Here is a 57671-nt window from a genome sequence, read left to right as displayed (position 1 = left end):
TGTAGTAACGACAGCCTTTGCGAGGTGGTATCAATGATGGCGAGCGGAGTGCGGAATTCGTGGGATGCCATCGCAAAGAACTCCCGCTGGGCTTGCATAAGTTCTTTTTGTTGTTCTAGGGAGTTTTCCAGCATCACTTGCAATGTCTGGCGCTCTTTAATTTCCTCGTTTAATTTTACGTTGGCGAGAGCAAGCTGCTCGGTTCTTTCCTGCACGCGTTGATCAAGTTTTCTCTGGCTTTCCTGCGAGAGTTCCAGCGCCAATTCTTTCGCCTGCAGTCTTTTCTCGGCTTCTCTTTTTGCTACATTGACAATGCCAAGCGTAATCAAGGTGAGCGATAACAGGGACCATATGATAGGCAAATCCATGACGGTGGTAGGCGGTCCTAGCTCAAGGCCCAGGTTCTGTAGTATGGTCAGGAGATACGGGCCCACCGCTATCCAGAAGGCCGAGATGTACAGTAAACGGTCAAAATGTCTGTGATATAACAGCCATAGGCTGCTGCAGGCCAGGATACCCATATTGATGACGGGCAGGACATTGGTCATGGGGCCGTTGAAAGGCAACAGGCGGGTGCTGACGCCGATAAAAAGCAACAGCTCCAGGATGATCATGCCTTGCGTCAAGCGGAATAGCGGGGGCAGGTGTTGCTTGATCTGGAACAGCGCGGCATAAAAAATCAATACGGTGGCCATGAACAGGAAGTTCATGGATTTCTGCAGCACGTCGGCAGTGAGGGGGTCGATCGGCAGCGCTATTTGCGCAGTGCCGGAAAGAAAAGCTTGCGAGGAACAGGTGACGCATTGGTAAAGCGAGTACAGGATGAAAATATTGTGCCGCAGCCATAGCCATAGAATGAAGGCGAAGAGCGCCAGGAACAAGCGCACGCCATAATATGCGCCAGTCAGGGTGTCGGGGCGGCTGTGTTCGCTGATGAATATATGCGGCTGCCACAAGGTCATATGGAAGTTCATGGCGCTGGTGGTCTTGAGCCGCACGTAATAGGTCTGAGCGGGGGCGCTGGCTTCAGGCAGCAGCGGGAAGATAAAGTTGCGGTGCAAGATGGGCCTTGCATTCACGGGATGATGGTCGCCCATTTGCATGTGGCTATAGCTCTGATCCGGTTGCGGAATGTATAGTGCAACATCGTCAAGCGTCGCAGGGGATATCTCCAGCCAATATGTATTATTGAGAATGTCTGGGAAGTCCAGCGTGAATTTCAGCCAGAAAGTGTCTGTGGTGTATCCTGCATTCCAGTCTGGAGGCAAAGGCCTGAAGGCGCCCGCCTTGTCTTGGGCGATGATGTCCTGCAGCGTCGCATTGCCGGATGCATCGCGCAGGTAGGAGACGGCGCCTATTTTGTCCAGCTCGATGCCTTTTTGCAGCGAATGCGGCACTTGCAGCGCATGCGCATGGAGCGGAAAAAGCAATAGGACGATGGCAAAAAAACGTAATAACCGATTGAGCAAAATAGTAAACTACCGCAGTTATGCAATAAATAATGAACGGATTCTATACGGAATTGAATAACTCTAGTCATTTGCGCGTGATTATCGTGGAGGATGATCAGGACCTCCGCGAAGAGACAGTGTTGGGCTTGCGCTCGCTCGGCATCGAGACGACAGGCGTGGTGGATGCCGCGGCGCTTTACCGCGAACTGATCACGAAGCCCTACGATATCGCGATCCTTGATATCGGCCTGCCGGGCGAGGATGGCTTGTCCGTTCTCAAGCACCTGCGCAGCTCGAACAAAATGGGGATTGTGATGTTGACAGCGCGGGGAGCCTTGGATGACCGCGTGCAGGGGTTGAATGACGGCGCTGATGCGTACATGGTCAAGCCTGTCGACTTGAAGGAGCTGGCTTCCGTGTTGTGCTCGCTGGCGCGGCGCCTGGAGTCGATGCGGGTCGAGCGCAGAAAGCAGCCACAGCCATTGCCTGCCGCGCAAACAGCGCCAAGCTGGAAGCTATGCAAAACCCACTGGACCCTGATCTCGCCTGAAGACATTTCCATTCCGTTGACTCCCAAGGAATATACGTTTTTAAGCCGCCTGGTGGAGAAGTGCGGCCAGCCGGTGCCAAGGGCGCACATCGTCCATGCCTTTGGCGGGACTGTCGACGATTTCGATTTTCACCGCGTCGAGGTCATGATTTCGCGCCTGCGCCGCAAGGGCAAGGCCATCACGGGCGAGCTGTTGCCGATCAAGGCCCTGCCTGGGTTCGGTTTTTCCTTTACTGCGGACTGCATCCTGACTTAGCGCGACTCACAAAACCCTCATTGCGTCGTTGCCCTGCCTTGCCGTACTGCTTGTACGTCTGCGGCAGCGCCTAGCCAGGATCGCTGCGCTGAGTTTTGTTGGCCGCTCTTAAACACTTCCTTCGTCCTGCTTCCGGCCTTGCCGGAATAGTCCATCCTGGCTAATTGTCTATTGTTGACAATTTACCCTCACATCCCGCCAGTCTTTTCTTGATCTTTTAAATGCCGCATCAGGCATGGATTCCTGCCATTACCAGCTGATTTATTTACTGAAACAGCTCATGAGATTTTGTGAGTTGTTGTGAGTAAATGTCAATGATCCTTGATTTAAATAAAGATAAATTCTCCCAGCCTTAAAGGGGTCGTGAATCGACAAGGCAAAGCAACAGAAATGACAAGTTGTTGGGAGAGCGTTGTGCAAATCAAGAATTCAATATGCCGCAGGATAAATGGCGGAGTCTGGCATGGAGTGCTGCAAAAGTTCGCAAAAGCGGCGCCGAAAAAATGGCAAGTTCCATTGCAGGCATTGGTGTTTTCCGTGGTGGCGTTGGGAGCCGTGCCTGCCTTTGCCGCCAATGTGCTGGTCAGCGGCATCACCGATACGCCAGATCCCGTGTTCCGCGGCGGCGACGTCGTTTATACCATTCCCTTGAACAACAACGACAGCGCCGATCCAGCCAACGACGTCACCCTGACAATACCGCTGCCGCTTACAACGCTCTACCAGGGCGCGACCATGACCGGTGGCACTTGCCCGGCAGCGGGAAGCGTCACCGCGCCCGATCCTGTGGTGTGTACCCTGAACGCTCCCATGCCGCCCAACGGTTCTTCCACCGTGGTGCTCACGCTGAGAACCACCGTGGCAACGAATACCTTTGGTATCACGGCCACCGTGGCGACCTCCAGTACCGATACCAACCTCGGTGACAACGCCGGTACCCAGAACACTACCGTCCAGAACGGCGCGGACATGCAGATCACCAGCGTTTCCGGCGCGCCGGATCCGGTGGCGGCCGGCGGCAACGTCACATGGAGCGTGAACGGGCAGAATGCGGGCCCGAACGATGCCCCCAACTCCACCATCACCATGACCCTGCCAGGCACCTTGACCTTTGTTCCCGCCGGCAGCGGCGGCGACGGATTTAGCTGTACGGCTTCGGGGCAGGTCGTGACATGCACCAGGAGCACGCCGCTTGCCGGCGGCGCAACATTTGCAGGACTCAACATCGTCACTGCGGTGAATGGGGTGGGTACCGGCAATGTCTCGGTCACGCCGACGATCAGCGCCCCGGTCGGTGATCCGTTCCCGGACAACAACACGCCGCCTGCCGCCAGCGTACTGGTGAATGCGGGTGCCGATCTGTCGATTCCGCAAATCGCCCCCAATCCGGTTTCCGCGACTTCGGGCGGAAATGTGACCTTTACCATGCAGCCCACCAACAGCGGGCCCAGCGACGCAAGCGGCGGCGTGACGGCTAGCTACACCCTGCCGGCGGGATTCACTTACGTGTCGTCAAACGCGCCCGCTGGCTGGTCATGCGCGCCGCCCGCCGGGCAGGTCGTCACTTGTGAGCATTCGGGCAACTACCCCAACGGTACCGTGAACGACATTACCATTGTCGCCACCGCCCCCGTAGTCGCCGGACTGCAAAATTATTCCGGGACGGCAACCATTGCCCACCTGCCTGGCGGCCCGGCCGATCCCAACCCTGGCAACGACAGCTCGACAGAACCGTTCAACGTGAAGCCGGAAGGCCCGGGCCCCACGGTCAGCAAGGAGCGTTCTCCCGGGCCGGTGGCGGCAGGTCAGAACATGACCAGCACCATCCGCGTGGGTAACGCCGGCAACGGGCCGGCGCCTGCCAATACCATCATCGTGACCGACACGATCAATACCGCCAACGAGACGTTTGTCAGTTACAGCGGTAACGGCTGGTCTTGCTCGCCGGCTGGGTCTGGGGGAGGGAATACCCTGGATCCCGCAGCCAGTACGGTGACATGCCGGTATGGGCCTGAGCTGGCGGCAGGGGAGAATGCGCCTGCGCTGCAGGTCGTCACCAAGGCGGGCGACGTCGATATCGTAGCGACAAATACAGCCGCGCTGAGTTGCGAGGCTGTGGTGCCGGCATGCTGGTATCCCGGCCCGACAACGGTCAATGCCAACGTCACGATCTCCAGCGAGAACAACTCGGTGGACCTCGGCATTGCCAAGAGTGTCACCACGCCTAATGGCGACCATATCCTGGATGCCAATGAAAGCGCCATGACCTATACCCTGGTCGTGACCAACCACAGCGCTAGCGTGGGCGCCCAGAATATCGTGGTGAGCGACCCTATCCCGGGATATTGCGCCGCGACCGGCTGCAATACGCCGAACGTAGCTGCTAACGTTACTATTAACCCGTCAGACCCTTCCGTTGCCTTCAACTGCGTCATGGACAACGGCACGCTGCGCTGCACGCAGAGTGCGGGCACATTGCCGCCCAATGGCACCGTAGCCTTCACCGTGCCGGTCTCGCGCGATCTGCAGGCTTTCGACGGCAGCAATACCGCTGCGGTGAGATCCACGACGCAGGGCGATACCAACGGGGCGAACAACACTGGTTCGACGCCTGTACGGATCATGCCGCTCGCCGACGTGGAGATGGTCTCCAAGGTGGTGACGCCCGCGCAAGGCGAGGCTGGCACCAATGTCAGCTATACGCTCTCGTTCAGGAACAACGGTACGGATGCGGCACAGAATGTCACCGTCACGGATGAGTTCGTCGTTGCGCCGGGCGACCCCGGCTTCACGGTGGTGTCGGTCACCCCCAGCACCGGCGTGTCGGGTTGCAGCGGCCTGACCGTGGGGCAGAGTTACGGGGCAGGCACCCATACCCTTGCCTGCCAGGTCGGTTCCCTGGGCAGGGCGGTGGCCCGCACGGTAAACATCGTCGTGCGCCCCAACTGGAAGAGCGGGCAGGTCAGCGGCCAGACGTGGAACATCGACAATACCGCGCGCATCAGCACCGATACGCCTGAAAGGGTCGATGGCACGGACGGCGGCAACAACAGCCAGACCGCCCAATTCATCGTGCAGGCTGCGTCGGTGGACCTGCTGGTCAACAATATCGACAATGTCGATCCGCTCGGCTACGACCCCAGCAACGGCGGCGACAACCCGCAGAATGACGTGATCTACACTATCAACATGGTGAACAGCGGCCCTTCGCTTGCCACCGGGCTCAAGTTCACCTACAGCATCACGCCTCCCGCGGGCAAGACCGCGCGCTTCCTCGGCGACAGCGCCGCCATGGGGCCGCCTGCGGGCAGCATCTGCAACAACATCGGCAGCGAAGTCACCGGCCCCAATACGCTCACCGTCACTTGCACCTACACAGGTGAAGCCGCCAGCCTTGCCAATGGCGAGGCGCGCAACCGCTACCTCAGCGTGCGCATGCTGAGCGTCCCTGCGGCCAGCGGCGACGTATACAACAGCGTGGCCGGGGTGTCCGCCAACGAAACCGACTCCAACCAGGCCAACAATACCGAGGCCGAAGCCACCAGCGTGCGCGACGATATCCCGTCCAACAACCTGAGCCTGGGAGGACGGGTCTATATCGACATCAATGACGACGGCGCCTGGAACGGGGCGGGGGAAACCGGCATCGGCGGCGTTACCGTCACGCTCACCGGTACGGCGTCGGACGGCACGCCGGTAAGCCGCACCGTGCAGACCAATGCGGACGGCACCTATGTCTTCACCGGTTTGCCGCCTTCGAATGGCGCTGGCTACACGGTAGTGCAGGCCCAGCCGGCCGGTTATACCGATGGCAAGGACAGGGTCGGCAGCGCTGGCTCGTCGCAAGGGGCGTCCGGCACGGTGCTGAATGCCGGCACGGATACCTTCACTGGGATTGTGTTGACGCAATCTGCCACGGGTTACGACTTCGGCGAAACATCGGCGCCTGGCGCCTTGGCAAGCCTCAGCGGCCACGTATGGCTGGACGGCAACCATGACAGGGAGTTCAACAGCACCAGCCCGGATGCGGCTGACGTGCCGCAGCCCGGATGGACGGTCGAGCTGCTGCGCAATGGTACGCAGGTTGCCAGCACCGTGACTGACGCCAATGGCTTCTACAATTTCACCAACCTTCCGCCTGGCTCCGGCTATCAGGTGCGTTTCCGCCATCCGGTGACCGGCCTTGTCTATGGCTTTGCCCGCCCGAACGAGCGTGGCCTGCCGTTTGATCCCGGAGTGACTAGCCCGGCCAACCCTGGTGGGGCCAGCAATGTCGATGGCACCCTCAGCGGTATCACGCTTTCCGCTGGCGACAACCTGGTGGAGCAGAGCTTGCCGCTTGACCCTGCGGGCAGAGTGTATGACGCCGTGACCCGCCAGCCGGTGGCCGGCGCCACGGTCACCATCAGCGGTCCGCCCGGGTTCACCCCGGCCGCGCACCTCGTGAACGGCAATGCCACGCAGACTACCGGGACCGATGGTACCTACCAGTTCCTGCTCAACCAGAACGCGCCTGCGGGACTGTACACCCTGGAAGTGACCCAGTATCCGTCGGGTTATATCCCGCAGCCGTCCAGCATGATCCCGGTCTGTAACGCGACCCTGCAGGTGGGTGCGACCCCTGATCCGGCGCTGGTACAGCAAAACGGCGTTCCGCCCGCAGAGGGGATAGGCCCGCATGACCCGGCTACCTGCTCCCCAACCACCGGCGACGGTTCGTTCGCCCTGGGCGGCGCGGGCGGCGGCACACGCTACTACTTCAATCTCCTGATCGACCCTGCGACATCGGCCGAACTGCTCAACAACCATATTCCCCTGGACCCGGTGCTGGGCGGCATTATCCGCATCACGAAGACCACGCCCCTGGTGAACGTGGTGCGTGGGGACCTCGTGCCCTACACCGTGACGGCGACCAGCTCGGTGGCAATCAACAACATCACCATTACCGACCGGCTGCCGCCCGGCTTCAAGTACCGTACCGGCTCTGCATCGGTGAACGGTGTACGCATCGAGCCAGAGGTGAACGGCCGCGACCTGGCTTGGGCGAATCAAACATTCAGTGCCGGCGAAACCAAGACATTCAAGTTGATCCTGGTGGTGGGTACCGGTGTGGGAGAGGGGGAATACACCAACCAGGCCTGGGCGAAGAACGCCTTGGTCAGCACCCTGGTTTCCAATATCGGTTCCGCCACGGTCAAGGTCACGCCAGACCCGACCTTCGATTGTTCCGACATCATCGGCAAAGTCTTCGACGACAAGAACGCCAACGGCTACCAGGACCAGGGCGAGTCGGGCATTCCCAATGTCCGCGTGGTCACTGCGCGCGGCCTGCTGGTCACTACCGATGCCGAGGGCCGCTTCCACGTCACCTGCGCGGACATTCCCAATATGGATCGCGGGGCCAACTTCGTCATGAAGCTGGACGAGCGCACCCTGCCTTCCGGCTACCGCGTGACGACCGAGAACCCGCGCGATGTGCGCGTGACGCGAGGCAAGATGGTCAAGCTGAACTTCGGCGCGACCGTGCACCGCGTGGTCCGCCTGGACCTGAATGACGAGGCCTTCGCGCCCGGCGGCACTGACCTGCAACCGCAATGGCAGCAGGCATTCGCCGACATGGTCAAGCAACTGGACGGCCGTCCCTCGGTATTGAGGGTGGCCTACGATTCGGGCGGTGGAGGGGAGAAGCTCGCCAAGAAACGCCTGGATGGCGTTGCCAAGGCTGCGCGCAAGCTCTGGAAAGAGACGCATAAAAACAATAAGGATGAGGCAGCCTTCCCGCTGATCATCGAGACGGCAGTGGAGGACAAGCCATGATGAAGAAGCGAGCGATTGCTATCGCCATCAGCGTGATGGTGAGCGGGGCCAATGCGGAATCATTGCTGATCAGCGACCGGGGTTATGCGGCAGCTATGTTGCCGACGCGCGATATGCCTGTTCCCGATTTCGAGCAGGAAACCGGCAAGCGCATCGACCATGGTCGCGTGGATTTCCATGGCATGCCGTCGCCCGCTGAAAGGCAGGGCCCAACCAGCTATCCGTTGCCTTCCGGCATCACCAGCAGCGCATTGGAGCGTATGCGGGCCGCCGCGGCCAATGTGCCGCAGGCAGAACCCCAGGTGTTCACCCGGCTGGTGGAAAACAACGGCGCCGCCCAATTCGAGTCCGGCAAGGCGGACCTGACCCGCAATTCGATCGCCGAACTGGAGGCACTGGCCGCGCAATTGCAAGGCAAGCAAGGCGTGCGCATCGATATTGCTGGGCATACGGACAGCCAACGCTTGTCGCCGAATGCAAAGAAGATTTTCCGCGACAACCAGGGCTTGTCCGAGGCAAGGTCGCTTTCCGTGGCGGCTTTCCTCAAACAGAAGCTGGGACTGGACGATAGCCAGTTCAGCATCAGCGGCCATGGCGAAAGCCAGCCGGTTGCCGGCAACGATACGCCTGAAGGCATGGCGCAGAACCGCCGCGTGATCATCCGCGTCTGGTTCGACGAGCAGGAGATTGTGCCGGCGGAACCGGTGGCCGTTGTGCCGCCTGTACGCAGCGCTTGCGAAGCCACGTCCGTGGCGAGGGCGGGAGCGCCTTTCCGCATCAGCATCGACGGCGAGCCGGTCAACCTGGATGACGGCCCGCTGGAAGCGGATAGGCAGCGCTGCACAGACGTGGCGCTGGAAAAGGCCGATATCCAGGTGCGCTACGATAATCTTTCCACCCTGCCGCAGATGAACGTCTGGCAGACGACCAATGGCGTGGTGCGCGGCGAAGAGGCCGAGTTCCGCGCCTGGGCCAACTACCTGCCGTGGATCAAGAAGGCGGAGATCCGCCTGTTCAAGCCCGGCCAGCAACCGCAAGAGAACCCATTAGCCGTGCTGCCGGTGGATTGGAACGGCGTGACCAAATGGCAGGCCAAGGTCGATGACGCCGACCAGGTGATGTTCCTGCTGCGCGTGTACGACGAACAAGGGCGCTTCGATGAAACCGTGATGAAGCCGCTGGAGATACTCTCGCATGCCACGCCACGTCTAGGGAACGACCTGCAGCCGGGCAAGGAGGAATTGATCGGCTACGGCGAGAACAGCCTGAGCCTGCGCAATATCCCGGTCAAGGGCGGCACAGTGACCGTCAATGGCCGTTATATCCAGCCGGGCCAGCGTATCGAGACCCTGGGGCTCAACGTGCCCGTGGATGCCAATGGCCGCTTTGCCATCAAGCAGATCATGCCGCCCGGGCCGAACAGCGTGGAGGTCAAGCTGGTGGAGCCGGATGGCGAGTTCACCAGCTTCCGCCGCAACCTCAATATTGCCGACGACGACTGGTTCTATATCGCGATCGGCGACATCACCGCGGGCAAGAACAATGTCCGCGGCCCGGCGCAATTGGTGACCGGCGATAACCAGCATTACGACGGTTCCAGCCATATCGACGGTCGCGGCGCCTTCTACGTCAAGGGCAAGGTGAAGGGTGAGTATTTGCTGACTGCCTCCGCGGATACGCGCGAACAGCCGTTGGAGCACCTGTTCTCCAATTTTTCTTCCAAGGACCCGCGCTACCTGCTGCGCAACATCAACCCCGACCTGTATTACCCGGTCTATGGCGACGACAGCACGACGGTGGACGATGCGCCTACCCAGGGCAAGTTCTACGTCAAGCTGGCGCGCGGCGACTCCCATGTGATGTGGGGCAACTTCAAGACCAGCTGGAGCGGCACCGAGTTGCTGCAATACTCGCGCGGCCTGTATGGAGCGAACGCCAAGTACCGTTCCGACAGCACCACCAAGTACGGCGAGAAGGCGACGACGGTAGACGCGTTTGCCGCCGACCCGGGCACCCTGGGCGCGCGCGACGAGTTCCGCGGCACCGGCGGGTCGCTGTACTACCTGCGGCACCAGGCCCTCACCATGGGTTCCGAGCGCATCTGGGTGGAAGTGCGCGACCGCGACTCCGGCCTGGTGATCGAACGCAAGCTGCTGGCGCCTGCGCAGGATTATGAGATCAACTACCTGCAAGGGCGGGTGGTGCTGCGCGAGGCGCTGACCTCGACCGGCGCGGCTTCGACGCTCATCAGCACCGCCTCGATCAACGGCAACGAAATCTACCTGGTGGCGAATTACGAGTATGTGCCGGGCCTGACCAGGGTGGATAATTTCTCCACCGGCGGGCGCGTCTCGCATTGGGTGAACGACTACCTGCAGATCGGCATCACCGGCTTCAAGCAAGGCCAGGGAATGCTGGAGCAGAAGCTCAACGGCCTGGACGCCACCGTCCGCTATACGCCTGGCACCTTCATCAAGCTGGAGGCGGCGCATTCCGAAGGCGCGGGCGACGGCGCGCAGACTTCCCTGGACGGCGGTTTCGCATTCAACAGCCTCACGACCAACGGCGAGCCGGCCAAGGCCTATCGCATCGAAGGCTCGGTCGACCTGGCGGACGTGACCGACAAAGCCAGGGGTAAAGTAACCGCTTACGTACAGAACCGCGAGCGCGGCTTCTCGGGCCCGGGCCAGATCACCACCACCGGCGAGGCGGTCGACCAACATGGCTTCAAGGCCAATGTGCAGGTGACCGACAACACCTTCATCGATGCCAAGGGCGATGTCCGGCGCGCGGACACCATAGACACCCAGGCGGTGGAAGTCGGCGTGCGGCAGAAGCTCAACTCCGAATGGCAGGCGGGCGTCGCCGTGCGGCAGGACGACAGGAACGTGCATGTCACCAATGCCAGCAGCCTGCTGTCGCGCAACGGCAACCGTACCGACGTGCAAGTGCGCATGGACTACACGCCCGACGACCATGAAGCCGAGGTGCAGGAAGGCGAACCCTTGCCCAAGAAGGACTGGAGCGCTTACGGCTACCTGCAGGGCACGGTGGCGCGCGACGGCGAGCGCGAGGACAACAACCGCGCCGGCATGGGGATGAGCTGGCGCGTGAACGACCGCCTCAAGCTCATCGCGGAAGGCTCGCAAGGCAACCTGGGCCCTGGCGTGAAGATAGGCGCGGATTACCGCCTGTCTGACCGCAGCAACGCCTATACCAACTACCTGGTCGAGAACGAGCGCCCGGACAATGCCTGGCGCGGCCGCCAGGGCAGCTGGGTCACGGGGACTTCCTACCGCGTCACCGACGAGATGCGCGTGTTTGGCGAAACGCGCACCGTGGACGGTTCCGGGGTGCAAAGCCTGGTCAACGCCTTCGGCCTGGATTATGCCGCCAACGATTTCTGGAACTATGGCGTCAAGGGCGAAGTGGGCAAGGTATCGCATCCGTTGTCCGGCGACCTCAAGCGCAAGGCGGTGAGCTTCTCCATCGCCTACAAGCGCGACAACACCAAGTACAGCGGCAATATCGAATACCGCGACGAGAGCAGCAACACCACGGGCGACCGCGACACCTGGCTGATCCGCAATACCTTCGGCCACCAGGCCACGCCGGAGTGGCGCCTGCTCGGCAAGCTCAACTGGTCGGTCTCCAACAACAGCCAGGGCGCATTCTACGATGGCGACTACCATGAGATCGTGACGGGGGCTGCTTACAGGCCGATCGACAACGACCGCTGGAACACCTTGTTCAAGTACACCAACTTCTACAACCTGCCGTCGCCCGGCCAGTTGTCGCCTTCCGGCTTCACTGCGGATTACGCGCAGCGCAGCCAGGTGCTGTCCATCGACACCATCTACGACGTCAAGCCGTGGCTGTCGCTGGGCGCCAAGTACGCTTTCCGCATCGGCGAGCTGAAGGACAGCAAGGTGGACGGCCAATGGTTCTCCAGCCGGGCCGACCTGATGATCGTGCGCGCCGACTGGCACTTCGTGAAGGAATGGGATGCGGTGCTCGAGCTGCGCAACCTGCGTGCAACCGAGGCCAAGGACTCGCGCGCCGGCGCATTGGTCGCGATCTACCGGCATATGGCGGAAGGCGTCAAGGCAGGCGTGGGCTACAACTTCACCAACTACTCGGACGACCTGACCAACCTCTCGTACCGCAGCCGTGGCTTCTTCATCAACGTCATCGGCACGATGTAAGGCAGGCCAGGACGGAGGGTGAGGTTAGAGCTAGAGTATCTGGAACAGCTGCATGTCAGCCGCGCGACGTTGTCCGGCGTCATGCGGCTGCTCGAATACCGGGCGATGGTGCAGGCTGTTCTGGCCGAGATGTCCGTACGCAGGACGACCGGCATTGTGCTTGACCTGCGCGACGTGGGGTTCAGCCTGAGCTTTGCGGAAACTTCCGGCTTGCCGGACCTCAACCTGAAGCTCGGGGTGCCCCTGCATTACCGCGTGGCCCTGGTTTACCTGGATTACTCCGCCAAGGCGGCGGGCGTCCGGCTGTACGAGGTCATTGCCGGCAACCGCGGGTTCTATGCTCAGAAGCTGTTCACCCGATATGCCGCAGCCATGCAATGGCTGGCGCCGTCCCTGGAAAGGGATGTGCGTTCAGGCATGCTGGATGGCGATCTGGCGTTGCATGGTCCTGCCCGCCAGCATCCTGTCGTGGGTGACGAGGAGAATTGCCGTTTCATTGGCGGCTGCCATCTCCAGCAATAAATCCATGGTCTCCTGCTGGCTGATGGGGTCCAGGCGCGAAGTCGGTTCGTCGGCAAAGATCAGCGCGGGCGAGAGCAACAATATGCGCGCCAACGCCAGCCGCTGCAGCTCCCCACCGGAAACCTGGCTCGGCAGACGGCGCAGCAGTGCTTCATCCAGCTTGAGCCTTGCCAGTAATCGAGGAAGCGTGGCCGGGTCGAGTTTGTGCAGGCGGATGATGTCGTCAAATGCCTGCTTGAGCGTCAAGCGCGGCGCGAATGCCGAAACCGGATCCTGGTAAAGCTTTTGCAGCTTGAGTGGATTGAGCCCTGGTGCAATCGTGATGCTGCCCTGGTCCGGGGGCACCAGGCCCAGCAGCATATTGCCCAGCGTGGTCTTGCCCGCGCCGCTCGGGCCGCTGATGGCGATGCGTTCGCCCGCGTGGATTTCCAGGTCAACGCCGCTGAATAACGTATGTGCGCCGTAGCGCTTGCCCAGCCCGCGGGCTTGCAGAATGGTCTTGCCTGTTCCTTGGCCTGGGGTTGCTGGGGGCCAGTGTTCGGGGTCGGCGGCGAGCAGGGCGCGGGTGTATTCATGCTGCGGGTTTTCCAGTACCTGCTGCGCAGGGCCTTGTTCCAGCACATTGCTGTCGCGCATCACCATGATGTCGCCGCCGAGCACCTGGGCCACGTGCATGTCGTGCGTGATCGTGAGCACGCTGCCGCCGTTCTGCAATACCGATTGCAATACGGTGAGCAGGTTGTCGCGCGCATCGGCGTCCAGGCCCTTGGTGGGCTCGTCCACGATCACGACCTGCGCGCCGCCTGCGCGCGTGGCGGCGAACGCGACGCGTTGCGCCATGCCGCCGGAGAGCATGAAGGGATATTTCCCGTCCGCGGCAGCGACGCCAAGCTGGTCCAGGTCTGCGCTGGCTTGCGTTTTAGCTTGCGCCATGCCCATATGTGCGTAGCTGACATAGCGGTAAGACTCGGCCACCTGCTTGCCCGCGCGCATGTTGGGGTTGAGCGCCAGCCAAGGCTCCTGCGGCAGCATCGCCAGGGTGTGGCCCCACCACGGGCGGCGGCCTGCAGCGTCTTCCGCCCTTGAAGCCGCATTGCCCAGGCGGATTTCCCCGCTAGCCCTGAGGCCGGGAGCGAGAGAGCCCATGATGGCCTGCACCAGCAGCGATTTGCCCGAACCGCTGCCTCCGATGATGGACAAGGCAACGCCGGGTTTCAAGGTGAAGCTGCACGGCTGCACCAGCCAACTGCCTTTGCCGTCCCTGACGGCTAGGTCCTGGACTTTCAATTCCGGCGCACTCATGGCAACTCCTTGCGTCCGCCCAGCAATGCCAGCGCGAGCATGATCAGGCCCAGCGTGACGACCGGGCTCGCGATCAGCCAGGGGGCTTCTTCGTAGTAAGGGAACAGTTCTATCATCATGACGCCAAGCTCCGGCGTGGGCGGGCGCAGGCCGACGCCGACAAAGCCCAGCGCGGCGAGCGCGAGAATCGCAGTGGAAATGCCGAACAGCATCAGTGTACCGACGACGGGCGCGAGTTCAGGCAGCAAATGCCGCCGCAACAGATAGAGATTGCCGAAGCCCAGCATGCGCGCGGATTCGACCGGAGCGCTGACCAGCGTGGCCTTGATCGTGGCGCGGCTGACGCGGAAATATTCCACCCACAGCGCAAACGACAAGCCGACGTACAGCGACCAGAACTCGCCCTGGGCGAAGGCGGAAAACAGCAGCACGACCAGCAGCACCGGCAGGGTCATGACCGCATCGGCAATGCTGGTGAGCACGGCTTCGAGTGCGCCGCCGCGCCAGGCGGCAAGCAAGCCCAGGCTGATGCCGATGGCGGCGGCGGAAAGCACGGAAAGCAAGGCAAGGCTGAACGAGAGCTGCAAGGCGTGCACCAGGCGGGCCAGCATGCTGCGGCCGAGGTGGTCGGTGCCCAGCGGCTGTTCCAGGCTGGGGGAGCGCAATACCCGGTCAAGGTCCTGCGAAACCGGGTCTGTGGCCAGGGCAGGGCCGAACAGCGCGGCCAATACGATCAGCGCCAGCAGGATCGCGCCGCTGCGGCGGGCGAAGGTCAGGCTTTGCCACCAGCTAATCATGCGTCAGCCCTCCTGGTGACCAGGTAACGCTGGCGCGGGTCGGCCACCAGGCAGGCGATGTCCACCAGCGTATTGCACAGCACGAACAGCAGGCCCATGACGATGGCGGTGCCCTGGATCATGGGGATGTCGCGGCCGAATACCGCGTGGGCGAGCGCATGGCCGATGCCGGGCCAGGCGAACAGGCTCTCGATGATGATCACGCCTTCCATGAGGAACACCAGTTGCACGCCCAGGTAGGCGATCACCGGCACTGCGGCATTGCGCACGCCATGGCGCAGCAGCGCCAGCAGGTCGCTCAGGCCCTTGGTGCGCGCGAAATTGAAATAGGCCGATCTACGCACTTCCACCATCGCATCGCGCGCCACGCGCGATGAAACAGCGGCAAGCCCTAAGGCCAGCGTGAGGGCAGGCAGCAGCAGTCCGCCATGTTCATGGCTGGCGTTGGCTGCGTTGGTGATGCCGAGTTTGCTCGATAGCAACAGGATCAGCAGGATGCCGAGCAGGAATGGCGGAAACGCGCGCAGGATGATGGAGAGCGCGAGAGATACCCGGTCCAGCCAGCCGTGCGGGTTGAGTCCTGCGACCAGGCCGACAGGCAATGCAATCGCGATGGATAGAGCGAGCGCGCTGAGGGCGAGCTGCAGGGTATGGCCGAATTGCTCGCGGATTTCCTCGATGACGGGCGCGCTGGTGAGGTAGGAGTCGCCGAGGTCGAATTGCAGCAGTTGCTGCCACCAGAGCAGCAGGCCTTGCAGCAACGGCCGGTCCAGTCCCAGCTCGGCCCGTACTGCGTCGGCCGCGGCGGCGGTGACCATGTCGTAGCCGTAGCGCCCTGCGGCTATGCGAAACGCCAGGTCGCCCGAGAGGCTGTGCATGAGGAAGAAAGATACGGTGCTGACCAGCAGCGCGACGATCACGGCTTGCAGGCAGCGGCGGAACAACAGACGGCTGATGATGTTGAGCATGATTTATTGGGCTGACCAGACCATATCGCTGATGTAATAGGATTGCTCCAGGGGGTCGACCTTGACTCCCTGCAATTGCGGATGCACTGCCACAGGCAGGCGGTACCAGGTGACGGGAATCACCGGCAGTTCCTGTTGCAGCGCCAGCATGATGTCGTGGCGGTAGCGCGCCTGGGCGTCCGGTTCCGTCTCGCTGGCGATTTTCTCGAGCAGGGCGGGCACTTCGCCGTCCTGCCAATTCATGGCGCCCCAGTCCCCGCCGCCGTGCTTGAAATCCTGGTTCAAGGTGACGAACGGGTCCGGCACCAGGGCAAAGTTGCGCGGCACCAGTCCCATCTCCAGCTTGCCGGTGCGGTGCCCGAGCGGGATCTCGCTGGAATTCGTGACAATCACCTTGACCTCGATGCCGAGCTTGCGGAACTGGTCTTGCAGTGCGGTGGCGATGATGGGAAGTTCGGGCCGGTCCGGGAGCGTGGTCAGCGCTAGGGAGAAGCGCTCCCCGTTCCGTTGCAGGATGCCGTCCGTACCGGGTCGCCAGCCCTGGGCGCCCAGCAGTTTTTTTGCCTGCGCCAGGTCGGTATGCAGCCGGGGGAAGTCCGGCCCGGCCTGGTGCCATTGTGTGATGCTGGGCGGCAGGAGCTGGTCCGCCGCGAGTTCGGGCGTGCGCAGGATACCCTTGGCAATGCCTGCGCGGTTGATGGCCAGGCTCAAGGCCTGGCGTGTTTCCACATTGTTGAGGAAGCGGTGGCCGCTATTGAGCTTGAGCGTGACGGTGCGGGCGAGGTCGGCCTCTTTCATCACCACCTTGGGATTGTGGCGCAAGCGTTGTGTACTGGCCGGGTCGAAGCCGAACACCAGGTCTGCCTGGTGAGATTCCGCAATCAGGGCGCGCGTTTCGGGGCGGCTGACCGACAGGTAATGGATGTGCCGGATGGCGGGCTGCCTGCCTCGCCAGTGGGGCGACAATGCAAGCTCGAACTGCTGCGGCAGGGTCTGCCGCACGAGCTGGTAAGGGCCGCTGCCTAGCATGCGGCGCACCTGGCCTTTTTCGTTATAGGCGGCGGGGGCGAGGATGATGGCGCTGCTGTGCGCGAGCAGCATGGGCAGCATGGCATAGGGCTTGGAAAGCGCGATCTTGATTTCCCCTGGCATAGCTGCGCTGATGCTGGCGATGGGCGCCATGGCGAGCACACCGGGCTGGCTGAGCGCGCGTTGCAGGTTCATGGCGACGCTCTCGGCCGTGACCGGGCTACCGTCGTGAAAACGCGCTTCGGGCCGCAGGAGGAAGCGCCACTGCAACCCGTCGGGCGACATCTCCCAGCGCTCTGCGAGCCCGGGCGCAGCCTTGCCTTCAAGGTCGGTGCCCACCAAGGCTTCCGCTACCTGCATGCGCAGGAAAAGATAGCCCGAGCGCGACGGCTCAAGCGTGCTGACCTCCCAGGGGCCGACAATGCTCAGGCTGCGCTTTGCCGCATTGTCGGCGGCCGTCAAGGCGGGGGCGACTAGCAATGACAGGCTCAGCATCGCCGTCGACAGCAAGCGCCTGCGTATGGAATATAAAAACATCGTTTGCTTTTTATTTAAAACTTGGCTTGCTCCGCCCTAGAATCTGGCTTGCAACCCTAGGGTCATCATGCGCGGCGTACCCGGCATCACCCAGTTGCTGTTGTAGGAGCTGGAGTAATATTCGCGGTCGAACAAGTTGGTGATGTCGAAAGAGAGTCGCAGTTTTTCATTGAATTGCCAATACGTCATTAAACGTACCGTGACGTAGGACGGCAGTTCGAAAATATCTTCCGGGCTGTCGGCGCGCTTGCCGACATAGCTGAATCCGCCGCCCAAGCCCAATTTTCCGCCATTCGCCAATGTGCGCTCGTGCATGAGCAAGGCATTGGCGGAATGCTTGGGGATATTGGAAAGGCGCGAACCGGATGCAATAGAAGTGGTTGCGCTTAACGGGACATCTTTGCCAAGATAGGCATCCGTGTACGCATAACTTGCAATGGCACGAATATGTTGAGTGAGTTGCCCACTCAGGTCAAATTCTAAGCCCCTGCTGCGTACTTCGCCTGCTGCGATCTGGGCGTTAACGCCTGATGGGTTGCTGGGGTCAAATGTCAGTACATTTTGTTTGGTAATGTCAAACAGAGAAATGCCGCTACCTATGCGTTGATCGGCTGATTGATATTTCAGGCCGACTTCAAAGGCACGGCTGCGTTCTGGGTCAAATGCGTTGTTTGCAGCATCTACCCCGGAATTTGGTCTGAATGAGCGACTGAATGAGGTGTATAGCGATACTTCCGGATTAACGACATATGTCAGGCCAACGCGTGGTGAGCTGACAAAGTGATCTTGCTTGGTTTGTGTATTGCCAATAAGTGTATCGACTTGCTGGCGAAATGAGTCAAAACGCACCCCACCCATGAGTTTCCATTTGTCTGTCAGGCTAATCTGATCTTGCATAAACAATGCAATGTCTGTCTGTTGCTCTTTGAAGTCTGATAGTCGAGTCATTGGCCCTAGTGGAGTTGCGCCATATATTGGATTGTAAATATTGATGAAATTGGCGCTTCTACCCCATTGCGTTTGTTGTTGATTAAAGCGATATGCCTCTACTCCCACCAGAAAATCATGACTAAATCTGCCGGTGTTGAATTTGCCGTTAAGGTCCGCCTGCAGCATCAGGTCATCGGAATCAAATTCACGACCACGTAGTCGGCGTTCAATGTCGCCATTGGGTGAGACTCTGCTAAGTGGGGATAGCTGTTCTACAGCATCCCCTGATGTTTGATTGTCTTTGTATGTCACCCCAATCCGGCTACGCCATTGTGCGGAAAATTCATGCTCCAGCGATAGCTGGTGGGTGTAGGCCTCCATCGTGGTGTCGCCTGTGCCAGGTTCGCCCAGGAAGCGGTTATGCTTGACATTGTGCAGGCGGTTTCCGTTGCGGTCGCGCAGGGCGATGCCGCGGTCGAAAGGCGTGCGGTGCTTGAGGTATTCAAGTTCGTAGTTGATGGTGGTCGCAGGGCCGACCAGCCAGGTGAGGGACGGCGCGACCAGCAAGCGCTCGCTGTCAATGTAGTCCCTGAAACTGCCTTTATCCTCTGCCGCCACGATCATACGGTAGGCCAGGTTCTCGGTAACCGGGCCGGTGGAGTCGATCGAGGTGCGGTAAGTGTCGTAGCTGCCTGCGTAGACCTCTGCTGAATTGCTGGATTTGAACTGAGGCTTCTTGGTGACCACGTTGAGCGTGCCGCCTGGTTCGCTGTTACCGTAAAGCGCGGCGGCCGGCCCCTTGAGGAACTCTACGCGCTCGGTATTGGCGGTATCGCGCGGCGGGTTGAAGCCGCGGTTGCCGGCGAAGCCGTTGCGCAGCATGGCGGGACCGTTGTTTTCATGTCCGGCGAAACCGCGGATGGCGAAGTTGTCCCATAGCCCGCCAAAATTGTTCTGGCGGCTGACGCCGCTCACGAGGTCGAAGGTATCGTCCAACCGTGTAGCGTGCATGTCGTCGAGTACTTGGCGCGAGATGATCTTCACGGATTGCGAGGTTTCCTGCAGCGGCGTATCGGTACGCGTGGAGCCGCCGGCATCTTTCTGGTAATACTCGTTGGCCTTGTTCCTGGTGCTGGCCGCCTTGACCGTGATTTCCTCCAGCTGGGCGGGTTCCTCCGCGGTTTCGGCATGGCTGTTGCAGGCAATGGCAAGCAAGGCAGGCAGCAGGCGCCTGGCATGGATTTGATTTGTCATGGTCTTAAGAGTATGGATTTGCAGGATTGCAATCTGTGAGGAAAGCACAATGTGCGCCATTATAATTGGGTGCAACATGGTTGCGCAACGATGTTGCAATATTGTGAAGATGTCGTGAATGAAAGAGGCTGACCAAGTGACTAAAGCGCAGGCTGCCAGCTGGATTTTCCCGACAATACATCTGGCCCTCAGCGAATGCCTTGAAACTACGATGCAAAGCTCCCATATCTTAGCCAACTCGCATTCGGGTATAATTTCATTTTTACGGGGATTGTTGCGATGCCTATTTACGATTATCAATGCACCAGTTGCGGCCACAAGGCCGAACTCATGCGCAAGGTCAGCGAGGCCGGCACCACGGCATGTCCGGCATGCGCAAAGGAAACCTTCGAAAAACAGGTATCCGCGCCGAGTTTCCAGCTGAGCGGCACGGGATGGTATGCGACCGACTTCAAGGGAAGCAGCCCTGCGAAAAAATCCGACGAGCCAGCGCCCGCCGCCTGTGGCGCAGGCTGTGCCTGCCATTGACGCGTTTGCGTTTACATTAGAGCTGCCATGAAAAGTTATTTTATTACCGGCCTGCTAGTGCTGGTGCCGCTGTGCATTACCATCTGGGTACTGAGCACCTTGATCGGCCTGATGGACCAGAGCCTGCTGCTGTTGCCGGAGTCCTGGCGTCCCGAGGCGCAATTCGGCCGGGCCATCCCCGGCATCGGCGCCATTCTGACCCTGCTGATCGTGTTCGTCACCGGCCTGATCGCCACCAATTTCTTCGGCCGCCGCATCATCCAGTTCTGGGAAGCCTTGCTGGCCCGCGTGCCGGTGGTCAAGTCCATCTACTACAGCGTCAAGCAGGTATCCGACACCCTGTTTTCCGATTCGGGCCAGGCGTTCCGCAAGGCATTGCTGGTGCAATACCCGCGCCAGGGAAGTTGGACCATCGGCTTCCTTACGGGGCAGCCTGGCGGCGACGTGGCGAACTACCTGCAAGGCGAGTATGTGAGCGTTTACGTGCCGACGACGCCCAACCCGACTTCCGGCTTTTTCCTCATGATGCCCAGGGCGGACGTGGTAGAGCTCGACATGAGCGTGGACGAAGCGCTGAAATACATCATTTCCATGGGGGTGGTGGCGCCAGCCGGCAAAGCCAAGCCTTGACTTTCAACCTTTAAGTTATAGCCTACAAGAAAACCGTTATGCGTACTCATTACTGCGGTCACCTGAACCGTGAACACATTGGCCAGACCGTCACCCTCTGTGGCTGGGCACACCGCCGCCGCGACCATGGCGGCGTGATCTTCATCGATTTGCGCGACCGCGAAGGCATGGCGCAAATCGTCATTGATCCGGATACGCCGGAGGCTTTCAAGCTGGCCGAGAGCGTGCGTAACGAGTTCGTGCTCAAGGTGGTGTGCAAGGTGCGCGCCCGTCCCGAAGGCACCGTCAACCTCAATATCCCGACCGGCGAAGTCGAGATGTTGGCGAGCGAGATCGAGATTCTCAATCCGTCGCTCACGCCGCCGTTCATGCTCGACGACGACAACCTGTCCGAGATGGTGCGTCTGGAGCACCGTTACATCGACCTGCGCCGTCCTGCGATGCAGAAGAACCTCATGTTGCGCTACCGCGTCGCCAAGGTATTGCGCGACCAGCTCGACAGCCAGGGTTTCATCGAGGTCGAGACGCCGATGCTGACCCGTTCCACACCGGAAGGCGCGCGCGACTACCTCGTGCCTTCGCGCGTGCACCACGGCCAGTTCTTCGCCTTGCCGCAATCGCCGCAATTGTTCAAGCAATTGCTCATGGTGTCCGGCTTCGACCGCTACTTCCAGATCACCAAGTGCTTCCGCGACGAAGACCTGCGCGCCGACCGCCAGCCGGAATTCACCCAGGTGGATATCGAGACTTCCTTCCTCAATGAAGAAGAGATCATGTCCATCGTCGAAGGCATGATCCGCACCATGTTCAAACAGGTGCAGGATATCGACCTGCCCAACCCGTTCCCGCGCATGCCGTTCTCCGAGGCGATGAACCGCTACGGCTCCGACAAGCCGGACATGCGCGTGACGCTGGAAATCACCGAGCTGACCGACGTCATGAAGGACGTCGACTTCAAGGTGTTCGCCGGCGCGGCCAATTCCGCAGGCGGCCGCGTGGCGGCCATCCGCGTGCCTAACGGCGCCGCATTGTCCCGCAGCGAGATCGACGCCTATACCGAATTCGTCAAAATCTACGGCGCCAAGGGCCTGGCCTACATCAAGATCAACGATGCGAGCAAGCTGAACGAGGAAGGCCTGCAAAGCCCCATCGTCAAGAACATCCATGAAACCGCGCTCAAGGCCATCATCGAGCGCACCGGCGCGCAAAGCGGCGACATCGTCTTCTTCGGCGCAGACAAGGCCAAGGTAGTGAACGAGGCATTGGGCGCGTTGCGTACCAAGGTCGGCCACGAGAAGGGCCAAGTCGACGGCCGCGCCTGGGCACCGTTGTGGGTGGTGGATTTCCCCATGTTCGAGCACGACGAGGAAAACGACCGCTGGGTCGCGTTGCACCATCCGTTCACCAGCCCCAAGGACGGCCACGAGGACCTGCTGACCAGCAACCCCGGCGCGGCCTTGTCCAAGGCTTACGACATGGTGCTGAACGGCTGGGAAGTCGGCGGCGGCTCCGTACGTATCCACAAGCAGGAAGTGCAGTCCAAGGTGTTCGACGCGCTCAAGATCAGTAAGGAGGAGGCGCAGGAGAAATTCGGCTTCCTGCTCGACGCATTGCAGTACGGCGCGCCTCCGCACGGCGGCCTCGCCTTCGGCCTCGACCGCCTGGTGACCTTGATGGCGGGCGCGGAATCCATCCGCGACGTAATTGCCTTCCCGAAAACACAACGCGCGCAGTGCCTGATGACCAAGGCGCCGAACGAGGTGGATGAGAAACAACTACGCGAGCTGCATATTCGCGTCAGGCAGCAAAACATCACGGCTGGTTGAGTGAGGAATGATGCTAATAGTTGCTGCATGCAGTAAAGATGAGTTGTAATACTGCACGCTGAACCGTTGGCACAATCTGTTGTATTGACCGGTGCGGAATTGGTCGGTTACCTTGCTGATTGACCGTCTTTCCACAGAGGTTTGTAGGGTGGGTAACTATTATCCACGCGGCAATTAAGTAAAGGAGCACTCTGTATGAGCACTGCGACTAAAGCCATTGTTGAGCAAGCGGCCCAGCTCTCCGTCAATGAAAAAATCGAGTTGATTGATGCTTTGCTGGCGACAGTAGATAAGCCTGATGCTGAAATTGATGCCTTGTGGGCATCAGAAGCAGAAAATCGTTTGGCTGCATATCAAAACGGTGAATTGCAAGCGTTGGATTTGCACCAGGTATTGGCCAAATATCGTTAAATGCAGATCAGGTTTTTACAGCCTGCTCGGTATGAGTTGGATGAGGCTATCGCTTATTACAACGCCCAAGCGCCCAATTTGGGGCAAGGTTTTTTGGTGGAAGTGTTGGCAGGTTTGAATCGAGTTTGCCAGTATCCTGAGGCTTGGCATGCTATATCTGATAAAACAAGACGATGCCAATTAAGGCGTTTTCCTTATGGTGTCATCTATACAAGAATCGACGATGTAATTTTGGTTGTTGCAATAGGGCATTTACATAGAAAGCCGGAATATTGGCAAACCTTGAAAACAAGGTTCGAGAAGTAACCTGGAAGAGATTAATGACCATCAAGTCGCTCATCCGCACCATCCCCGACTATCCCAAGCCCGGCGTCCAGTTCCGCGACATCACCACGCTGCTCAAGGATGCCGACGGCTTGCGGCAGGTGGTCGATGCATTGGTGGCTCGCTATGCGGGCGCCAAGATCGATAAGGTAGTGGGCATAGAGTCGCGCGGTTTCATTGTCGGCGCTGCGGTGGCATACGAGCTCGGCGTCGGCTTCGTGCCGATGCGCAAGAAGGGCAAGCTGCCCGGGGACGTGCTGGGACATGACTATGCATTGGAGTATGGCACCGACCGGGTGGAAATCCACAGCGATGCCATCGAGCCGAATGAAAACGTATTGTTGCTGGACGACCTGATTGCCACGGGAGGCACTGCGGATGCGGCAGCCGTGTTGATAGAAAAGCTTGGTGGCAATGTGCTGGAATGTGCATTCATCATCAGCTTGCCTGACCTGGGCGGCGAGGGGAAATTGCGCGCATTGGGTTACAAGACGTTCAGCTTGTGCGAGTTCGAGGGCGGTTAGTGAATAGCCAGCCACCGGTATACAAGACGCCGGTTTCAGCCTTGGTGCTGGTGCATACCCGGGATTTGCAGGTGCTCATCATGGAGCGTGCGGACAAGGCCGGTTTCTGGCAGTCCGTGACCGGCAGCCTGGAAAGATTGCCGAACGGCGAGCTGGAGCGGCCGATTGATGCGGCAGTCCGCGAGGTGAGGGAAGAGACCGGCCTCGATGCGGCGGATTACAAATTGCTGGATTGGCACTGCTCGCACGTATACGAAATCTATCCGCACTGGCGCTTTCGCTATGCGCCCGGCGTGACGGAAAATACCGAACATATATTCGGCTTGGAATTACCTGAGCCTGTCGCTGTCCAACTCGCTCCCCGCGAGCATGTGGCTTACGAGTGGGTGGACTGGCGCGAGGCGGCAAAACGTGTATTCTCATGGACAAATGTCGAGGCCCTGCGCAAGCTGGGTGAACGTAACAACTTAACATTGTGAAATAGCAGCCATGCAAGCAACTGTAGAGACAACAGAAAGACCAGCAAAGACGATGATCGCCGAGCCGATCAAGTTTGAGCGTTTCCAGGCGACGCAGGAGGCCGAGCTGCAGGCGCGCATCATTGCCGCCAAGAAAAAGCTCGGCAACCGGCTGGTGATCCTCGGGCACCACTACCAGCAGGAAAGCGTCTACCGCCATGCCGATTACACCGGCGACTCGCTCAAGCTCTCGCGCTTCGCGGGTGAGACAGACGCCGAGTACATCGTGTTTCTCGGCGTGCACTTCATGGCCGAGGTGGCGGACATCCTGTCGCGCCCCGAGCAGATTTCCATCCTGCCCGACCTTTCCGCCGGCTGCTCCATGGCGGACATGGCCAACCTGGCCAAGGTCGAGCGCTCGCGCCGCGAGCTGTCCAAGGTGCTGGATTTCGACGCCACCATCACGCCGATCACCTATATCAATTCCGCGGCCGACCTCAAGGCGTTCTGCGGCGAGCACGGCGGCATCGTCTGCACCTCGACCAACGCCACCAAGATCATCGAATGGGGCTTCAGGCAGCGCGAGAAAGTATTGTTCTTCCCCGACCAAAACCTGGGCCGCTGGTCCGGCTACAAGATGGGCATCCCGCTGGAGCAGATGCCGGTGTGGGACCCCGACCTGCCCATGGGCGGCCTGACGGAAGAGCAGATCAAGAATGCCAAGATCCTGCTGTGGAAGGGCCATTGCGCCGTGCACCAAATGTTCCGCGAGCAGAACATCACGCGCTTTCGCGCCGAGCATCCCGACGGCATCGTGATCTCGCACCCGGAATCGCCGTTCGAGGTGTGCCTCAATTCCGATTACGTCGGCTCCACCGAGTACATCCTGAAAACCGTCAGCGACGCGCCTGCCGGCACGCGCTGGCTGGTGGGCACCGAGCTCAACCTGGTGAACCGCCTGGCCGAGCAGATGAAGCCGCAGGGCAAGATCGTGCAGTTCATGTCGCACGTGATCTGCGAGTGCTCCACCATGGCGCGCATCGACCCGCAGCACCTGGCGTGGACGCTGGAAAACCTCGCGGAAGGCAACGTGGTCAACCGCATCAAGGTGCCGGAGCACGAGGCCGAGCTGGCCCGCCTGACCTTGCAACGCATGCTGGACGCATCCTGATGAAAGGTTGAGGTTGCAGAGCATCATCCGGATTGCCACCTTCAACATCCACAAGGGCGTGACCAGTTTCAACGCCCGTTTTGCGCTGCACGAGCAACGCGAACTGATCCGCAAGCTGCAGGCGGACATCGTCTTCCTGCAGGAAGTGCGCGACCAGCATATCAAGCACAGCCGCCGCTTCAGCGCCTGGCCGCTGGACGGGCAGGTGGAGTTTTTGGCCGATGCGGTCTGGAGCGACTACGCCTACGGCAAGAACTCGGTCTATCCCGCCGGGCATCACGGCAACGCCCTGCTGTCGAAATACCCCATCGTCAAGTACGAGAACACCGATATCTCCGCGCACCACAGCGAGCAGCGCGGCTTGCTGCATTGCGAGATCGCGGTGCCGGGCTGGCATCAGCCGCTGCACTGCATCTGCGTGCACCTGGGCCTGTTCGCGGGTTGGCGCCGCAAGCAGATTGGCATCCTGCGCGACCGCATTGCCGAAATGGTGCCGGAGGACGCGCCACTGGTGATCGCCGGCGATTTCAACGACTGGAGCATGAGCGCGGGCCGCGAGCTGGTGCACGGCCTGCACCTGCATGAAGTGTTCGAGCATCACGGCGGCGGCAAGCCTGCGCGCAGCTTCCCGTCCTTCCTGCCCTTGTTCAGGCTGGACCGCATCTATGTGCGCGGCTTCCATGTGCGGCACGTCGAGGTTCATGCCGGGCCGCAGTTCGTGAAGGTGTCCGACCATGCGGCGCTGACGGCCGTGCTGTCGAGGATATGATGCGCTGGGAGTCCGGCAACCGCATCGCCTTGCTCAGGAACGGCACCGAGTTCTTCCCCGCACTGGCGGCTTCCATCGAGGCCGCGCAGCGTGAAATCTATATCCAGACCTATATCTACGAGCTGGACGCCACCGGCGCCATGATCGGTGAAAAGCTCAAGGCGGCCGCTGCGCGCGGCGTGGCCGTCAACCTCCTGCTTGACGGCTTCGGCTGCCGCAAGCTGCCGCCGGAATATGTGCTGGAGATGGAAGCCTTCGGCATCAAGGTCATGTTCTACCGCCCGAAGATTTCGGCCTGGTCGTTCAAGCGTAGCCGCTTGCGGCGCCTGCACCGCAAGGTGTCGGTGTTCGACGGCCAGCACGCCTACGTCGGCGGCATCAATATCATCGACGACATGAACGTGCCGAGCAATCTCGACGCGCCCCGCGTCGATTACGCCGTCCGCGTCGAGGGGCCATTGGTGCTGGGCATCCATGCCAGCGTGCGCAAGCTCTGGCGGCGCCTGGCCTGGATGCACTTGCGGGAAGTCGCGGCCTATCCCAGCCTGCCGGCGCCGGCGTTCATCACCAACGGCATGCGCGCGGCTTTCGTCGTGCGCGATAACGTGCTGCACCGCCGCGATATCGAGCGGGCCTATCTCAAGGCCATCGGCAAGGCGCGGGTGGACGTCATCATCGCCAGTGCCTATTTCGTCCCGGGCAAGAAATTCCGCCAGGCGCTGATCGAGGCCGCCAGGCGCGGCGTGCGCGTGCGCCTGCTGTTGCAGGGGCGCATGGAATACTGGCTCATGTTCGCCACGCACGAGGTCTACGGCCTGCTGCTGCGCCATGGCATCGAGATCTACGAATACCGCGCGAGCTTCATGCACAGCAAAGTGGCAGTGATTGACAGCCGCTGGGCTACCGTGGGCTCATCCAATCTTGACCCGTTCAGCCTGATGCTTGCACGCGAGGCCAATATCATGGTGCAGGATAAAAGCTTCAATGCCGAACTCAAGGCCGACCTGGAAAAGGCGATTGCGGAAAAGTCCGTCAAGGTACGGCCTGAAGACTGGTCGCGACGCCACGTGTTCAAGCGCATGTTCTCATGGGGGGTGTATATCGTCGTGCGGCTCATGATCGGTTTGGTTGGCCCGAAGGAGAAACATTGATGTTGCCGGTGCCTGACGTACTGAACGTCGCCAGCGTCGCCAACGTGATCCAGCTGGCGGTGGCGCCCGCTTTCCTGCTCACCGGGAGCGGCGCCATGCTTGGCGTGATGGCGGGGCGCCTGGCCCGCGTCGTCGACCGCTTCCGTGAGTTGCACGAATCCGGCGGCTGGAGCCATGAGCAGAAATCGGTGGAAATGAACATGCTGCTCAAGCGCTCGCGCTGGATACATCGCGCCATTATCCTGACCTCGCTGGCGGCATTGCTCGTCTGCGTGGTGATCGCCACCTTGTTCGCCGCGGTGGAAGTGGGCTGGAACCCGTCGCGCATCGTTTCCCTGCTGTTCATCTGCGCCATGGGCTCGTTGGTGGCGGGGCTGCTCTGCTTCTTGCGCGAGATCGCGCTTTCCACCGATATCATAGAAGAGTTCCGCGGCTAGGTCATTGCGCGGATTTTGCGCGGCGGTTTTTAACTACTCGCCAGTTTGCGATAAAATGCGCAATGGCGCCGGTGTAGCTCAGTCGGTAGAGCAGCTCATTCGTAATGAGAAGGTCGGGGGTTCGATTCCTCTCACCGGCACCACATCCTCATAAAAGCTTATGAAGAGGCTTTATATACGGCCTGGCTAAAATGCCATCATTGAAATGTAAATGTACCGATCTTTCAATGGTAGTGTCTTTTATTCCAGGCTTTCTTCCAGCGTTGAGGTCACGGCGCGAGCGCATCATTTGCTTCTGCCCGTTCTTCATCGTGGTCCGGTCGGCAATTGTCTCCGGCGCTATTGCCGGTTGAGCCGCTCGACCTGCGCCGCATATTCCTCGGTGGGCATGGGGTAGCCATATAGATAGCCCTGCACTGCCATGCATCCTTCCGCACGGACGAGCTCAAGCTGTTCGGCGGTTTCCACGCCTTCTGCGACCGTGACCACGTTCAGCCGCTTGCCCAGGTCGGCAATCGCCTTGACCACGGCGGCGCAGTCGGGCCGGGTGACGGCGTCTTTCACGAAGGAGCCGTCGATCTTGATCTTGTCGAACGGGAAAATCCGCAGGTGGGCGAGGGAAGAGTAGCCGGTGCCGAAATCGTCCAGGGCGATCCGCACGCCCATGTCGCGCAATTGGCGTAGTTCTTCAATGCCTTCCTCTGCATGGTTGAGCAAAGCGGTTTCGGTGACTTCGAGTTCAAGGCGGCTGGGTGGCAGGCCGGATGCGAGCAGGGCGGAGCGGATGATGTCCACGAGGAAGCCCTTGCCGATCAGGCTGGCCGAAATATTGACGGCAACGCCAACCTGCTCTTCCCAATCGGAGGCATCGCTGCATGCATGGTTGATGACGAAATAGCTCAGGCGGCCAATCAGGCCGATCTGTTCGGCAACCGGGATGAATTCGGAAGGCGGAATCCAGCCGCGCTGCGGGTGATACCAGCGCACCAGGGCTTCGCGGGTGGTGACCTGCCCGGTCTCGATGTCGATGATGGGCTGATAGAAGACGAACAGGTTCTCGTAATGCTCCAGCGCCATGCGCAGGCTCAGTTCCAGGTAGGTATGCTCCTGAATGCGCTGTTCCATTTCCACGGAAAACATCTTGAACGTGCATTTGCCCGCGCTCTTTGCAGCATAGAGCGCGATGTCCGCCCTTGCCAGCAGCAGTTCCGCAGTGGTGCCGTGCTGTGGCGCCAAGGCGATGCCGATGGAGGCGCCGATATTGACGTCGGCATCGTCTTCCAGGTGGAACGGGGCGGTGATGATTTCAATGAGGGAGTCGGCCAGCTCTTCGGCCTGCCGGGGGTCGTTGTGCTCCATCAGCACGGCAAACTCGTCGCCGCCGAGCCGGCCGATGGTCTTGCAGCCGCCATGGCTGGCGGTACGCAAGCGGAACCGGTCGGCCACTTGCCTGAGCAGGATGTCGCCGATACGGTGGCCCTTGGAGTCGTTGACCAGCTTGAAGCCGTCCAGGTCGATGAACAGGATGCCCACGCGGCTGCCCGGTGCCTGCAAGCCCTCCGTGAGCATTTCATAGAATCTGTTGCGGTTGGAAAACCTGGTGAGCGGATCGTAGTGGGCGAGTTGCAGGATCTGGTTCTCGGCTTCGACTTCCTTGGTGATGATCGCCCAGGTCAGCATGGGGGCGATATAACGGCCGTCGTCGTCACGTATGGCGCATACCTGCAATTCCAGGATTTCCGGGCCCAGCCTGATGCGTGCGCTGTGCGGGAGGTTGGCAGGGTCGGCAAGCAGGCGGCGCTGGTATTCCGGCTGTCTGTGGAAGATGTCGATCGAGGTGCCGATCAGGTTTTCCGCCTTGATCGGCAGCAGGTGCTCGATGCTTCTGATCAGGCTGATGGAGGTAGCGTTGGCATAGTTGATGTTGAAGGTGTCGAGCTCGACGGTCATGGCGGCGACAGGCATGTCGTCCAGCATGTGCAGGAGCTTGCCCTGTTCGCGCATTTGCCGGCGCAGCTCGGCCTGGGCGTTGATCATGCGGGCGAAGTTGCGGCTTTGGATCAGGATGATGATGACCGCGGCAACCAGCACGAGCAATATGTTGACCGCCATGGCCTTGAGCGTCAGCACGTCGATGACGGCGAGGAAGCCGGTAAAGAAAACCGCCATGATGCCTGCCACGATCAATGCGGCCGATGGCAGGTGGATCAGGCAGAACATGGTGCTGATCAGTGAAATGGCGAGGAAGAAGATCACATGGCTTTGGGTATAGGTGTTGCCATGGGGAAACAGCATCATGGCCCAGGCCAGGAACGCTACCGTCAACAAGGCGGTCAGCCGGTTGGTGCGCCTGGCTTCGTGCAGCGCCGTGTCTGGCGTGAGGACGACATGACGGTTGCGCCACCAACTGATGGTTCTGACCGCGCAGATGGCGCTGAGCGATATGGCGATAGCGAACGTCATGCCCGCCGGGGCGGAGTCGATGAAGCTGAAGGCCAGCACCCAGCTATTGGCAACCAGGATGGAATACAGCAAGGGAATGAAACGCGATAGCTCGGTACACTTGGCACAAAGCAGTTCCGGGGTGTCTTCCGGAACGACGATGAGGTGTTTAATGCGCACAAAGGCACTTGTCATGGTTGTTCTTCCTCGGTGTTCACAAAGGCACACTATGCCGTTCCGATTTATTTTGATAACCAGATTCCTGGTGTTTCGCGCGAACGGCTGATTATGTTATTAGTAAATAAGCAATAAAAAAATAAGCAGCGCTCAGGAAGGATGCCGTCAATAATGGCAGGCAAGATGTAATGCTAGTGAGAACACTGGCGATGCCGGTTCGCCGACAATGATTTCCTGCCGCGCACGGCCGGTAACATTGTTAATATTCAACACCTTGATTGATGAGGCAGAGTATCATGAATGGTGAGCATGAAAAAGTCACAAAATGTCACGATCCCAACCCAAGCGAGTTTGGGCTGGTGGCCCGCCGGACTTCCCGATAGCATGGTGCCCATTGGCCCGCCTATGCGCTTTTTGAAGCCGCCCCGCAGCCGATAAGCCTGTTGGCGATGAGGATGTGAGCCATATGGCGTACGCGCGCCCGGCTGCGGAGTTCGTGGCGGATACCATCGCCCTGTGGAGCAGGCGCTACCTGACCGCAGACTGGTCTGCGGTCAGCTTGATGGCGGATCGAATTCATGCGCCTGGGGCAATGTCCCTGTCATGCCGCCGCATTCAATCTCTTTTCTCGATACGCTCGCTGCGAAAATGTTCCAATTTTGCATATTTTTCTGCTTTTTCAATTTTTATGATTGTCACAAATGCTGTCGTGAAAAGATTTTTTGCTTATTTTGTTTTTTTTGCTTCAGAACAGCTGATACGCAGCCGTAATGAGGAGTATCAGTCGTATTCTCCTCCTGGTGTGTGTCTATGCTGCAAGAATCCTATGATGTAAACCTTGTCGCCATTTCGCTGGTGGTGGCCATCTTCGCCTCCTATACCGCACTCAACCTGGCAGAACGCATCAATACCGCCAAGGGCCGGGCGGCAACATGGTGGCTGCTGGGAGGCGCTGCGACGCTCGGTATCGGCATCTGGTCGATGCATTTCATTGGCATGCTGGCGTTCCGCCTGCCGATCCCGCTGGGTTATGACATGGGGATCACCGTGTTTTCCCTGGCCTTGGTGATCGTCGTCTCCGGTTTTGCCTTGTACCAGGTCATCCAGCCCGCCTTGCCGCTCAAGCGCCTGCTGGTCAGCGCCGTGATCATGGGCATAGGCGTGGCGAGCATGCACTACGTGGGCATGGCCGCCATGCTGATGGAGCCCGCGCCGGTTTACGATCCCGGATTGTTTGCATTGTCCGTCGCGATTGCCGTGGCGGCCTCTGCCGCCGCCATGTGGATCGCTTTCCGGTTGCGTCAGCGCGTGCCGCACGTGCTGCTGGCCCGCGCATTGGCCGCCCTGGTGATGGGCGTTGCCATTTGCGGAATGCATTACACGGGCATGGCGGCCGCGGATTTTCCGGTGGGCAGTGTTTGCCGGGCTGCCGTCGAGGGCGGCAGCCTGGATCACCTGACGATCATGGTGGTGATGGGCACCGGCAGCGTATTGGTCATCGCGCTGCTTATCTCGATCCTGGATGCGCGCTTGGAGTCGAAGACCGCGCAGCTGGCGAAATCGCTGGAAATTGCCAACCAGGAGTTGCTGCACAAGACATTGCACGACAACCTGACCAGCCTGCCGAACCGCACCCTGCTGGAAGACCGCGTGAACCAGGCATTGCACAAGGCGAGGCGGGAGCACAACAGTTTCGCCCTGATGTTCATCGACGTGGACGGCTTCAAGACCGTTAACGACTCGCTGGGCCACCACGTCGGCGACAGCCTGCTGGTCGAGGCCGCGGCGCGGCTGCGCAAATTGCTGCGCGCGCAGGATACCGTGGCGCGGGTCGGCGGCGACGAATTCGTGGTGCTGCTGGAGAAGGCTACGCCAGAGGATGCGGCGGTCGTCGCCGGCAAGATCGTGCTGGCGTTCCGCCAGCCGTTCACCAGCGGCGGGCGGACGTTGCGGGTGACGGCCAGCATCGGCATCGCCATTTCACCGGACAACGGACAGACCTACCGCGAGCTTGCCATCAATGCCGATACGGCGATGTACCACACCAAGCGTTCCGGACGGAACGGCTACCATTTTTTCGAGGCTTCGATGCATATCGATACCCAGGGCCGCCTCGATATGATGCTGGACCTGGGCATGGCGCTGGACACGCAGCAGTTCGCCCTCGTCTACCAGCCCAAGTTCGATGCCGGCCGCGAGCATATCGTCGGGGCCGAGGCCTTGCTGCGATGGCACCACCCCAAGTTGGGAACCGTGCCTCCGGACAAGTTCATCTCATTGGCCGAGAAGACCGGGCTGATCGTCCCGATCGGCGAGTGGGTGCTGAACGAGGCATGCAGGCAGATGCGCGCCTGGCACGACATGGGATGCCGGCACTGGCACGTCGCGGTCAACCTTTCCGCCGTGCAGTTCAGCCACGACAGGCTGCTGGAGGTGGTCAAGTCCACGCTGGCGCGCTGGAGCTTGTCCGCCCATTGCCTGACGCTGGAAATCACCGAGTCAACGGCCATGCACAACGTCAAGGCGACGCTGGATATCCTGCATGCGCTGGCGCGGCTGGGAGTGAAGATTTCGATCGACGACTTCGGCACGGGCTATTCCAGCCTGCTGTACCTCAAGCGCTTGCCTGCCGACGAGCTGAAGATCGACCGGGGCTTCATCAGCAACTTGGGCAATGGCGAAGGGGTGGATGACGGCGCGATCGTGTCGGCGATCATTGCTCTGGGGCATACCTTGAACTTCAGGGTGGTGGCGGAAGGGGTGGAGACCGATGCGCAGAAAGCCTTCCTGCAGGGGCTGGGCTGCGACGAGCTGCAGGGCTACGGCCTGAGCCGGCCCATCACTGCCGCGCAAATGACGGAACAATATGCCACTGAGCGGCTAGCAAGCTAGGCGGACGATTGTTTATACTTAGGGTTTGAGCGCAATCGGCGCATAAACTGGATCTAGGGTTTTCATTATGTCTGTTCGTCTCGCCGGGACTCCCGGAAAGTTTTTCCTGCTGCTGTTGCTTGGCAGCCTGTTGTCCGCGTGCGGCGGGTTCAGCGTCTGGCCGTTCGGCGGCGACGATGCCGATGTGCGCTCCCGCGGCCCTGCCGGCTCGACGGAATACCTCTGCGACAAGGGGCGCAAGTTCTACGTCAAGCTTGAGAACGCGGGCAAGGCGGCATGGCTGGTGTTGCCTGACCGCGAAGTCCTGCTCAACAAGACCGAGGCCGGGCCTTACAGCAACGGCATCACCACGCTGGCGCTGGAGGGCGAGGCCGCCAAGCTCGATGACGGCTACAAGCACGAGTACAATAATTGCCAGGCCAACCTGCCTGCCAAGAAGTAGCGATGCACGACCGTGCAAGCCGCTCCTGGAGCGGCTTTTTTATTTTGCCCCTTTCAAATCGCAGCATTGCGCATCAATGCCCCCATTCGCAACCGGGGCATAATGGCAAAATTAAGCAACAATGTGGCAGTTTTGAGTAAGCACAGCCTTAAATATCTCTGGAATAATTGTTGACTAAATCAGTCTGTCAAATGGATTCGTTATGGTAGTCGCGGCATGTTAGGCATAGTGAAAGTTGCGCTTAGGCGCCCTTATACCTTTGTGGTGATGGCGATCTTGATCCTGATCGCCGGCATCTTGTCGGCATTGCGCATGCCGACGGATATCTTTCCGGAAATCCGCATTCCCGTGATTGCGGTCGCCTGGCAGTATGCCGGCATATCGCCGGACCAGATGACCGGGCGCATCCTGACGACGTTCCAGCGTTCGCTGACGACGACGGTCAACGACATCGAGCATATCGAGGCCAATTCCTATGCGGGCCTGGGCATCGTCAAGATTTTCTTCCACCCGGGCGTCAATATCGCCACCGCCAACGCGCAGGTGACGGCGATTTCGCAGACCATGCTGCGCCAGCTGCCGCCGGGCACCACGCCGCCGCTGATCCTCAACTACAACGCTTCCACCGTGCCCATCCTGCAGCTGGCGCTGGCCGGGCAGGGCCTGACCGAGCAGAACCTCGGCGACCTCGGCATGAACGCGGTGCGCACGCGCCTGGTCTCGGTGCCGGGCGCGGCGATTCCCTATCCTTTCGGCGGCAAAACCCGCCAGGTGCAGATCGACCTGGACCCGGACGCCATGCAGGCGCGCGGGCTTTCCGGGCAGGACGTTGCCAACGCGCTGGCCGCGCAGAACCTGATCCTGCCTGCCGGTACGCAGAAAATCGGCAGTTTCGAGTACACGATCCAGCTCAATAACGCGCCTTCCGAACTGGAGGAGCTGGGCAACCTGCCGATCAAGGTGGTCAACGGCGCGACGGTGTATATCCGCGACGTGGCGCAGGTGCGCGACGGCAACCCGCCGCAGACCAACCTCGTGCATGTGGACGGCGCGCGTTCCGTGCTGATGTCGGTGTTGAAGAATGGCGCCACTTCCACGCTGGCGATCGTGGACGGCATCAAGAGCAAGCTGGACGAAATCAAGCCTACCCTGCCGGATGAGCTGGTAGTGCGCCCGATCAACGACCAGTCGATTTTCGTCAGCGCCGCGATCAAGGGCGTGGTGCTGGAAGGCTGCATCGCCGCCGCCTTGACCAGCATCATGATCCTGCTGTTCCTCGGCAGCTGGCGCTCCACGGTCATCATCGCCATTTCCATCCCCTTGTCCATCCTGGGCGCGATCGCCAGCCTGGCATTGATAGGGGAAACGCTCAATATCATGACGCTGGGCGGACTGGCGCTCGCGGTGGGCATCCTGGTGGACGACGCCACGGTGACGATCGAGAACATCAACTGGCACCTGGAGCAGGGCAAGCCGGTCGAGCCGGCGATCCTGGACGGCGCGCGGCAGATCGTGACGCCGGCGTTCGTGTCGTTGCTGTGCATCTGTATCGTATTCGTGCCGATGTTCTTCCTCGAGGGCGTGTCGCGCTTCCTGTTCGTGCCGATGGCCGAAGCCGTGATGTTCGCGATGATCAGCTCCTTCATCCTGTCGCGCACGCTGGTGCCGACCATGGCCAAGTACCTGCTCAAGCCGCATGCGCCGCATACCGACCTGCACGGCAGCGATCATGCCTTGCCGCCGTCGCGCAACCCGCTGGTACGCTTCCAGCGCGGGTTCGAGGCGCGCTTCGAGCGCTTCCGCGAGGGGTATCGCGGCGTGCTGCTGTTGATGCTGGCAAACCGCAAGAAGTTTATTGTCGGCTTCATGGCCTTCGTCATGTTGAGCTTTGCCTTGGTCCCGTTCCTCGGGCGCAATTTCTTTCCCGAGGTGGACGGCGGGCAGATCCTCATGCACGTGCGGGCGCCGGTCGGCACCAGGCTGGAAGACACGGCGGCCAAGTTTGCCAATATCCAGTCCGAGATCCGCAAAATCATCCCTGCGCATGAGATTGAAACCATCGTCGACAACATCGGCCTGCCGATCAGCTCCATCAACCTGACCTACAACAATACCGGGTTGATGGGGGTGCAGGACGGCGACATCCAGATTGCGCTGACCAGGGAGCACCAGCCTACAGCCATGTACGTCAAGCGCTTGCGCGAGGAGCTGCCGCGCCTGTTCCCGGACGCGACCTTCACCTTCCCGCCCGCGGACATCGTGAGCCAGATCCTCAACTTTGGCTCCCCGGCGCCGATCGACCTGCAGATCCGCGGCAGCAACCTGCAGGCCAATTTCGATTACGCCAACCAGTTGGTCGCGGAAATCCGCAAGGTGCCGGGCATTGCCGACGTGCGCGTGCAGCAGTCGCGCCGCAACCCGGTATTGAATGTCGATATCGACCGCTCGCGTGCGCAGGAAGTGGGCCTGACCACGCGCGACGTGACGAACAATATGGTCGTGACCCTGGCCGGCAGCAGCCAGGTAGCGCCTACCTACTGGCTCAACCCGGCCAACGGCGTTTCCTACCCGATCGTGATGCAGACCCCGCAATACCGCATGGATAGCTTCTCGGCATTGGAAAACCTGCCGATCAACGGCAGCGCGCCCGCGACGACGCCGCAAATCCTCGGCGGCCTGGCCAGCTTCTCGCGCAGCAATTCCAACGCCCTGGTCAGCCAGTACGACATCCAGCTCATGGTGCAGATCAACGCCACCACGCAGGGACGCGACTTGGGCGCGGTGGCAAAGGATATCCGCCGCATTATCGACGCGCATGCCGACAGCGTGCCCAAGGGCTCCAGCGTCGCCCTGCTCGGCCAGGTCGAGACCATGGAGCATGCATTCTCGGGCTTGTTGTTCGGGCTGGTGGGCGCGATCGTGCTGATCTATTTGCTGATCGTGGTGAACTTCCAATCCTGGAGCGATTCCTTCGTGATCGTCAGCGCCTTGCCTGCCGCGATCGCGGGGATCGTCTGGATGCTGTTCGCGAGCTTCACGCCGCTATCGGTGCCGGCCCTCACGGGCGCCATCATGTGCATGGGCGTGGCGACGGCGAACAGCGTGCTGGTGATCAGCTTTGCGCGCGAGCGCCTTGCCGAGCTAGGCAACGCCACTCAGGCCGCGATCGAGGCAGGTTTCGTGCGTTTCCGCCCGGTATTGATGACGGCGCTGGCGATGATGATCGGCATGGCGCCGATGGCGCTGGGCCTGGGCGAGGGTGGCGAGCAGAATGCGCCGCTGGGCCGCGCCGTGATCGGCGGCTTGTTGTTCGCCACCGTCACCACCCTGATTTTCGTGCCGGTGGTGTTCAGCGTGGTGCATCGCAACTACCGCAAGCCTGTCGTAGAGAATTCGAGTTATGGAGAAGTCAATGTCATCTGATCTTAGGTCTACTGACCTTAGTGCGCCGCGTCGTACCGTACGCCGAGGCGGCCTGATCGTGGCCCTGGTGGCTGCTGCAATCGTGGTGTACGGTTTGTCGATTCGCGCCAAGGAAAGTGAGGCGCTCAAGGAGTGGACGGACGACCAGGCCGTCCCGTCGGTGACCCTGGTCAGCCCCCAGCAGGACAGCAGCGCACGCACGCTGGAGCTGCCCGCGCGGCTGGAAGCGTTTGCGCGCGCGCCCATCTATGCGCGCGCCAGCGGCTACCTCAAGCAATGGCATGCCGACATCGGCAGCGAGGTCAAGGCGGGACAGGTGCTGGGCGAAATTGAAACCCCGGACCTCGACCAGCAGTTGCTGCAGGCCAAGGCCGACGTCGCGACAGCCAAGGTGAATGCCGAACTGGCCGGCACGACGGCCAAGCGCTGGCAATCCATGCTGAACACCGATGCCGTCTCCAAGCAGGAAGTCGACGAGCGGATCGGCGATTACGCTGCCAAGCAGGCTATCCTGCAGGCCGCGCAGGCGAATCTTGACCGCATACAGGCCACCAAGGGCTTCACCAAGCTGGTGGCGCCGTTCGCAGGCGTCGTCACCGCGCGCTCCACCGATATCGGCGCCCTCATCAACGCAGGCGAGTCCGGGCAGCCGCTCTTCGTCGTGTCGGATACGCGCAAGCTGCGCCTGTATGTCAACGTGCCGCAGAGCTACGTGCCTGCGATCGGCAAGGGAGCCGCGGCGAAAGTGACCATTCCCGGCCGGCCTGGCGTGGAGTACTCCGCCAAGCTGGTGGCGTCGGCGCAGGCGGTGGATGCGGCCTCCGGCACCACCTTGTTCCAGTTCCTGGTGCCGAATGAAGACGGCGAATTGCTGCCTGGCGGCTTTGCACGCGCCAGTATCGAGCTGCCCGCCAGCGCCGCGACCTTGAGCATCCCTGCCAGCGCATTGATCGTGCGCCAGGACGGCGTGCGCGTCGCCACGTTGGACGAGCATGACAAGGTCGTGCTCAAGACGGTGACGATTGCGCGCGACCTTGGAAAAACCCTGGAAATCGGTTCAGGGATAGAGGCAGGCGACAGGCTGGTGGATAGCCCGCCTGACGATATCGCCGACGGCCTGCAGGTGCGGGCGCCTGCCGACGCTGGGGCAGGGGCCGCCAAGTCATGAACATCAGGCAACACGTTCTGGCCTATGGCGTGATGGCAGCGCTGGCTGGGTGCTCTTTCGCGCCCGAGCTCAAGCTGCCGGAAGTGCCGGTGGCCCAGTCTTACAAGGAAGTGCAGCCCTGGGTGCCGGCGCAGCCTGCCGACCAATTGCCGCGCGGCGCCTGGTGGAAGCTCTATGGCGATGCCGAGCTCGATGCGCTGCAGGAAAAGCTGGTCGCGCACAGCCCGGACCTGTCGGCCGCATTGGCGCGCTACCAGCAGGCGCTGGCATATAGCGAGCAAGCCCGCGCCGGCTTGTTCCCCAGCCTCTCGGCAAACGGCCAGGCCGGGCGCAACCGCGTTTCCGAGCACCGCCCGCTGGTGCCGCCGAACGCCGTGATCCCGCCGACCTACTCGAATTACAGCATAGGCTTGCAGGCCAATTACGAGCTGGATCTGTGGGGCCGCGTGCGCGACACGGTCAAGGCCGGGGTTGCCGAGGCTGCCGCGATGGAGGCCGACCTGGAGTCGGTGCGCTTGAGCCTGCAGGCGCAGCTTGCCGAGAATTTCATCGTGCTGCGCGGACTGGACCAGCAACTGCGTATCCTGGAAGAAACCGTGCAGGCCAACGCCAAGGCCTTATCCATCACCAGGACGCGGCACGATGCCGGCATAGTGCCCGGGCTTGACGTGAGCCGCGCCCAGACCCAGCTGGAAACGACGCGCTCGCAGCTCGAGCAGGTCAAGGCGCAGCGCGCGGTGGTGGAGCATGCGATTGCCGCCTTGGTCGGCGAGTCGCCTTCCAGCTTCGCGATTGCCAGCAGGCAGGACGCCATCGCCTTGCCGCGCATCCCGCTCGGCATGCCGTCCACCTTGCTGCAGCGCAGGCCCGACATTGCGGCGGCGCAAAGGCGCGTGGCCGCGGCCAATGCCAGCATCGGCGTGGCGAAGACCGCTTACTTCCCCGCATTGAGCCTGAGCGCGGCTTTCGGCTACCAAAGCGTGTCTACGGGCAATTGGCTCACTGCGCCCAGCAACTTCTGGTCTATCGGGCCGGGCATGCTGTTCCAGCTATTCGACGGCGGACGCCGCAAGGCCCAGGTGGTCCAGGCCGAAGCGGTGCTGGATGAATCCGGGGCACGCTACCGCGGCGTAGTGCTGGAGGCGTTCCAGCAGGTGGAGGACAACCTGGCGCGCCTCAACCATTTCCAGATTGCGGCAGATGCGGAACGGGCCGCCGCCGAGGCAGCGCAGAAATCCATGGAATTTGCGATGAACCGCTATCGCGAAGGCGCCGCCAATTACCTGGAAGTGACTGCGGCCCAGACCCAGGCGCTGGACACCCAGCGCGCCCTGCTGACGCTCAACGTCAGCCAGCTGCGCGCCAGCGTGGATTTGATCCGGGCCTTGGGCGGGGGCTGGCAACAGCAGCCTGAAGTAGCCGACGCAGCTACGGCAAGCGTGAACTGATCCCTTATTTTGACGCGGGATTTTCCTGCGACCAGCGCGTCAGGTAGTTGCTGGGCGACTCTCCCATCGAGCGCGAGAACATGCTGGTAAAGCCGGCAGTGCTTTCGTAGCCCAGGGCCAGGGCGATGTTGGTGACGCTGGCTCCTTCGATCAACATTTCGACGGCGCGTATCAGGCAAAGCTGCTGCCGCCAGGCCGAGAATGTCATGCCGGTTTCCTTTTGGAACAGGCGGGCGAGCGTCCGCGTGCTGGCACCCGCAATCTGGGCCCATTCCTCGATATTGCGGTCGTCGCCCGGGTTCTGGTGCAGCCGTTCCGTCACGCGTCGCAGGCGGGGGTCGCGCCCCTCGGGCAGGAATAGCGGCGCCTGCTGGGCGGTGCTGATCTGGTCGACCAGGACTTGCATCAGCCTGTGCTCGCTTCCGTGCAGCGTATATTGGTTGTTGATCGCCACCGCCTGGGAGACCAGTTCGCGCAACAGTGGCGTCAGTTTAATCACGCAGCAGCGCCTGGGCAGTTCCTCCAGCAGTTCCGGCGCAATCAATACCGTCTGCATTTCCGATGCCTGGGTATAGGTGACGCTGTGTATGGCCGCGCTGGGTATCCAGCAGGCGCGGCCCGGCGGCGTGATCCAGGAGCCGTCGCGCGTCTCCACGCGCATGCTGCCCGACGTGACGAACATCAATTGCCCGCGCCGGTGCGCGTGGGCTTCCACCCGCCAGCTCTTGGAGTAGCTGCCTATCCTGGCGACGACGGGAAGCGGCGAGAGGTCGGGGTCCGGGCCAGTGCCGTTGAGGTCGGTAAAGACCGGGTAAACTTTGATCTCTGTCATTTGACACGTATGCGGCTAGGTGCTGCCAAGGCGGTTACTGCGATGTAGCGGCTTGGCACTCGGGCGCGGATTGGCTGGTTGTTCCGGCCCAGTCCGCAGCCTGCTGCAGCGCTTCGGTGCTGGCAAGGTTCAGCGCCGCCACCCCGCCGCGCGCATCCGCGCTTTGCGCTGCATGCTGGGCAGAAACCAGCGTGGAAGCCAGCAGCTTGCGCGAGCGCCTATCCACCAGCCCAAGCTGCAGTTGCACCACGCCCTGGCTGCTGTCTGCAGCATCGAATACCTGGTCGAAGCCCACGATCTGCAGCTTCAGGCTGCATGCCGTATTGGCCGGCGAGGCATTGGCGACTTTCTGGCGCAAGAGGTCTATCGGCAGGGTGGACCAGCGGCTTTCCGCATAGGCGAAAACCTGGGATGGATTCTTGTAGTTGAGGCGGTAGCGGATGTTGCCGTGCTGGATGGCGTCGCTGGCGCCGAGCTGCTCCAGCGGCAGGCTGAAATTCACCCGGTTGTCCGCGGTTTGCAGGCCGAAATCGTAAAAGTCCAGCTGCTTGGTTTCAGGCTTGATCGAACTGACGCAGGCACTCAGGCTGAACGTTGCCAGGAACAGCATCACAAGGGACGGGATGGTTTGCATGGGATACCTCATTGAGCAGGTTTGAAGCCGGATTCACCAGGGCCCGGGCGAATTTCCGGTTTGCCGAAAATCAGGCTTTGCGGGTTTTCTTCCAGCATATCCAACAGGCGGCTGATACGGCGCGCGTCGTCGTTGGCGTTGGCTGTCAGTTCATTGAGCCGCGGCAGGGTTTCGTTATTGAGCGTGTCGCCGATCAGGCCCGCGCTGTTGCGGATGTCGCCCGTCATGCCGCGCACGTCCTGGACCGTGGCGGTCAGCTCGTTGAGCAATGGCGTGGCGGCCTGCGTGGCTTCCTGCAGGTTGTTCAGGGTTTGCGTGAGCTGCTGCTGGTTTTGCTCGGACATGAACTTGCTGGCCTTGCCGAACGCCTCGTTGGCGGTGGTCAGCGTCGGCCCCAGCTTGGATGACGCCTCTTCAAGGTTGGACAGCGTCTGGTTCAGGCTCTGCACGTCTATGCTCTGCATCACCGCGTTGGCATGCTCTATGGTGGCGACGCCGTGGTTGACGAAGGATTCCACCTTGTCCACCAGCCTAGGCACGCGTTCGGAAATGCGGTCTATCAATGAAGGGCGCATGGTGATCAGCGAACCGGGGGCCAACTGGTCACCATTGTCGTTCGGGTCGTTGAGGTCGATGTAGGCGAGGCCGGTTACCCCCTGGGCGCGCAGCTCGGCGTAGGCGTCCTTGGTGAGGTGCAGCTTTTCATCGACGCGGATGGTGATCTCGATCGAGGATTGCGAGTCCGGGTCCAGCGCAATGTTGGATACCTTGCCCACGTTGACGCCGCGGAATTTGACCGAGGCCTCCTGGCTGAGGCCGGTCACGGGCTGTTTCGAGATGATCTTGTATTCGGTAAGCGCCTGGCGCGTGCCGCTCATCCACCAGAAGGCGAATGCGAGGATAGCGACCAGGATCAGGGTGACAATGCCAACAGCAAGGGCGTGAGCGCGGTTTTCCATAGATTATTCAATCCTTTCCAATCGGACACGAACGCCCTGGAAAAAGTTTTGCACAAAGGGATGGTCGATATTGCCAAGCTCGCGCAGGCCGCAATTGGCGACGATGCGCTTGTCGGCGAGGACGGCGACCTTGTCGGTCAGCGATACCAGGGTGTCGAGGTCGTGGGTGACGAAAATGACCGTCAGGCCCAGAGCGTGCTTGATGCTCTTGATCAGTTCCACGAATTTCTCGCTGCGGTCCGGGTCCAGCCCTGCGGTCGGTTCGTCCAGCAGCAACAGTTCCGGTTCCAATGCCAGCGCGCGCGCCAAGGCCACGCGCTTGATCATGCCGCCGGAGAGTTGGGATGGCAGCCTGGAGCCTGTGTCCGGCTCCATTTCCACCAGCGAAAGCTTGTGCAGTACGAGCTGGTGGATGGTGGCCTCGTCGAACTGCTTGAGCTCGCGCAATGGAAAGGCGATGTTGTCGAACACGCTCAAGGCGGAAAACAGGGCGCCCTGCTGGAACAGCATGCCCAGGCGGTTCATCAGGCGCTGCTGCGGCACGCGACTCATTTCGTGCAGGTTCTTGCCGAAGAGCAGCACCTCGCCCTTGGTCGGGCGCGTCAGGCCCACGATGTGCCGCAGCAGGGTGGTCTTGCCGCTGCCTGAGCCGCCCACCAGGGAGACGATTTCGCCCGCGTTGATGGTCAGGTCGAGGTCCTGGTGCACCACATTGCTGCCGAATACGGTCCAGACCTTCTTGATTTCGCAGATCGGGCGTGTCTGTTTTTCTTGTTCTGCCATGGATGCTTATACCCCGATGCCGCTGGTCAGGATGGCAAACGCGGCATCGATGAGGATGACGCAGGTGATCGCGGTGACGACCGAGCTTGTGGTGCTGCGGCTGAGGCTTTCGGTATTCGGCTTGATGCGCAGGCCGAAGTGGCAGGCCATCACGGCGACAATGAAGCCGAACATGACGCCCTTGACCAGGCTCAGGGTGATGTTGACCGGCTGCACCACGGCGGCCAGGTAGTCGAAAAAGAAGCGGAACCCGAGGCCCAGCTCCATGTTGGCGGAGAGCGCGCCGCCAAACAGCGCCCAGCATGAAGTCCATATCACCAGGAACGGCGCGATGACAGTGAGCCCTAACACCTTGGGCAGCACCACGCGCAGGATGCGCGAAATGCCCATGGTGGCAAGCGCGTCGATTTCCTCCGTAACGCGCATGACGCCGATCTGGGCTGCCATGGAGGACCCCGAGCGCCCCGCGATCAACACTGCCATCAAGATAGGCCCCAGCTCCCGGATGATGGCCAGCCCGAGGATATTGACGATGAAGATGTCTGCGCCGAAGGTGCGTAGCTGGGTCGCCATGAGATAGCTCATGGCAATCCCGATCATGAAGCCGAGCAACGCGGTGACGGGCAAGGCGGTGACGCCGCTTTTGTAGATGTTGGCGCTGAATTCGCGCCACGGGAAATCCTGCGGGCGGCGCAACAGGTAGCCCAGCTCGAGTACCAGCAGTCCGATGAGCTTGACGAAGTCGACGACATGGCTGGTGATGAAAATGGTCAGCTTGCCGAAGCCGGCGACCAGTTTCAGCCAGTCGAAGCGCGGCGGTTTTTCAACGGCTTTGGCCTCGATGGAAGCCAGCGTGTCGAACAGCGCGGCTTGCTCGTCAGTGAGCGCTACCTTATCTTCCAGCTTGCCGTGCCAGCCGTTCCACAGCACGGCCGCGCCGGCGGTATCCAGTTGCTCCACCTGGGTCAGGTCCCATTGCGCCTTGGCGTCGGAAAAATACGGTTTGAGCGCTCGGCGCAGCTGGGCGAAATCATTCTCCAGGGCGCGCAAGGACCATTGTCCATTGAGGACAATGCGCTTTGCGCCTTGGGCATCCTGCTCTACCTGAAAACTTGCTGCCGCCATGAGCTTCCTTCGGTGATAGGGCGCCAGTCATGCACGGCTGGCGCCGCAGGACTGGCATTGCACCGGCAGCCGAAGCTGCCGGTGCGCTCTTTATAACATGGGTGATGGCAGATTAGACCCTGCCATTTATATTTTGCCGTCCAGGCCCATCTGGAAATACTTGTGCACGATCTTCTCCTGGTTCTCCAGCAGCCAGTCGATGTCCGGCTTGTTGCTCATCGCCTTGTGGATGGCGTTGGCGGTGGCCTTGCGGTGGATGTCGAACAGGATCTTGTGGTCCAGGTTGTCTTGTTCCACCACGATCGGGTTGAGCCAGACCGAGACGATGATGCCGAGGTCGTTGGCCTTTTCCTTGGGGATATCGCCGTTGCGCACGGCATCCAGCACGCCGTTGGCGATCGCGGCCTGCACGGTGCCCATGAGGATGTTGGTATAGCGCTCGTTCTTGACGGTGACCTTGCTCACCATGATGGTGGCGGGGCGCACCATGATGTCGGTATTGAGGATGGCAAGCACGCGCGAGTGGCCCTTGACCTGGTCGCCGAGCAGCGTGCCGAAGGCCGTGCCCATGGGGCCGTCCATTTCCCCGATGATCACTTCAGGCTCGGCTGCCGTGCCCGGAGGGCCTCCCGCTACCAGGGCTTCGCCGACGCGCATGAAAATCTTGTCACTCATTGTTTCTCCTTGCTGATGGATTAGATAACGAAAATAATGGATGAGCTACTTTTAACCGAAATCCGGCGTAATTGCAAAAATGCCGGCCGACCACTCAATGACAACAGCGGCAGGCTATAATTTCCCGGCTTACCATTTTTAAAGGCAAAACTCATGAAAAGTTATCGTAAAGAGCTATGGTTCAATGCGCCTTCGCGTGTGGCCTTCATTAACATCACGCACGAAGTGGAAGCCTGTTTGCGCGAGAGCGGCGTAAGGGAGGGGCTGGTGTTGGTCAACGCCATGCATATCACGGCCAGCGTCTTTATCAACGATGACGAGTCCGGCCTGCACCATGACTACCGCGAATGGCTCGAGCGCCTGGCGCCGCATGAGCCCATCCGCAACTACCGCCACAACGATACCGGCGAGGACAATGCCGACGCGCACATGAAGCGCCAGGTGATGGGGCGCGAGGTCGTGGTTGCGGTAACCGACGGGCAATTGGATTTCGGGCCTTGGGAACAGATTTTCTACGGCGAGTTCGACGGCCGCCGCAACAAGCGCGTGCTGGTAAAGGTCATCGGCGAATAGACATTGAGGCAGCGCGTACTGCTGATTGTGGCCCACCCCATGCTGGAGGGCTCGCGGGTCAACCGGGCCTTGCTGGATGCCGCCCAGGGCTGCGAGGGAGTCCAGGTGCATGACCTCTACGCCCGCTACCCGGAGCAGATGATCGATGTGCCGCACGAGCAGGCATTGGTCGATGCGCACGACATCCTGGTGTTCCAGCATCCCATGCACTGGTATTCGTGCCCGGCATTGCTCAAGAGCTGGCTGGACTCCGTGCTGAGTTACGGCTGGGCGTATGGCGACAATGCCACCAAGCTGACAGGAAAGGCCTGGGTGCAGGCGGTTTCCACCGGCGGCTCGGAAAGCGTCTACCAGCGGCGCGGATACAATTGTTTTTCCGTCGCCGAGCTGTTGCGGCCGTTCGAGCAGACGGCGCGGCTATGCAACATGCGCTACCTGCAGCCTTTCCTCACCCAGGCGGCAGATACCTTGAGCGACGAAGCCCTGCGTGAGCAGGCGGCTAGTTATGCTGTATGGCTGGACCAACTGGCCGAGGGCAAATGGCCGCCGCAGGTCGACAGCCTGCAGGCGGAGGAGGCGCAATATCTGGCGCCCGCCAGCACGGAAGAGGCATCCTGATGGCGGAAGCGCATATCCCATCCCTGTTGCTGGAAAGCGCCATCTACCTTGGCGCCGCCGTGTTGGCTGTGCCTATTTTCCGGCGGATCGGGCTCGGCTCGGTGCTGGGCTACCTGTTTGCCGGCATCGTGATCGGGCCGTGGGGGCTGGGCCTGGTGGCGGATACCGACACCGTCATGCATTTCTCCGAGTTCGGCGTGGTCATGATGCTGTTCCTGATCGGGCTGGAGATCGAGCCCGACAAACTGATGTCATTGCGGCTGCCTATCTTTGGCATGGGCGGCTTGCAGGTGGCGCTGACTGCGGCGCTGGTCTATGGCGCCGGCGTTGCCGTCGGACTGGATTGGCGCTTGTCGCTGGTGGTCGGCATGGGCGTGGCGATGTCCTCGACGGCGATCGCCATGCAGATACTGGCGGAGCAGGGCGCGTTGAACCGCCCGTCGGGCCGCTCCGCGTTCTCGGTGCTGCTGTTCCAGGACCTGGCGGTGATCCCCATCATGATCCTGCTGCTGGTGATTGCGCCGGGAGCGCATACCGCCCACGGCGTGCACATGGACTGGCTGGCCATCCTCAAGGCGGTGTCGCTGGTGGTGTTGCTGGTACTCGGTGGGCAATACCTGTTGCGGCCGGTATTGCGCTATATCGCCAACACCGGCCTGCGCGAGATATTCATTGCGTTCGCCTTGTTCCTCATCATCGGCGTCTCCATCCTCATGACACTGGTCGGCCTGTCCATGGCGCTGGGCGCTTTCATCGCGGGCGTGCTGCTCGCGGATTCCGAATACCGGCAGGAGCTTGAGCTCGACATCGAGCCGTTCAAGGGCTTGCTGCTGGGGCTGTTCTTTATTTCGGTGGGGATGTCGGTCAACCTCGACCTGGTATTGCAGCAGCCGGGATTGATCGTCGGGCTGGCGCTGGCGTTCGTCCTGTTCAAGCTGGTGTTCCTGTTCGGCCTTGCCAAGGCGTTCCGCCTCGATAACGCCGGCGGGCTCATGTTTGCGGTGACTTTGTCGCAGGTGGGCGAGTTTGCGTTTGTCATTTTCAGCGCCGCGCTCGATGCCAAGGTGATCAGCTACGAGCATAGCGCGCTGCTCAATTCGGTCGTCGCATTGTCGATGGTGACCACGCCCCTGCTGTTGCTGGGCTTTCACGGCGTTTACCGCCGCAGGCTGCAGCAACGGCGCAAGAGCGGACGGCACGACGAGTTCGAGGAGGCGCGCCCCGTGATCGTGGCCGGCTTCGGGCGCGTGGGGCAGATCATCACCCGCCTGCTGACTAGCGTGGGCGTCGTGCCTACCGTGATCGAGCATGACCCCAACCAGATCGAGCTCATGCGCAGCTTCGGCTACCATGCCTATTACGGAGACATCACGCGGCCGGATGTGCTGCGCGCGGCGGGCATTGCGCGTGCCAGGCTATTGATCCTGGCGATAGACGACGCTGAGGAGGCGTTGGAGACGGCGCGCTACGTGCGCGAGCATTATCCGGATGTGAAAATTCTTGCACGGGCTCGCAACCGCACCTATGTGTTCGACTACATGGATATGGGCATAGACTGCGTGCGCGAGACATTCCTCAGCGCGGTGCATCTGGGAGAGAAGGCGCTGCGTGAAATGGGCTACTCCCCGTTCCATGCCTACAGCACCGCGTGGAAGTTCAGGCAGAACGACGAGAAAATGATGCATGACCTGCACCCCATCCATACCGATATGCAGAAAGTGATGTCCTACAGCGTGCGCACGCGGCAGGATTTGCAGCGCACCCTGTCGCGCGAGATGGAAGAGGCGGTTGCCGGCCTCAACCACAATGCCTGGGAAGGGCGCCCCGAGGCTGGCGCGCCCAAGGACCAGGAATAAGGTTTCCTCAACTGGCGCAAAGGCGCTGGCAGCCTAGCTCTGGATATAGCTTTCCAGTTGCTTGATCAGGAATTCCTGGTAGGCGATGGTTTCCTTCACCAGGTCGCCGATCGAGAGCAGGCCGACCAGCTTGTCGTCCTCCAATACCGGCAGGTGGCGGATGCGCTTTCCCGACATCAGGTTCATGCAGTGTTCCACCGTGTCTTCAGGGCTGACGGTGATCAATTGCACCGACATGATGTCGCCTACGGTGGTGGTCTTGGAGGTCTTGCCCTTGATGACCACTTCGCGCGCGTAGTCGCGCTCGGAAAAGATACCCACCATTTTGTCGCGCTGCATCACCACCAGCGCGCCGATATGGTGCTCGGCCATGAGCAGCAAGGCGTCATAAACCAGGCTCTCCGGCGCGACGGAATAGATGGTGCTGCCTTTGGTTTCCAGAACTTGCCTCACGGTTTTCATGTTGGCTCCTCCTTCGTTTTCTTATTGGCGTAAGCTCAATATACACCTTAATGATAATAAGGTTAAACGCCCGCGCAAGAGCCTGTTGTCATGTCAAATCTGGGAAGGGCATGAATAGGGCGGTTGACATAATTAGCTAGCTAATTATAATTCGACTAACTATGTTGCAGCTCAGAGATCTTCCAAGCAAGGCAGTCCTGGACAAGTTTTCCGCACGCTATCCGGAAGCGGATGTCAGCGCGGTGTCGTCCTTCCTGCACTTGCTGCGCGTCGCAAGCGATCTTTCGCTTGCGCTGGATGCATGCCTGAGCCAACATGGCCTGCTGCAGGGGCGCTGGTGGGTGCTGATCCTGCTCATGCGGGAGGAGCACGGCATTTCATTGCCTTCCGTACTGGCGGAGAAGGCCGGCGTCAGCCGCGCCACGATGACGGGCCTGATCGACGGCCTGGAGCGCGATGGCCTAGTGGAACGCATCTTCGACAAGGATGACCGCAGGCGGGTGTCGATCCGCCTGACTGCCGCGGGGCAGGAAAAGCTCGACCAGGTGATGCCGGACTATTACACGCGCTTGCGTCAGTGCATGGCAGGGGTGAGCGAAGAGGAGCGGGATTTATTTAACGGCATCTTGGTCAAGCTCAATGCAGGCATCACGGCTTTTGATGCATCCGGCAACCGCCACCCGGGCACATGACGGCAGTCGTTGAAGCAAAGCCTATATTCAATATCAATTAACAAGAGGAGCAATATCATGAAGATCAGCAAGGTCGTTGTCGCTATCGTGTTACTGGCTTTGGTGGCGGTCGCCGCTGTCGCCGTCTACAAATGCAATGCCAAGCCGAACGAGGACGAGGCCAAGGCCATCGTCAGCAAGCTCAACAGCGCATGGGATGCCGCGTTTGCCGAGGCTTCCGCCGGTACGCTCGCATCCTATTACGACGCCAATGGCAGCTTGCTGCCTGCCGGTGGTGAGCAAGTGACCGGCAGCAAGGCGATTGCTGATTTCTGGTCCGGGCTGTTCGCCAAGGGCTTTGCCGATCACCAGATCACCACCGTGGAAACCGGCATCGTCGGCAACACCATCTACCAGCGCGGCAAGTGGAGCGCAGTGCTCAAGAGCGCGGACAGCGAACCGCAGCAATTCAGCGGCAACCTGCATATTCTCTACAAGAAGCAGGATGACGGCAGCTGGAAGATCCTGACCCATACCTGGAATTAATTTCTCACCACTATTAAGGAACCAAGATGTCGAATTCAGATTTCAAGGCCACCGCCCAACAACTCAACCAGGCCTGGGATGCCGCCTTCAATGCTAAAGACCACGCACTGGTCGCCTCTTTCTACGACGATGCCGCCACGGTCCTGCCCGCCGGTGCATCCCAGATCAGCGGCAAGGAAGCGCTGTTGAGTTTCTGGAAGACCTCGATCGCGCAAGGCATCATCGACCACAAGCTGGAGCTGATCGATGCGCAATCCGACGGCAACCTCGCCTTCCAGCGCGGCCATTGGAGTGCCGCCGCGATTGACGCGCAAGGCAACCGCCAGAGCTTCAACGGCAACGTGCACCTGTTGTACAAGAAGCAGGCCGACGGCAACTGGAAGCTGTTGAGCCATATCTGGAACTAGAGCCGCCACGAAACCTGCTGGCGTTTGGCCCTGCCTTGCCGTAGCACACGTATTGCCTGCGGCAGGGCGGCTGGCCAATACCGCTTCGCTGAGTTTTGCCAGTTGCTCTTAAAATCTGTTAACTAAGGCCCTGGGCCAGGAATCGACATGAAAGCGGGAACCTCGACCACGTTGCGCGCCTTTGCAGCCTTGCTGCTGCTGGCGATGCTATGGGGTTACAACTGGGTAGTGATGAAGCATGCGCTGGATTATGCCGGCGCGTTCCAGTTCGGCGCGATGCGGACGTTTTACGGCGCTGTCTGCCTGTTTGCGTTGCTGGTGCTGATGCGCAAGCCGCTCAAGCCGCGCGAAGTGCCGACGTTGATCTGGCTCGGGGTGCTGCAGACCTGCGGCTTTACCGGCCTCATCATCTGGGCCCTGGTCGAGGGCGGCGCCGGCAAGACCGCGGTGCTGACCTACACCATGCCGTTCTGGGTGATGGTGCTGGCCTGGCCGCTGCTGGGCGAGAAAATCCGCGGCATCCAATGGCTGGCGGCATTGTTTTCCGTGATGGGCCTGCTGTTCATCCTTGATCCGCTGCACCTGGGCTCTGACCTGTTCAGCATGTCGCTGGCGATATTGGGCGGCGTGTTCTGGGCGGTTTCCGTGATCGTCGCCAAAAAGCTGCACCAGCGCGTTCCCGATCTCGACCTCATGTCGCTGACCGCATGGCAAATGCTGTTCGGCTCGCTGCCGCTGGTGGCCGTCGCCTTCATCGTGCCCGCGCCGCCGATAAACTGGAGCGTCAATTTCATCGGTGCCGTCCTGTTCAACGCCGTGTTATGCAATGCGCTGGCCTGGCTGCTCTGGCTCTATGCCCTGCAGCACCTGCCCGCAGGCATCGCCAGCATGACCTCCCTGCTCGCCCCCGTAATCGGCGTGCTTGCCGCCTGGCTGCAGCTTGGTGAACAGCCGAGCCAGGGGGAAGTCATCGGCATGGCGCTGATCGGGGTTTCCTTGCTGATCATTTCATTGCACAGCATGAAGCGGCATGAAGAAGTCGACCCGGCAATGGGTCAGGACTGAGCGGCATATCAAGCGGACAGTACGGATGTCATTTTGACGGGATGCATCCGTTTTGATGCTGATCCAACATAGAAATCGCTATTCACGCATGCATATTTTCGCTTAGCCCTATATGGTAAAATTCGCGAGGTTTTTTGCACAATTCGCAATCAAAGGATTTTACAAATGGCAGGGCATTCCAAATGGGCCAACATCCAGCACCGCAAAGGTCGCCAGGATGCCAAACGTGGCAAGATATTCACCAAGCTGATCAAGGAAATCACCGTCTCTGCCCGCATGGGCGGTGGCGATATCAATTTCAATCCGCGCCTGCGCGCCGCCGTGGCGGAAGCCAAGGAGCAGAACATGCCCGCGGACAATATCACCCGCGCGATCAAGCGCGGTACGGGCGAGCTTGAGGGCGTCAATTACGAGGAAATCCGCTACGAAGGCTACGGCATCAACGGCGCCGCCATCATCATCGACTGCCTGACCGACAACAAGCAGCGCGCCGTGGCCGATGTGCGCCATGCGCTGAGCAAGAACGGCGGCAACCTGGGGACGGACGGTTCCGTTTCCTTCATGTTCAAGCACTGCGGCGTACTGGTGTTCGAACCGGGCACCAGCGAAGATCAAGTCATGGAAGCGGCACTGGAAGCCGGCGCGGAAGATGTCATTACCGACGAGGACGGCAGTATCGAAGTGATCACCGCGCCGGGCGATTTCACTGCGGTGAAGGAAGCGCTGGAGGCGGCGGGCCTGAAGCCGGTATTGGCGGAAGTGACCATGAAACCAGATAACGAAACCGTGTTCAGCGGCGACGAGGGAGCCAAGATGCAGAAACTGCTGGACGCGCTGGAAGACCTCGATGACGTGCAGGAAGTCTATACCACCGCAGTGATCGAGGAGTAATGACCGTACGCATCCTCGGCATCGATCCCGGCCTGCGCTTGACAGGCTTCGGCGTGATCGAGAAGGCGGGCGAGAAGCTCGCCTACGTGGCGAGCGGCACCATCAAGACCACGACCGGCAAGGGCAGCGAAATCGAGGATTTACCGACGCGCCTCAAGATCATCCTGGACGGCCTGGCGGAAGTGATTGCGACCTACCAGCCGCAGCAATCGGCGATCGAAAAGGTATTCGTGAACGTCAACCCGCAATCCACCTTGTTGCTCGGGCAAGCCAGGGGTGCGGCAATCAGCGCCCTGGTGCTGAACCACCTCACGGTGGCGGAATACACCGCCTTGCAAGTCAAGCAGTCGGTAGTGGGGAACGGCCACGCGGCCAAGGACCAGGTGCAGGAAATGGTGAAGCGCCTGCTCAACCTGCCCGCGGTCCCGAGGCCGGATTCGGCAGATGCGCTGGCTTGCGCGATTTGCCACGCGCATGGCGGGCAGGGCTTGGGTAAACTGGCAACGGCAGGATTCAGGGTAAAGGGCGGCAGGTTGATATGATTGCAAGATTGAGCGGTATCCTCGTCGAGAAAACGCCACCCCAGGTGGTGATCGACTGCAACGGCGTGGGCTATGAGTGCGAAGTGCCCATGAGCACTTTCTACAACCTGCCTGCCACCGGCGAAAAGGTGGTGCTGCTTACCCAGTTCATCGTGCGCGAAGACGCACAATTGCTGTACGGCTTCGGCAGCGACCAAGAGCGCGCCACCTTCCGCCAATTGCTGAAAGTAAATGGCATAGGCGCAAAGTCAGCGCTCGCTATCCTGAGCGGGCTGTCGGTGGACGACCTGGCCCAGGCAGTAGCCTTACAGGAAACTGGTTTGCTGACCAAGGTGCCTGGCATAGGCAAGAAAACCGCCGAGCGCCTCCTGCTCGAGCTCAAGGACAAGTTCTCCATCGATGGCGGCACGGCGTTGGCCGGCGGCAGCCAAGTCAAGTCGGCCAGCGGCGACGTGCTTAATGCCCTGCTGGCGCTGGGCTACAACGAGCGCGAGGCCCTAGCTGCGGTCAAGCAATTGCCAGCCGATATTGCGGTCGCCGAAGGTATCAAGCTCTCACTCAAGTCGCTCTCTAAAACATAAAGCTAAAATACCTCAGCAGTTTTTAGGGCGAGCGCAGCGATGCCAAGTATGCTTTTGACGTTGTTCCCCGTCTGGCTGCGCTACTCGGCGCAGCCAGACGGGAGGTAAAGCCAACCCTTGGCATCGCTGCGCTCGCCCTTGTTGAATGAGTGTGAGGATGGTTCAGGAATAAAAATGCCTGGCGATAGTTGCCAGGCATTCAAGTCGCTCAACGGGGAGCAAACCGTCGATGCGCTATCAGGCTTTGCTGTAACGGTTTACCGATTTTTCCAGACCAAGGTGTTCCCGCAAAGTACGTCCCTGGTATTGCCTACGAAAAATGCCGCGCCGCTGCAGTTCCGGCACCACCAGTTCCGTGAAGTCGCGCAGGCCTCCCGGCAGCCAGGGCGCCATGACGTTGAAGCCGTCAGCGCCTCCTTGCTCGAACCATTCCTGGATATTGTCGGCAACCGTTTCCGGGGTGCCGACGACGGTCAGGTGGCCGCGCCCGCCTGCAATGCGCAGGTAAAGTTGGCGGATGGTCAGGTTCTCTCCCTGGGCGAGTTCGGTGAGCAGTTTCTGCCGGCTTTGCTGGCCGTTGTCGGTCAGTGGCAATGCCGGAAGCGGGCCATCCACAGGGTAGCCGGACAGGTCGAAATTGCCGATCATGCGTCCGAGCAACGCCAGGCCGGATTCGGGGTCCACAAGTTCCTGCAGCTTGTTGAACTTGGCTTCGGCTTCTGCCTGGGTCTTGCCCACGATGCTGAAGATGCCGGGCATGATCTTGAGGCTGTCGGGCTGCCTGCCGTATTTTGCCATACGCCCTTTCAGGTCTTGATAGAAAGCCTGGGCCGAAGCCAGCGTGGGGTGGGCAGTAAACACCACTTCCGCCGTTTCCGCCGCCAGCTCCCTTCCTGTCTCGGAGCCGCCCGCCTGCACGATGACAGGCCTTCCCTGCGGGCTGGGCGGCACATTCAACGGGCCGGCGACATCGAAGTGCGGGCCATGATGATCAAGGGCGTGCAGCTTGCTGCGGTCGAACCAGACGCCTTTCTCTTTGTCGTTGAGGAACGCGTCCTCTTCCCAGCTATCCCAAAGCCCGGTAACCACCTCATAGAACTCCCGTGCCCTGGCATAGCGCTCGGCATGGGAAACATGCTGCGGCAGGCCGAAGTTGGCCGATTCCGATGCATTGTCCGAGGTGACCAGGTTCCAGCCGCTGCGCCCGCGGGAAATCTGGTCGAGGGAGGCGAATTTCCTGGCGATATGGTAGGGCTCGTTATACGTCGTGGTGGCGGTGCCGATCAGGCCGATGCGGCTGGTCACCGCTGCCAGCGCGCTCAGCAATGTCAGCGGTTCCAGTCCTGCGGGGCCTGCCGCGGCGGTTACGGCATCGGCAAAGAACACCGCATCGAAATGCGCTGCCTCCGCCAGAAGTGCCGCTTCCTTGTAGACGGCAAACGGGTCGTCATCCAGCACATTGTCCGGGTAGCGCCATCCTGCGACATGGTGACCATTGCGGATGAGGAACGCGCCCAGGCTGAGTTGACGGGGTTGGCTCATGATTAGAAGTCCTTTCTGACCTGGATGCCGAAATAGCGGGCATCGTCGCGAGGGACGTAGCGCAGCGTATAGGTCGAGTTGGCATTGCTGACTAGGTTGCTCGCATAGGAGCGGTCCAGCAGGTTGCGGCCTACCAGCGCGAAGCGCCATCCGTCCTGGGTGGACAGTGCCACGCTGGCGTTCCAGATGCCGTAGGCTTCCTGGATCGTATCCTTGGTTTGGGTGAGGCTGTATTGCTGCTTGCTTTGCCAGGTATAGTCGGTGCCAATATCGATCACGTAGCCGCCATTCAACGGAATTGCATAGTTGGCACGGGCGACTGATTTGAACTCAGGGGAGAACGGCAGCGGTTTTCCATTCACTGCGCAAGAGGCCGCGGCATTGGCAGGGCAATTGAATTGGTCGATTCTTGCATCGACGTAGGCCAAGGAGCCTGCAAGCGTCAGCCTGGAAGTCGGCTTGGCGGTGGCGTCGAACTCAATGCCGCGGGTAGAGACATCGCCGGCGTTGACCAGCCGCGTCACCACGGTGCCGCTGACGACGTCAAAGAAATTCGCCTGGTAGTTCTTGTACTTGGTGTAGAACGCCGCTACGTTGAAAATCAGGCGATTGTCCAGATAAGCTGATTTGAGACCCAGCTCAAAAGAGCTGGATGTCTCCGGGTCGAGCGGCAACGTGTCGCCATTGGCCTGGTTCATGTTGAAGAATACATTGTAGGCAGGCCCCTTGTATCCACGCGAATACGTGAAGTAGGTGGTGATATCGCTGCTCAGGTCGTACTGCAGTCCCAGGCGCCCGGAATATGCATTCTCCGAAGTGTCTCCTTTGCGTAGCGGCTGGCTGACTTGCACCCCGGGGCCTGTGACAGGAGAGTTGCGGACGTGGTCGAATGACAGTTCGTCGTGCGTCCAGCGCAGGCCGGCAATCCCGCGGAAATCCGAGGTGAAGTTCAGTGTGCTTTCGCCGAACAGGGCCACGCTGTCGCTGTCGATGCTGTAGTCGGCGCGACCGATGAAATTGGTGCCGGCATTGTCTGTGCCGCTACGCTGGTACGTTTCGTCGGTCTTGCCTTTGAGGTAGTAAATACCTGCCACATATTCCAGGAATCGGTCCTTGGGGGAGGCGATGCGGATTTCCTGCGAGAACTGCTTCGAATCTACAGTGCCCCGGTCGCGGGTGGCAGGATAATCTCCGGTAATCCTGAGCGGATCGTAGTTGTTACCGATTTGCGACGTGGACGTGTTTTGCGTGTTGTCCCAGGTCCGGAATGCGGTGATGGACGTCAATGTGTAATCGTTGAAGCGCCAATCGACCTGTGCGGAAACCCCTTGGTTGGTATCGGTGACTTCGCTCTTGCCATCAGTATAAACCCTGCGGTTGCCTTTGCTTACATTGACGGGGCTGATGCCTTGGTTGAATGCGGCGTTGCTGGAGCTGTAAGGCACGCCGCTGGCGCCTGGGACGCTGTTGGTGCCATGCGTGTAGTCGGCGATCAGGGTGATGTCGAGGTCCTCGTTCGGCGTCAGCAGGAACTTGGCGCGGGCGCCTTCGCGCTCATAGCCGTTGAGATTGCCGCCGATCACGTTTTTCACATTGCCGTCGTAGTCGGCCCATAGGCCGTTGATGGAGGCATACAGCAGATCAGGCACCAGCGTGCCGGAGAGCCCGAAGCGGATGCGCTTTTCCCCGCCTTCATAGTAGGAGGTGTCGACATAGGCATGCGGGTCGGCGCTGGGTTCGCGCGTCACCACGTTGATTACGCCGGCTGAGGCGTTCTTGCCGAACAGCGTGCCCTGCGGACCGCGCAAGACCTCGATGCGCTCCACGTCCAGCAGGTCCAGCGTGGCCTGGCCCGGACGGGCATAGACCACGCCGTCGATCACGGTGGAGACGGTAGGCTCGATGCCGGGCGAGGTAGAAATGGTGCCCACGCCGCGGATCAGGATGGAGGAGTCCTTGTTGCCGCCCTGCTGACGGAAGGTCAGGCTGGGTACCTCGTTGGCGATGGTCTGGATGCTGTTGAGGTTGGATTGCTCCAGTTTGCGGCCGTCCAGCACGGATACGGCGACGGGAATGGATTGCAGGCTGGCTTCGCGCCGGGTGGCGGTGACGGTGACCGTGCCGAGCGCAGGCTGCGCCTCCTGATCGGCCGAGGTCTGCTTGCTTTCCGCTGCGGAGGTTTCTTCGGCGGCAAATATTGTCGGGATGCCGCCGGACAGTAATGCGGAAGCGAGCGCCAGGCTGATGCCCCGGCGCCGGAACTGTTGCAATTGAGTGTGGTGTGGTTTCATGCAGATTCCCCTAATGTAGTCGTAAAAATGATGTAGTCAGCCTGATACCCGTTGTCGGGAAACCAGGGGAATGGAAAGACATGCTTCATCCCTTGATGCCTCCTGTGGTGAGCCCGCTGATGACGCGTTCCTGGAACAGGATGATGAGGATGGCGAGCGGCACGATGGCGACCACCAGTGCGGCGGAGATCACCGGCCATGGAAAGGTGAACTCCCCTTGGTAGAGCAGGATGCCGACCGGCAGGGTGCGGCTGCCCGGCGCGGCATTCAGGGCCAGCGCCAGCAGGAACTCGTCCCAGGCATTGACGAAAGCCAGGATGCCGGCCGTGAACACGCCGGGGGCGGACAATGGCAGCACGATGCGGTAGAGCGCCTGCAGCCTGGTGCAACCGTCCAGCATCGCGGCGTTCTCGATGTCCTTGGGCACCTGCTGGAAAAAGCTCGCGAGCACGAGCGTGCATACCGGCAGGCTTTGCACGGCGTAAGGCAGCACCAGTGCGCCGTAGGTGTTGATCAAGCCCAGCCCGCGCATGATCTCGAACAGGGGCACCAGCAATGTCGCCGGCGGGAACATGGCGATCGCGACCAGTACCGTGAGGATCAGGCCGCGGCGGCGCAGGCGCAGCCGGGTGAGCGCGTAGGCGGCCCCGGTGGCCGCGAACAAGGTCAGCAGGGTGGAAAGCAAGGCCACCGCGAAGCTGTTGCCCAGGAACAGCAGCAAGGGCTGGTCGCTGAACGCATGCACGTAATTGCCCAGGGTGGGGTGCTGCGGCCACCAG

The 57671-nt window shown here is 60.7% G+C and carries 48 protein-coding genes and 1 tRNA gene (2 of these 49 cut by a window edge); 32 read left to right on the top strand and 17 right to left on the bottom strand.

Annotated elements, in window-relative coordinates; genetic code table 11:
• Nucleotides 1-1397: the 5' portion of a 7TM-DISM domain-containing protein gene (locus ACWXTG_RS09075; RefSeq protein WP_480219659.1), read on the bottom strand. It extends 595 nt beyond the left edge of the window; the window shows 1397 of its 1992 coding nt (coding positions 1-1397); the start codon lies at nucleotides 1395-1397; its stop codon lies off the left edge, out of view.
• Between the two features lie 104 nt (nucleotides 1398-1501).
• Between ACWXTG_RS09075 and ACWXTG_RS09070 the strand changes: the two genes are divergently transcribed.
• The 4 genes from ACWXTG_RS09070 to ACWXTG_RS09055 all read left to right on the top strand — a co-directional run bounded on the left by ACWXTG_RS09070 (nucleotide 1502) and on the right by ACWXTG_RS09055 (nucleotide 12801).
• A complete protein-coding gene (locus ACWXTG_RS09070) occupies nucleotides 1502-2257 on the top strand; it encodes a response regulator transcription factor (RefSeq protein ID WP_480219658.1) in 756 nt (251 codons plus the stop codon).
• A gap of 468 nt (nucleotides 2258-2725) precedes the next feature.
• Nucleotides 2726-8074 carry an SdrD B-like domain-containing protein gene (locus ACWXTG_RS09065; protein WP_480219657.1) on the top strand — a complete coding sequence of 1783 codons (5349 nt, stop codon included), beginning with the start codon at nucleotides 2726-2728 and terminating at the stop codon, nucleotides 8072-8074.
• Entirely contained in the window at nucleotides 8071-12279 is a 4209-nt protein-coding gene (locus ACWXTG_RS09060; RefSeq protein ID WP_480219656.1) for an OmpA family protein, read from the top strand. Before ACWXTG_RS09065 ends, ACWXTG_RS09060 begins: the two co-directional genes overlap by 4 nt.
• 18 nt (nucleotides 12280-12297) lie before the next feature.
• Nucleotides 12298-12801: a hypothetical protein gene (locus ACWXTG_RS09055; protein ID WP_480219655.1), complete on the top strand. Its 504-nt coding sequence runs from the start codon at nucleotides 12298-12300 to the stop codon at nucleotides 12799-12801.
• Here the strand turns inward: ACWXTG_RS09055 and ACWXTG_RS09050 are convergent.
• The 5 genes from ACWXTG_RS09050 to ACWXTG_RS09030 are packed head-to-tail and all read right to left on the bottom strand — an operon-like array spanning nucleotide 12691 to nucleotide 19855.
• The gene (locus ACWXTG_RS09050; RefSeq protein ID WP_480219654.1) at nucleotides 12691-14103 is read right to left on the bottom strand and encodes an ABC transporter ATP-binding protein; all 1413 of its coding nucleotides are present in this window, start codon (nucleotides 14101-14103) and stop codon (nucleotides 12691-12693) included. The two genes, ACWXTG_RS09055 and ACWXTG_RS09050, sit on opposite strands and share 111 nt — an antisense overlap.
• Nucleotides 14100-14900, bottom strand: a complete 801-nt coding sequence (locus tag ACWXTG_RS09045; protein ID WP_480219653.1) for an ABC transporter permease — start codon at nucleotides 14898-14900, stop codon at nucleotides 14100-14102. Before ACWXTG_RS09045 ends, ACWXTG_RS09050 begins: the two co-directional genes overlap by 4 nt.
• Nucleotides 14897-15868, bottom strand: coding sequence for an ABC transporter permease (locus ACWXTG_RS09040; RefSeq protein ID WP_480219652.1), 972 nt, complete (start codon nucleotides 15866-15868; stop codon nucleotides 14897-14899). The genes ACWXTG_RS09045 and ACWXTG_RS09040 overlap by 4 nt, the downstream gene beginning before the upstream one ends.
• A 3-nt stretch (nucleotides 15869-15871) precedes the next feature.
• Nucleotides 15872-17434, bottom strand: coding sequence for an ABC transporter substrate-binding protein (locus tag ACWXTG_RS09035; RefSeq protein ID WP_480219651.1), 1563 nt, complete (start codon nucleotides 17432-17434; stop codon nucleotides 15872-15874).
• A gap of 36 nt (nucleotides 17435-17470) precedes the next feature.
• Nucleotides 17471-19855 carry a TonB-dependent siderophore receptor gene (locus ACWXTG_RS09030; protein ID WP_480219650.1) on the bottom strand — a complete coding sequence of 795 codons (2385 nt, stop codon included), beginning with the start codon at nucleotides 19853-19855 and terminating at the stop codon, nucleotides 17471-17473.
• Between the two features lie 42 nt (nucleotides 19856-19897).
• Here ACWXTG_RS09030 and ACWXTG_RS09025 point away from each other — a divergent pair, with 42 nt between their 5' ends.
• The 12 genes from ACWXTG_RS09025 to ACWXTG_RS08970 all read left to right on the top strand — a co-directional run bounded on the left by ACWXTG_RS09025 (nucleotide 19898) and on the right by ACWXTG_RS08970 (nucleotide 27990).
• Complete coding sequence (locus ACWXTG_RS09025) at nucleotides 19898-20146, top strand: FmdB family zinc ribbon protein (protein ID WP_309566075.1); 249 nt, start codon at nucleotides 19898-19900, stop codon at nucleotides 20144-20146.
• 27 nt (nucleotides 20147-20173) lie between these two features.
• Nucleotides 20174-20776 carry a DUF502 domain-containing protein gene (locus ACWXTG_RS09020; RefSeq protein WP_309566076.1) on the top strand — a complete coding sequence of 201 codons (603 nt, stop codon included), beginning with the start codon at nucleotides 20174-20176 and terminating at the stop codon, nucleotides 20774-20776.
• Between the two features lie 38 nt (nucleotides 20777-20814).
• Nucleotides 20815-22602: an aspartate--tRNA ligase gene (gene aspS / locus ACWXTG_RS09015; protein WP_309566077.1), complete on the top strand. Its 1788-nt coding sequence runs from the start codon at nucleotides 20815-20817 to the stop codon at nucleotides 22600-22602.
• 195 nt (nucleotides 22603-22797) lie between these two features.
• Nucleotides 22798-23013 carry an addiction module protein gene (locus ACWXTG_RS09010; protein ID WP_309566079.1) on the top strand — a complete coding sequence of 72 codons (216 nt, stop codon included), beginning with the start codon at nucleotides 22798-22800 and terminating at the stop codon, nucleotides 23011-23013.
• Nucleotides 23014-23319, top strand: a complete 306-nt coding sequence (locus ACWXTG_RS09005) for a type II toxin-antitoxin system RelE/ParE family toxin (protein WP_309566081.1) — start codon at nucleotides 23014-23016, stop codon at nucleotides 23317-23319.
• Between the two features lie 14 nt (nucleotides 23320-23333).
• Nucleotides 23334-23861, top strand: coding sequence for an adenine phosphoribosyltransferase (locus ACWXTG_RS09000; RefSeq protein ID WP_309566083.1), 528 nt, complete (start codon nucleotides 23334-23336; stop codon nucleotides 23859-23861).
• Complete coding sequence (gene nudB, locus ACWXTG_RS08995) at nucleotides 23861-24340, top strand: dihydroneopterin triphosphate diphosphatase (RefSeq protein WP_309566084.1); 480 nt, start codon at nucleotides 23861-23863, stop codon at nucleotides 24338-24340. Before ACWXTG_RS09000 ends, nudB begins: the two co-directional genes overlap by 1 nt.
• A 52-nt stretch (nucleotides 24341-24392) precedes the next feature.
• Nucleotides 24393-25490 carry a quinolinate synthase NadA gene (nadA, locus tag ACWXTG_RS08990; protein ID WP_309566085.1) on the top strand — a complete coding sequence of 366 codons (1098 nt, stop codon included), beginning with the start codon at nucleotides 24393-24395 and terminating at the stop codon, nucleotides 25488-25490.
• Nucleotides 25491-25503: 13 nt separating this feature from the next.
• Nucleotides 25504-26259 (top strand): endonuclease/exonuclease/phosphatase family protein, encoded by a 756-nt coding sequence (locus ACWXTG_RS08985; RefSeq protein WP_309566087.1) that lies wholly within the window; start codon nucleotides 25504-25506, stop codon nucleotides 26257-26259.
• Nucleotides 26259-27410, top strand: a complete 1152-nt coding sequence (gene clsB / locus ACWXTG_RS08980; protein WP_309566430.1) for a cardiolipin synthase ClsB — start codon at nucleotides 26259-26261, stop codon at nucleotides 27408-27410. Before ACWXTG_RS08985 ends, clsB begins: the two co-directional genes overlap by 1 nt.
• Nucleotides 27410-27847, top strand: a complete 438-nt coding sequence (locus ACWXTG_RS08975; RefSeq protein ID WP_309566089.1) for a DUF2721 domain-containing protein — start codon at nucleotides 27410-27412, stop codon at nucleotides 27845-27847. The genes clsB and ACWXTG_RS08975 overlap by 1 nt, the downstream gene beginning before the upstream one ends.
• A 67-nt stretch (nucleotides 27848-27914) precedes the next feature.
• A tRNA-Thr gene (locus ACWXTG_RS08970) sits at nucleotides 27915-27990 on the top strand.
• Between the two features lie 196 nt (nucleotides 27991-28186).
• Here ACWXTG_RS08970 and ACWXTG_RS08965 read toward each other — a convergent pair.
• Nucleotides 28187-30484 carry a putative bifunctional diguanylate cyclase/phosphodiesterase gene (locus tag ACWXTG_RS08965; RefSeq protein WP_309566090.1) on the bottom strand — a complete coding sequence of 766 codons (2298 nt, stop codon included), beginning with the start codon at nucleotides 30482-30484 and terminating at the stop codon, nucleotides 28187-28189.
• Between the two features lie 448 nt (nucleotides 30485-30932).
• Between ACWXTG_RS08965 and ACWXTG_RS08960 the strand changes: the two genes are divergently transcribed.
• The 6 genes from ACWXTG_RS08960 (at nucleotide 30933) to ACWXTG_RS08935 (ending at nucleotide 39839) form a co-directional block, all read left to right on the top strand.
• Nucleotides 30933-31301, top strand: coding sequence for a hypothetical protein (locus ACWXTG_RS08960; RefSeq protein WP_480219649.1), 369 nt, complete (start codon nucleotides 30933-30935; stop codon nucleotides 31299-31301).
• Nucleotides 31277-33358 (top strand): putative bifunctional diguanylate cyclase/phosphodiesterase, encoded by a 2082-nt coding sequence (locus ACWXTG_RS08955; RefSeq protein ID WP_309566093.1) that lies wholly within the window; start codon nucleotides 31277-31279, stop codon nucleotides 33356-33358. Before ACWXTG_RS08960 ends, ACWXTG_RS08955 begins: the two co-directional genes overlap by 25 nt.
• A 67-nt stretch (nucleotides 33359-33425) precedes the next feature.
• Nucleotides 33426-33800: a hypothetical protein gene (locus ACWXTG_RS08950; protein ID WP_309566094.1), complete on the top strand. Its 375-nt coding sequence runs from the start codon at nucleotides 33426-33428 to the stop codon at nucleotides 33798-33800.
• A gap of 216 nt (nucleotides 33801-34016) precedes the next feature.
• Entirely contained in the window at nucleotides 34017-37223 is a 3207-nt protein-coding gene (locus ACWXTG_RS08945) for an efflux RND transporter permease subunit (RefSeq protein WP_309566095.1), read from the top strand.
• Nucleotides 37213-38391, top strand: coding sequence for an efflux RND transporter periplasmic adaptor subunit (locus ACWXTG_RS08940; RefSeq protein WP_309566096.1), 1179 nt, complete (start codon nucleotides 37213-37215; stop codon nucleotides 38389-38391). The genes ACWXTG_RS08945 and ACWXTG_RS08940 overlap by 11 nt, the downstream gene beginning before the upstream one ends.
• Nucleotides 38388-39839 carry an efflux transporter outer membrane subunit gene (locus tag ACWXTG_RS08935; protein ID WP_309566097.1) on the top strand — a complete coding sequence of 484 codons (1452 nt, stop codon included), beginning with the start codon at nucleotides 38388-38390 and terminating at the stop codon, nucleotides 39837-39839. Before ACWXTG_RS08940 ends, ACWXTG_RS08935 begins: the two co-directional genes overlap by 4 nt.
• A 4-nt stretch (nucleotides 39840-39843) precedes the next feature.
• Here the strand turns inward: ACWXTG_RS08935 and ACWXTG_RS08930 are convergent, their stop codons facing one another.
• The 6 genes from ACWXTG_RS08930 to fae all read right to left on the bottom strand — a co-directional run bounded on the left by ACWXTG_RS08930 (nucleotide 39844) and on the right by fae (nucleotide 44847).
• Complete coding sequence (locus tag ACWXTG_RS08930) at nucleotides 39844-40671, bottom strand: AraC family transcriptional regulator (protein ID WP_480219648.1); 828 nt, start codon at nucleotides 40669-40671, stop codon at nucleotides 39844-39846.
• 34 nt (nucleotides 40672-40705) lie between these two features.
• Nucleotides 40706-41305, bottom strand: coding sequence for an ABC-type transport auxiliary lipoprotein family protein (locus tag ACWXTG_RS08925; RefSeq protein ID WP_480219647.1), 600 nt, complete (start codon nucleotides 41303-41305; stop codon nucleotides 40706-40708).
• A gap of 8 nt (nucleotides 41306-41313) precedes the next feature.
• Entirely contained in the window at nucleotides 41314-42264 is a 951-nt protein-coding gene (locus ACWXTG_RS08920) for an MlaD family protein (protein WP_407996069.1), read from the bottom strand.
• A 3-nt stretch (nucleotides 42265-42267) separates the two neighbouring features.
• Nucleotides 42268-43047 (bottom strand): ABC transporter ATP-binding protein, encoded by a 780-nt coding sequence (locus ACWXTG_RS08915; protein ID WP_480219646.1) that lies wholly within the window; start codon nucleotides 43045-43047, stop codon nucleotides 42268-42270.
• Between the two features lie 6 nt (nucleotides 43048-43053).
• Nucleotides 43054-44172, bottom strand: coding sequence for an ABC transporter permease (locus ACWXTG_RS08910; RefSeq protein WP_480219645.1), 1119 nt, complete (start codon nucleotides 44170-44172; stop codon nucleotides 43054-43056).
• Nucleotides 44173-44298: 126 nt separating this feature from the next.
• Complete coding sequence (gene fae, locus ACWXTG_RS08905; protein ID WP_230348727.1) at nucleotides 44299-44847, bottom strand: formaldehyde-activating enzyme; 549 nt, start codon at nucleotides 44845-44847, stop codon at nucleotides 44299-44301.
• 153 nt (nucleotides 44848-45000) lie between these two features.
• Here fae and ACWXTG_RS08900 point away from each other — a divergent pair, with 153 nt between their 5' ends.
• The 3 genes from ACWXTG_RS08900 to ACWXTG_RS08890 are packed head-to-tail and all read left to right on the top strand — an operon-like array spanning nucleotide 45001 to nucleotide 47894.
• The gene (locus ACWXTG_RS08900; RefSeq protein WP_309566105.1) at nucleotides 45001-45420 is read left to right on the top strand and encodes a secondary thiamine-phosphate synthase enzyme YjbQ; all 420 of its coding nucleotides are present in this window, start codon (nucleotides 45001-45003) and stop codon (nucleotides 45418-45420) included.
• Between the two features lie 3 nt (nucleotides 45421-45423).
• A complete protein-coding gene (locus tag ACWXTG_RS08895) occupies nucleotides 45424-46038 on the top strand; it encodes an NAD(P)H-dependent oxidoreductase (RefSeq protein ID WP_480219644.1) in 615 nt (204 codons plus the stop codon).
• The gene (locus ACWXTG_RS08890; RefSeq protein WP_480219643.1) at nucleotides 46038-47894 is read left to right on the top strand and encodes a monovalent cation:proton antiporter-2 (CPA2) family protein; all 1857 of its coding nucleotides are present in this window, start codon (nucleotides 46038-46040) and stop codon (nucleotides 47892-47894) included. The genes ACWXTG_RS08895 and ACWXTG_RS08890 overlap by 1 nt, the downstream gene beginning before the upstream one ends.
• Nucleotides 47895-47927: 33 nt before the next feature.
• On the opposite strand, the gene ACWXTG_RS08885 is transcribed toward ACWXTG_RS08890, so the two are convergent.
• Nucleotides 47928-48356, bottom strand: a complete 429-nt coding sequence (locus ACWXTG_RS08885) for a CBS domain-containing protein (RefSeq protein WP_480219642.1) — start codon at nucleotides 48354-48356, stop codon at nucleotides 47928-47930.
• A 161-nt stretch (nucleotides 48357-48517) separates the two neighbouring features.
• Between ACWXTG_RS08885 and ACWXTG_RS08880 the strand changes: the two genes are divergently transcribed.
• The 7 genes from ACWXTG_RS08880 (at nucleotide 48518) to ruvA (ending at nucleotide 53059) form a co-directional block, all read left to right on the top strand.
• On the top strand, nucleotides 48518-49048 hold the full coding sequence (locus tag ACWXTG_RS08880) for a MarR family winged helix-turn-helix transcriptional regulator (RefSeq protein ID WP_407996062.1): 531 nt from the start codon (nucleotides 48518-48520) through the stop codon (nucleotides 49046-49048).
• 57 nt (nucleotides 49049-49105) lie between these two features.
• Entirely contained in the window at nucleotides 49106-49573 is a 468-nt protein-coding gene (locus ACWXTG_RS08875) for a YybH family protein (RefSeq protein ID WP_407993177.1), read from the top strand.
• 26 nt (nucleotides 49574-49599) lie between these two features.
• Complete coding sequence (locus tag ACWXTG_RS08870) at nucleotides 49600-49980, top strand: YybH family protein (protein ID WP_480219641.1); 381 nt, start codon at nucleotides 49600-49602, stop codon at nucleotides 49978-49980.
• Nucleotides 49981-50127: 147 nt separating this feature from the next.
• Nucleotides 50128-51045, top strand: a complete 918-nt coding sequence (locus ACWXTG_RS08865; protein WP_480219640.1) for a DMT family transporter — start codon at nucleotides 50128-50130, stop codon at nucleotides 51043-51045.
• A gap of 165 nt (nucleotides 51046-51210) precedes the next feature.
• Nucleotides 51211-51936, top strand: coding sequence for a YebC/PmpR family DNA-binding transcriptional regulator (locus ACWXTG_RS08860; RefSeq protein ID WP_407993176.1), 726 nt, complete (start codon nucleotides 51211-51213; stop codon nucleotides 51934-51936).
• Entirely contained in the window at nucleotides 51936-52478 is a 543-nt protein-coding gene (ruvC, locus tag ACWXTG_RS08855; RefSeq protein WP_407993175.1) for a crossover junction endodeoxyribonuclease RuvC, read from the top strand. Before ACWXTG_RS08860 ends, ruvC begins: the two co-directional genes overlap by 1 nt.
• A complete protein-coding gene (gene ruvA / locus ACWXTG_RS08850) occupies nucleotides 52475-53059 on the top strand; it encodes a Holliday junction branch migration protein RuvA (protein ID WP_457136548.1) in 585 nt (194 codons plus the stop codon). The genes ruvC and ruvA overlap by 4 nt, the downstream gene beginning before the upstream one ends.
• Nucleotides 53060-53296: 237 nt before the next feature.
• Here ruvA and ACWXTG_RS08845 read toward each other — a convergent pair whose 3' ends face one another.
• From ACWXTG_RS08845 to ACWXTG_RS08835, 3 genes are all read right to left on the bottom strand, one after another.
• Complete coding sequence (locus ACWXTG_RS08845; protein WP_480219639.1) at nucleotides 53297-54601, bottom strand: LLM class flavin-dependent oxidoreductase; 1305 nt, start codon at nucleotides 54599-54601, stop codon at nucleotides 53297-53299.
• A 2-nt stretch (nucleotides 54602-54603) separates the two neighbouring features.
• The gene (locus ACWXTG_RS08840; protein ID WP_480219638.1) at nucleotides 54604-56892 is read right to left on the bottom strand and encodes a TonB-dependent receptor; all 2289 of its coding nucleotides are present in this window, start codon (nucleotides 56890-56892) and stop codon (nucleotides 54604-54606) included.
• Nucleotides 56893-56977: 85 nt separating this feature from the next.
• Nucleotides 56978-57671, bottom strand: the 3' portion of a protein-coding gene (locus ACWXTG_RS08835; protein WP_309566119.1) for a carbohydrate ABC transporter permease. 125 nt of this gene lie beyond the right edge of the window; the window shows 694 of its 819 coding nt (coding positions 126-819); its start codon lies off the right edge, out of view — the gene reads right to left on this strand; the stop codon is at nucleotides 56978-56980.

This window comes from Methylobacillus sp. DLP286 (assembly GCF_056636515.1).
This window is presented reverse-complemented; position numbering and strand designations above follow the sequence as displayed.

What these genes read in the sequence shown, in the direction of transcription:
- ACWXTG_RS08880 (WP_407996062.1), top strand. Translation starts at nt 48,518, where the DNA reads ATGTTGCAGCTCAGAGATCTTCCAAGCAAGGCAGTCCTGGACAAGTTT.
- ACWXTG_RS09060 (WP_480219656.1), top strand. Translation starts at nt 8,071, where the DNA reads ATGATGAAGAAGCGAGCGATTGCTATCGCCATCAGCGTGATGGTGAGC.
- ACWXTG_RS08915 (WP_480219646.1), bottom strand. Translation starts at nt 43,047, where the DNA reads ATGGCAGAACAAGAAAAACAGACACGCCCGATCTGCGAAATCAAGAAG.
- ACWXTG_RS08955 (WP_309566093.1), top strand. Translation starts at nt 31,277, where the DNA reads ATGCTGCAAGAATCCTATGATGTAAACCTTGTCGCCATTTCGCTGGTG.
- ACWXTG_RS08845 (WP_480219639.1), bottom strand. Translation starts at nt 54,601, where the DNA reads ATGAGCCAACCCCGTCAACTCAGCCTGGGCGCGTTCCTCATCCGCAAT.
- nadA (WP_309566085.1), top strand. Translation starts at nt 24,393, where the DNA reads ATGATCGCCGAGCCGATCAAGTTTGAGCGTTTCCAGGCGACGCAGGAG.
- ACWXTG_RS08940 (WP_309566096.1), top strand. Translation starts at nt 37,213, where the DNA reads ATGTCATCTGATCTTAGGTCTACTGACCTTAGTGCGCCGCGTCGTACC.
- ACWXTG_RS09035 (WP_480219651.1), bottom strand. Translation starts at nt 17,434, where the DNA reads ATGTTTTTATATTCCATACGCAGGCGCTTGCTGTCGACGGCGATGCTG.
- ACWXTG_RS08935 (WP_309566097.1), top strand. Translation starts at nt 38,388, where the DNA reads ATGAACATCAGGCAACACGTTCTGGCCTATGGCGTGATGGCAGCGCTG.
- ACWXTG_RS08865 (WP_480219640.1), top strand. Translation starts at nt 50,128, where the DNA reads ATGAAAGCGGGAACCTCGACCACGTTGCGCGCCTTTGCAGCCTTGCTG.
- ACWXTG_RS08890 (WP_480219643.1), top strand. Translation starts at nt 46,038, where the DNA reads ATGGCGGAAGCGCATATCCCATCCCTGTTGCTGGAAAGCGCCATCTAC.
- ACWXTG_RS09020 (WP_309566076.1), top strand. Translation starts at nt 20,174, where the DNA reads ATGAAAAGTTATTTTATTACCGGCCTGCTAGTGCTGGTGCCGCTGTGC.
- ACWXTG_RS08920 (WP_407996069.1), bottom strand. Translation starts at nt 42,264, where the DNA reads ATGGAAAACCGCGCTCACGCCCTTGCTGTTGGCATTGTCACCCTGATC.
- ACWXTG_RS08925 (WP_480219647.1), bottom strand. Translation starts at nt 41,305, where the DNA reads ATGCAAACCATCCCGTCCCTTGTGATGCTGTTCCTGGCAACGTTCAGC.
- ACWXTG_RS08965 (WP_309566090.1), bottom strand. Translation starts at nt 30,484, where the DNA reads ATGACAAGTGCCTTTGTGCGCATTAAACACCTCATCGTCGTTCCGGAA.
- ACWXTG_RS08910 (WP_480219645.1), bottom strand. Translation starts at nt 44,172, where the DNA reads ATGGCGGCAGCAAGTTTTCAGGTAGAGCAGGATGCCCAAGGCGCAAAG.
- ACWXTG_RS08945 (WP_309566095.1), top strand. Translation starts at nt 34,017, where the DNA reads ATGTTAGGCATAGTGAAAGTTGCGCTTAGGCGCCCTTATACCTTTGTG.
- ACWXTG_RS08950 (WP_309566094.1), top strand. Translation starts at nt 33,426, where the DNA reads ATGTCTGTTCGTCTCGCCGGGACTCCCGGAAAGTTTTTCCTGCTGCTG.
- fae (WP_230348727.1), bottom strand. Translation starts at nt 44,847, where the DNA reads ATGAGTGACAAGATTTTCATGCGCGTCGGCGAAGCCCTGGTAGCGGGA.
- ACWXTG_RS09005 (WP_309566081.1), top strand. Translation starts at nt 23,014, where the DNA reads ATGCAGATCAGGTTTTTACAGCCTGCTCGGTATGAGTTGGATGAGGCT.
- ACWXTG_RS09010 (WP_309566079.1), top strand. Translation starts at nt 22,798, where the DNA reads ATGAGCACTGCGACTAAAGCCATTGTTGAGCAAGCGGCCCAGCTCTCC.
- ACWXTG_RS08930 (WP_480219648.1), bottom strand. Translation starts at nt 40,671, where the DNA reads ATGACAGAGATCAAAGTTTACCCGGTCTTTACCGACCTCAACGGCACT.
- ACWXTG_RS09000 (WP_309566083.1), top strand. Translation starts at nt 23,334, where the DNA reads ATGACCATCAAGTCGCTCATCCGCACCATCCCCGACTATCCCAAGCCC.
- ACWXTG_RS08875 (WP_407993177.1), top strand. Translation starts at nt 49,106, where the DNA reads ATGAAGATCAGCAAGGTCGTTGTCGCTATCGTGTTACTGGCTTTGGTG.
- aspS (WP_309566077.1), top strand. Translation starts at nt 20,815, where the DNA reads ATGCGTACTCATTACTGCGGTCACCTGAACCGTGAACACATTGGCCAG.
- ACWXTG_RS09050 (WP_480219654.1), bottom strand. Translation starts at nt 14,103, where the DNA reads ATGAGTGCGCCGGAATTGAAAGTCCAGGACCTAGCCGTCAGGGACGGC.
- ACWXTG_RS08900 (WP_309566105.1), top strand. Translation starts at nt 45,001, where the DNA reads ATGAAAAGTTATCGTAAAGAGCTATGGTTCAATGCGCCTTCGCGTGTG.
- ACWXTG_RS08870 (WP_480219641.1), top strand. Translation starts at nt 49,600, where the DNA reads ATGTCGAATTCAGATTTCAAGGCCACCGCCCAACAACTCAACCAGGCC.
- clsB (WP_309566430.1), top strand. Translation starts at nt 26,259, where the DNA reads ATGCGCTGGGAGTCCGGCAACCGCATCGCCTTGCTCAGGAACGGCACC.
- ACWXTG_RS09025 (WP_309566075.1), top strand. Translation starts at nt 19,898, where the DNA reads ATGCCTATTTACGATTATCAATGCACCAGTTGCGGCCACAAGGCCGAA.
- ruvC (WP_407993175.1), top strand. Translation starts at nt 51,936, where the DNA reads ATGACCGTACGCATCCTCGGCATCGATCCCGGCCTGCGCTTGACAGGC.
- ACWXTG_RS09045 (WP_480219653.1), bottom strand. Translation starts at nt 14,900, where the DNA reads ATGATTAGCTGGTGGCAAAGCCTGACCTTCGCCCGCCGCAGCGGCGCG.
- ACWXTG_RS09040 (WP_480219652.1), bottom strand. Translation starts at nt 15,868, where the DNA reads ATGCTCAACATCATCAGCCGTCTGTTGTTCCGCCGCTGCCTGCAAGCC.
- ACWXTG_RS08885 (WP_480219642.1), bottom strand. Translation starts at nt 48,356, where the DNA reads ATGAAAACCGTGAGGCAAGTTCTGGAAACCAAAGGCAGCACCATCTAT.
- ACWXTG_RS08960 (WP_480219649.1), top strand. Translation starts at nt 30,933, where the DNA reads ATGGCGTACGCGCGCCCGGCTGCGGAGTTCGTGGCGGATACCATCGCC.
- ACWXTG_RS08840 (WP_480219638.1), bottom strand. Translation starts at nt 56,892, where the DNA reads ATGAAACCACACCACACTCAATTGCAACAGTTCCGGCGCCGGGGCATC.
- ACWXTG_RS08975 (WP_309566089.1), top strand. Translation starts at nt 27,410, where the DNA reads ATGTTGCCGGTGCCTGACGTACTGAACGTCGCCAGCGTCGCCAACGTG.
- ACWXTG_RS09070 (WP_480219658.1), top strand. Translation starts at nt 1,502, where the DNA reads ATGAACGGATTCTATACGGAATTGAATAACTCTAGTCATTTGCGCGTG.
- ACWXTG_RS08860 (WP_407993176.1), top strand. Translation starts at nt 51,211, where the DNA reads ATGGCAGGGCATTCCAAATGGGCCAACATCCAGCACCGCAAAGGTCGC.
- ruvA (WP_457136548.1), top strand. Translation starts at nt 52,475, where the DNA reads ATGATTGCAAGATTGAGCGGTATCCTCGTCGAGAAAACGCCACCCCAG.